Source organism: Candidatus Dormiibacterota bacterium (assembly GCA_035532035.1).
Lineage (GTDB): Bacteria > Vulcanimicrobiota > Vulcanimicrobiia > Vulcanimicrobiales > Vulcanimicrobiaceae > Tyrphobacter.
The window spans coordinates 115,344-170,306 of sequence record DATKRS010000019.1 but is presented as its reverse complement, the minus strand read 5'-3'; the positions used below and the strand labels follow the sequence as shown (position 1 = coordinate 170,306).

Here is a 54,963-nt window from a genome sequence, read left to right as displayed (position 1 = left end):
CGTAGGATCGCGGACGAGAGCGGCGTGCTGATTTGGCGCGCTACGATTCGCTGGACGTAGCGAGCCCCGCTGCCGGCCGCCATCGACTCGAGCGCGAGAAAGCGCTTCGCCTCCTCCGATAAACGCAAACGCACGAGGCGCGCGTCGAGGCGGTGGGCGAGCGCGTCGACGTGGATCGCAACGATCTCCTCGATCTGGTCGAGGCCGAGAGGATCGAACGCCACCACTTCGTCGATGCGGTTGAGCAGCTCGGGACGCAGCACGACCTGCATGTCGTCCTCTGAAAGATTCGTCGTGAGGATGATGATCGCGTGGCGAAAGTCGATCTTACGGCCCCTCGCGTCGGTGAGATGGCCGTCGTCCAATATCTGCAGCAGCATCGCCGCAACGTCCGGGTGCGCGCTCTCGAGCTCGTCGAAGAGCACGACGCAGTAGGGGCGACGGCGCACGGGCTCGGTGAGCTGGCCAGGTTCGTCGTGACCGGCGTAGCCGGGAGGCGCGCCGATGAGGCGAGAGACCGCATGGCCTTCGCGCAACTCCGAGAGGTCGACGCGCACGAGCGCGCCGTCGGTACCGAAGAGCGCTTCCGCGAGCGCTTTCGCGAGCTCGGTCTTACCGACGCCGCTCGGGCCGTGGAAGAGAAAACTCCCCAGCGGTCTGCGCGGATCGTGCAGACCCGCACGCGCGCGGCGAATGGCATCGGAGACGGCGGAGATCGCGCGCGTCTGGCCGACGACGCGCTTGGCAAGGGTCGTCTCCAAGTCGAGGAGCTGGTTCACTTGCGATTCCGTCATCGCGTCGACGGGGATTCCGGTCCACTTCGAAGCGACCGCGGCCACGTCGTCGCGCGTCACGCGCGCGCCGCCGAGATCGTCGGGCTTCGCGCGCAACGCCACCGATGCGGCGGCCTCGTCGAGAAGATCGATGGCCTTGTCCGGCAGAAAGCGATCGGCGATGTACCGCGCGGAGAGCTGCGCCGCGGCTTCAAGAACGGAGTCGTTGATGATTACTTTATGGTGCGAGGCATAGTGATCGCGCAAGCCACGCAGGATCTCGAGCGTCTCCTCGACGCTCGGCTCGTTCACCATAACGGGCTGAAAGCGGCGCTCGAGCGCCGCATCGGATTCGACGTATTTGCGATACTCGTCGAACGTCGTCGCCCCGATGCACTGAAGGTCTCCGCGCGCGAGCTCCGGCTTGATCATCGAGCTCAGGTCGAGCGCGCCCTCCGCCGCGCCGGCGCCGACGAGCGTGTGCATCTCGTCGATGAAGAGAATCACGTCGCGCGCGCTCTTGCGCACTTCGTCGAGAATGCGCTTCACGCGCCCCTCAAACTCGCCGCGGTACTTCGTTCCGGCGACGAGCGGCCCGAGCGAGAGCGCGAGGACGCGCTTGCCCCGCAGCGCAACCGGCACGCGCCCGGCGACGATGCGCTGCGCGAGCCCTTCGACGATCGCGGTCTTGCCGACGCCCGGCTCGCCGACGAGAACGGGATTGTTCTTACTGCGCCGCGCGAGAATCGCGATGACGCGGTCGATCTCCTCGTCGCGGCCGATGACCGGGTCGAGCTTGCCGTCGCGCGCGAGCTCGGTGAGATCGCGGGAGAAGCTCGCGAGCGTCGGCGTGTTCGCGCCACGCAAACGCCGCGTGAACTCGTCGACGGGAGAGGAGCCGGACGGTCCTTCGCGGCGTAAACGGTCTGCGAGAATCGCACTGCCGGCGAGGAGGCTTGCGGCGGCGAGCGACGCGCCGATCAACGGCAGCGCGGCGCGACGCCGCGCGCACGTCGCGCAGAGGCGTTTGTCGCCGTCGAGGGCAATTGCCGGGCGGGCGCCGCACGATTCGCAGGTGACGTCGGTCATGCTTCTATGGTTTCGCGAGAAAGATGACGTTCACCGTTTCCCTGACGCTCGTCGTTCCAGCGTCGAACTGCGTCGGCGTTGCAACTGCCGCCATGACGCGCAGCGCTTGCGGCGCCGGCGCGTACTCGTAACCGAGGGTGATCGATGCGATACCGGCGATGTGCAAGCGGGCGGCGCTCGCGATCGCGGCAGCGGTCGCCGTGGCGTCGGCGACGGCTCGCTGCAGGGCTTCGTGTCGTGCGCTCGTCGCGTCCGAGAGGCCGAACGACACGCCGAGGCGCATTGCGCCGGCGAGCGTCGCGGCGTCGACGGCGCGGCCCGCAAGCGAGAGCTGGCGCACCTTGATTGCAAAGGAGCGATCGACCGTGTAGCCCGAGCGATCGTTCGGCGGCGGCGAATAACTCACGTTGTAGGAGGAGAGCGCGATGTCGGCTCGGGCGACTCCGAGCGCGACGACCGCGGCGACGATGCGGTCGTAGATCGCCGCGTTGTCGCTCACTGCAACGCTCGCGCTATGACCGTCGTACGTCTCGACGGACGCGCTCACGACGGCTTGATCGGGCGGCAGCGTAACGACTCCCGTGCCGGTAACGCTGATCTGCGTCGGCGAGGGGGCAGCGGTTTGCGCCGCTCGCGCGGAAAGCGGGGAAAGAAGAAGCAGCCCGATGAGAAAGGCGCAAAGGGCTCCCGCGCTACGTGGCCGGCGCAGCGCCGTCAGAAGGAGATAAGTAGGCATGGATATCCTTTCTTGGATCGTTTTCGGATTCATTGTCGGCGCGGTTGCGCGCTGGATCGTTCCCGGCGCAGCCCCGGGCGGCTGCCTCATGGACATCGTGGTTGGGGTCGTCGGCGCCTTCATCGGGGGCTGGATCTTCCGGCTCTTCGGGCATCAAGGCGTGACCAACTTTTGGAACTGGCACAGCTGGCTTGCCGCCGTCGTCGGTGCGGTTGTCTTGCTCTGGGCTGCGCGGGTAATTTCTGGCCGGCGACACGTGGTCTAGGAGGCTCCTAGGCGCCGAGGTGCCTCCGGGGGCCTCGCCTAAGTATCATTCATCATGGCGTACATCATCACCGAACCGTGTATCGGCACGAAGGACAAGTCGTGTGTCGACGTCTGTCCCGTCGATTGCATTCACGGCAAGGATGAAGACGAGATGCTTTACATCGATCCAGAGGTCTGCATCGATTGCGGCGCCTGCGTGTCCGCGTGCCCCGTCGAGGCGATCTTCGCCGACTCCGACGTTCCCGAAAAGTGGCAGAACTACGCCGAAATCAACGCGGAGTATTTCAAGAAGGCGGAGGCGTGAAGCGTCTCGCTCTGGCGTTCGCCGTGGTGGCGTGCGTCGCGGCGCCCGCATCGGCGCAGATGGCTCCGCGGCCGTTTCCTTCACAGACGCCGGCGTCTTCCTTCATTCCGCTCTCGACGCCCGCGCCGCATTTCGGCCCGCCGATGGCGGTCGACGACGTTCTCGCGCAGTCGATCGAGTATGACGGCAAGCCGGTACGAGCCGTCGGCACGGTTCGCAACCTGCGCACGGATACGACGCCGAGCGGTCCCGTGCTGCAGTTCGATCTCTGCGGTCACCGCTGCATTCTCGTGCTCGACGCGACGAATCCGACGGTCGCGGACGGCGCGACGGCAACCATCGCCGGCACGTTCCACCGGCACTTCGTGCGTGGCCGCTTCTCGCAGAACGACGTCATCTTGATCGTTCCCGGCGGCTTGCCGCGCGATGACTCGCAGGATTGGCGTCGTACGCTCGAGGGGTACCCGCCCACTCCGAGGCCGTAACCACAGGATTACAAGCAATGTCTAGTCGGCGAGGGTGACGGCGAAGGTCGTTTGCGTCTGGGCGACGACCACGTCGGCCTGCTCGAGGAGCGCCGACGACGCGTCGGAGGTCGGAACCGCCACGATGCTTTTCACGGGTCGCGCTTCGGCTCCGTAGCGCACCTGCCGGGCGCGCAAGAAAACGTTCTCTGCCGGCGCAGCGCGGCGTTCGCCGCGCAGGGCAACGAAGAGACACGGCACGATGCCGATGCTGCGCAGCTCGTTGCCGTTGCGCGTAAATCCCGCAGCGTATTCGCCGCCGATGCCGATGTCGAGCGGCACGACGATGCGACCGCCATTCTCGAGCTGTTGCCACCACGCCACCGGAATGTCGTTGGCACTGGCCGAGACGACGATGCGATCGTACGGGGCTTCCGCAGCGAAGCCGTCGTGGCCGTCGCCGAGCACGACGCGCACCGCTTCGTAACCGCACGCGTCCAATGCGACGCGCGCGCGTTGCACGAGATCCGGTTCGACCTCGACCGTGATGACGAGTCCGTTCGCGCCGGCGAGCTCCGCGAGCAACGCGGCGTTGTATCCGCTTCCGGTGCCGATCTCCAGAACGCGGTCGCCGGATCGTACGGCGGCAAGATCGAGCATGCGCGCGAGCATGCTCGGCTGCGAGATCGATGCCACGGTTTCGCCGTCGGCGTGCTTGATCGAGATCGCGCGATCGGCATATGCTTCTTCTGCGGCCACTTCCGGGATGAATCGATGGCGCGGCACGGTTCCGAAGGCACGCGCAACCGCGGGGTCCTGCAGCGTGCCCGCCTGTTGCAGCTCGGAGACGAGGGTCTCGCGCAAGCGCGCGTGTTCCATCGCGCAGCCTTCGGCGGTAACCTACGAGGGCCTCGGTACCGCGCGTGCGAAGGACGCGGACATGGCCGACAGCTGGCTCGAGCACGCGTTTGCCTACGCTCCGTGGGTGCTCTTCGCGCTCGTCGTGCTCGTCGCGTTTGTCATGACGCGCGGGCACAGAGTCGAGCCCGCCAAGATCGGCCAGACGTTTGCTTGCGCGGGATGCGGCCGTCGCGGCTCGCGCGATCAGATGGTGACGGTGGGTCACGAAGGCGCGGAAACTTGGTACTGCCCGCAATGCTTGTCGCAGCAGTCTTAGCCCTCGCGACCGTCGCGCACGCTCCGGCGATGGGTGCTTACAGGCTTCCCGGACGCGTGGTCTACGTCGGCATAGATGCGGAGCCGCCGGATCAGCCGACGATTCAGTTTTACGACTCGAAGACACGGCGCATGGGGACCCTCGACTACGTCTGTGGCCGCGTCTATCGTACGGATGCACGGCCGGCGCTCACATTCACGCTCGGCGCGCCGGCCATTCCGGTGCGGGAGCGCCCGCTCATCGTCGGAACTGCCGCCGGCCGGCTCGGCGCCTCGCTGTGGTACGCCCCGAATGCGGCTCATCGGGCGACAATCGCGCTCATTCAGGGAGCCGACGATTCCACGCGGCAAATGGGCTTTCTCATCCCATATTTCATCGCCCATGGCCTCACGGTCGTGACGTACGATCAGCGTGGAACGGGCGATTCCGTCGGAGACTGGCGTTACGCGAGCCCCGCATCCAAAGCGGAGGACATTCTTGCGTTGCTGCGGGTAGTACGGTCTGATCCGGCCGTGGATTCGCGCCGCATCGGCGCGTGGGCGGCGAGTAACGGCGGTTGGGTAGCGCCGATCGTTGCCACGCGCTTTCCGCTCGCATTTCTCATTTTGAAGAGCACGTCGAGCGAGAGCATTACGGACAACGTGCTCTACGAAATTGCCGCCGAACTGCGAGAGTATGGGCGCTTCACCTCGGAGCAAATATCGCAGGCGATGCTCTTCGAGCGCACGATGTTCGACGCGCTCGCGACCGATTCAAACTGGAATGCAGCCGCACTCGCACTGACCTCTGTCAAAACGCAGCCGTGGTTTCGATACATGCGCATTCCACCGGGTTTTACCGTTCCGCCCGCCGCCGCGCTGCTAGCCGCCCTACGCGCGTCGTTGATCTACGACCCGGCCGCGACGCTCGATCGCGTCCGCACGCCGACGCTCGCGCTGTTCGGCGCGTTGGATAAGAATGTGGATGCGAGCGACAGCGCCGCGCGTTATCGCAACGCATTCAAGCAATCCGGCATGACGGACTTTACGATCATCACTTTTGCGCATGCGGGGCATCTGCTCGTTGACTCGCGCACCGGTTACGAGGATCAGTCTTCGCTTCCGGTCCATTATCTAGGCTACCCCGAAGCGATGCTCCACTGGCTCGAAGCGCGCGGCTTCGCAACGTAACGCCAGCTTCTCAGCGCGGCTCGCGCTAGTCTTCTTGCGTGTAGCCCTTCAAGAGTTCGTGCATGCGGCCGGCCATCTTCATGGCCTCTTCCCATTCACGCTGCCACATATTGCGGCCGAAGATGAGACCGACACACCCCGCTTGCATCGCGACGTGCGCCTTGTGAATCGTGTCTTCGTCGCCGAGTTTGCTGCCGCCCGAAACGAGGACGAGGCATTTGCCCGCAGAGCGCACGACGCGGCGAAGCGCGTCGAGCTCGTCGGGATTCATGGAATCGTACGGCTTCGGCATTTGCGATGCCGTTGCGGCGTGATGCTTCGGTTGATTGAGCTTGATGACGTCGGCGCCGATCTCGAGGGCGACGCGTGCGGCATAGTCGACGGCGTAGAGCGAGTCCTGCCCGCCTTTCGCCGCGATCGCAGCGCCGCGCGGGTAGGCCCAAATGACGAGCGGCATGCCGTAACGCTCGCACTCGTGGCGGACATCGTTACACTGTAAGATATCGGCGTCTTGCGCCGGGCTGCCGACGTAGAGCGTATACCCGACGGCGTCCGCGCCGAGGCGAACGGCGTCTTCGACCGACGACGTGAGCGGGCTGATCGGCGCGTCGTCGGAGGGAACATTCGTCTTACCATTGATCTTCAAAACGAGCGGGACCCTGCCCGCATACGCCGCGTGGTACCGTTCCGCGAGCCCAACGTGCAATGCGATTGCCGAGAAGCGTCCTTCGACAGCGAGGCGGTAGATCCAATCGGTGTCGACGGCTGCCGGGTTATCGAAGAAATCGACCGGTCCGTGCTCGAGGCCCTGATCGATCGGAAGGATCATCAGCGTTCCGTTGGCGGGGCCATGCTCGTACAGCAGGCGGTGCAGCCGCGTGCGCTTTCCAGTAGAGAGGCGCATGTCCTCGAGGGTCGGGCGGCGTACGGCGGTAGCGATCACGTTTGCGCCTTCGGCAGGGAGCGCGGCCGCCCTTTGCGGCGCGGCTCAGGGTGACGCGATAGGCTGCAGCGAAGGTGGCGGCTGTGAGCACGCGCGTCGGTTTCATCGGGCTGGGTGCGATGGGGGAGCCGATGGTTCGTACGCTCCTGCGCGCCGGCTTTGCGGTGACGTCGTGCGCGCATCGCCGGCGGGAGCCGATCGACCGCTTGCGCGAAGCGGGCCTCGCGGAGGTCGCAGATCCCGCCGCGGTTGCCGACCAGAGCGAGATCACGATCGTCTGCGTTCCCGACGCACCGCAAGTCGAGGAAGTGATCTTCGGCGATCGCGGCGTCGCGAGCGGCACGCGCATCGAGTGCTGCGTCGTCGACATGTCGACGATCTCGCCGATCGCATCGCGCCGATTCGCCGAGCGGCTGCGGCGGCAGAGCGTCGGGTTCGTCGACGCGCCGGTCAGCGGCGGCCCTTCGCGCGCAGAAAGCGGCTCGCTGACGATCATGGTCGGTGGCGAAGCGAGCGACGTCGCGCACGTCGAGCCGGTGCTACGCGCGCTCGGAACGCCAACGCATCTCGGCCCCGTCGGCATGGGCGAAACGGTAAAGCTCGCGAACCAAGCCATCATCGCAAGTGTGATGCTGGCAAACGTGGAGGCACTCGTGCTGGCCGAGCGCCTGGGAGCGGATCGCGACGCCGTGTGCAGAGTCCTCGCAACCGCGACGGCATCGAACTACGTGTTGGAGCAGTGGCTTCCGAAGACATGGTTTGCAAACAACTTCGCGGGAGGTTTCTCGCTCGATCTTCTGCGCAAGGACCTTGCGGCGGCGCTCGAAGCGGCACGGAGTCTGGGGCATCCGATGCCGGCGACGGGGCTCGCCTATCAACTCTACACCGCACGCTCCGCAGAAGGAGACGGCGCGCTGGATTACAGTGCGATCGCCAAAGCCTATGAACGAGACCATTCCGAAACAGTCGCGCGGAACGTTTCCTAAGAGCCCGGATTTCAACAAGAAGATTCTCGTCGTCGACGATGAGTCTGCGATCCTGAAGACGTTGCGCTTCAACCTAGAGCGCAGTGGTTATGCCGTGATCACCGCAACCGACGGTCGGAGCGCGATCACGCTTGCCCAGCGCGAGCAGCCCGATCTCGTGGTGCTGGACATCATGCTGCCGGTGCTCGACGGCGTCGAGGTGTGCAAGGAGATCCGCAAGTTCAGCGCGGTGCCCATCATCATGCTCACTGCAAAAGATCAGGAGATCGACAAGGTCCTGGCGTTCGAGCTCGGTGCGGACGACTACGTTACCAAACCCTTTGCCCTGCACGAGTTCCTAGCGCGCGTCAAGGTTCGCTTGCGGCGCCCAGTGCCGGCGCAGGACGAGAGCGAAAAGGCGATCGTGCTCGGCGACATCGCGCTCGATCCGTCGCGCCAGCAGCTCACGGTCCGCGGAAACGACGTTGCGCTCGCACCGAAAGAGTTTTCCCTCCTGCGCGTGCTGATGGAAAACCAAGGGCGCATCGTGACGCGGCAAACGCTGCTGGACAAGGTATGGGGATACGATTTTGACGGCGAGCAGCAGACCGTCAGCGTCCACGTGCGCTGGCTGCGCGAGAAGATCGAGCTCGATTCCGCGCGCCCGCGGCATATCCTCACCGTGCGCAGCCGGGGATACATGTTCCGGCCGTGACGGCGATGCGCGACATCATCGACCGCGTCTTTGGACGGCGCGACGAGCCGTCCGACCGGCCGCTCCCGCCGAGCGAGCCGGCCGAAGTCGTAGCCGAGAGCTTATTTTCGCGGCTGGTCGGAGCGTTGCCGACGGGCGTCGTGCTCGTCGACCGGAATCTTCGCGTGCGGTACGCGAACGGTGCGGCGGGCGCCGTCTTTCGCTTCGATCCCGAGCGCGCGATGGGCGAGCATCTGCTCAAGGCGGTGGCAAACGTCGAGCTCGAACAGCGAGTCCACGAGGCGCTGCGGGGCGAGGCGTCGGTTGCGCCGATGGTGTTGCAGAGTCGTGCGGAGCCGCGAACGTACCGGATCTCCGTTGCGCCGCTCGAAGCGGGCGAAAGCGCTGCCGCGGCGATCTTTACCGAAGATCAAACCGAGATGCTGCGCGGCGAGCGAGCGAGCCGCGAGTTTCTCTCGAACGTGTCGCACGAGTTGCGCACGCCGCTCTCCTCTATCAAGCTGATGCTCGAGACGGTGATCGCCTCGCCCGACGAAGAGGCGCGCGATCTCTTTCTGCCGCAAGCGCTCGCGCAAGTGGATCGGCTCGTCTCGCTCGTCCGGCTGCTGCTCGAGCAAGCGCGGACGGAGTCGGGCCAGTTGAAGCTCGACCTCGCCGACGTCGATCTCGAAGCGCTGGCGCGCCCGATCGTCGCTGCATTCGAGCCGCAGGCGGCACAGAAGGGCGTGAGCCTACATATCCACCCGCAGCGGCCGGTGCGCGTGGAAGCCGACGGCGAGCGGCTCGCGCAGGTGCTCGTGAATTTGATCGACAACGCGCTGCGCCACACCGCTGGTGGCGGCACGATCGCCGTCGAGCTCGACGCCGCGGCAAACGAGGCGATCATGCGCGTACGCGACACCGGCGACGGCATACCGTATCGCGATCTGCCCCACATCTTCGAACGCTTCTACGTTGCCGACCGCTCGCGTACGCGCGAAAGCGGAGGCGCCGGGCTTGGCCTCGCGATCGTGAAGGGCATCGTCGACGCGCATGGGGGCACGATCTCCGCCGAGTCGACGCTGGGCAGCGGAACCGCGGTGACCATTCGCATTCCCATCGTGCGCGGGAGTTTCAGCCCCTCCTTAACGCGCGCATAACATCGGCCTAATAGGCCGGCGTTACACTGAAGCCGCATGCGGTGGGCGTGGGACGTACACGAAGAACGCGTGACGAAGCTGCAAGTATTGGCGTTCATCGAAGAGCATTGCCGCGGGCTTACGCTGCGCGACGTTCGCGAATGGTATAACGAGGCGTTCGACCCCGAGGCCCCGCGCGACGCCGGTAACCGTTCATAACCTTCCTTAATACGGTCTTAAGCGACCCCAGGTATTCTGTGGCTGCATGGCCATCATGCGTGGGATTACGAGGCGCGGGATGAGTACGATCGCCGCCACTCCCGCTATTCGGAGGACTCCCGACATCGAAGCCGCGCCCAAGCTGCAAGCTAGTCACCTCGACGTGTATTACGGTGCGTTCCGCGCGATTTGCGACGCATCGCTCGATGTTCCGAGCAATCACGTTACCGCGCTCATCGGGCCCTCTGGGTGCGGGAAGTCGACGTTCATCCGTGCGCTCAATCGCATGCACGATCTGACGCCCGGCGCACGCGTCAAAGGGCGCGTGCTGCTCGACGGCTCGGACATCTACGCGTCAAACGTCGACCCGGTGACCGTCCGGCATCGTATCGGGATGGTTTTTCAGCGGCCGAACCCATTCCCGAAGACGGTCTTCGAAAACGTCGTCTACGGTCCGCGCGTGCACGGCATCCGCAATCGCAAGACCTTGATGGAGATTTGCGAGCGCAGCCTTCGGCGCGCGGCACTGTGGGATGAAGTGAAGGACCGCCTCGATCGTTCGGCATTCGATCTCTCCGGCGGGCAGCAGCAGCGCGTCTGCATCGCGCGCTGTCTTGCCGTCGACCCCGAGGTCATCGTCATGGACGAGCCGGCATCGGCGCTCGATCCGATCGCAACGAGTAAAATCGAAGACCTCGTCGCCGAGCTCACGAATGATTTTACGGTTGTCATCGTCACGCACTCGATGCAGCAGGCGGCGCGCATCAGCGATTTCACCGCGTTCTTTCTTTCCGGCGAGATTATCGAGATCGGCACCACGGCGTCGATCTTCACCCAGCCGAAGGACAAGCGCACCGAAGATTACATCACGGGGCGCTACGGCTAGGTTCCTAGCCTTTCGACTACGCGTGCTTTGCGAGCCCCGCCGCTTCGAGAATGCGGCGGCCCGTGCCATGCAGAAGAAACTCGACGAACGCGCGCGCTGCCTTAGGATGCGGCGCGCCTTTCATAACGGCGACGACGTAACGAATCTCGTCGGACATCGACGCGCGTCCCGGAAAAGGAATGAACTCGAGGTGGCGAGCGCGGGCTTCGGTGGAGTAGACGACGCCCCAGTCGGCTTCTCCCGTTTCGAGTCTAACGAGTAAGTCTTGCTCCGGAAAAATCTGCGCCGGGTTTTCGTCGGCGCCGAAGAGTTGACGCTCGCCACGCGCACCTACGAGCATTCGCACCGCTTCGATGGTATAGCGCCCTTTGGGGTCGAGTCGGGGATCGGTCCGCGCGATACGCATACCGGATCCGTCGAGAAGTTGCGTACTGAACGGCACGTTTGCTTCGTCGAAGCGAATACTCGGCGGGTGATGTTTCGCTAATGCGATGCCGAGCGTCGCGCCTCCCAATGTCCAAGACTGCGCGATCAGCCCGGCGCGTGCGAGGCGTGCCATGATCGCAGGATCGACCACGATGACGACGTCGGGGTTGCGCAGGCCCGCCGTGATGAAGTTGGCGATCTCTTGACTTCCGCGACCTTCTCCTTCGAAAGTGATGTCCTGACGCGCCAGCGCCTGCGCGATCGGGCCCTCCATCGGCGTCACCAGCGAGCCTGCGTAGAGGACGGTCACGGTCTGCGGTGGCGACGCCGCGACCAGACATGTTGCCAGTGCCAGGGAGGCGAGAGCTTTAGCCATGCGCCGCCCTTCGACTTGGTTCGCTCCGCTCACTCCGCTTAGGGTGACTAAAAAAGGGCGAGGCCTTTAGGTCCTGAGCTTGTCGAGCGCCGCGCGCGGGCGTGGCAGTCGAAGGATCGGGATGACAAATGAGACCTAAGGTCAAACCTGTGCGGCGCCTATGCCCGAGATGATGCGAGCGCTCTGCAAGGTGCGGCCGGAGCCAGGGTTCGTGATGCAAGAGGTACCGGTTCCCTCGATCGGGCCGACCGACGTGCTGATTCGCGTCGATAAAGTCGGGATCTGCGGCACCGATTATCACATCTACGTGTGGGACCACTGGGCGCAGGAGCGCGTGCATCCGCCGTGCATCATCGGGCACGAGTTCATGGGATGCGTCGAGGCCGTCGGCGATGCGGTGCGCGCCGTTCGCGTCGGCGATCGCGTCTCCGGAGAAGGGCACATCGCAGACCTCACGTGCTTTCTCTGCCGCACCGGACAGGCCCACATCTGCGAGCGGCTGAAGATCATCGGCGTCGATCGCGACGGCGCGTTCGCCGAGTACATCGCGATGCCCGAGTACAACGTGTGGAAGTTGGATCCCGCGATACCCGACGTCGTCGCCGCGGTCCTCGACCCGCTCGGCAACGCTGTGCACACCGTGATGGCGGCGGGCGTCAGCACGCGCAGCGTCGCAATCACGGGCGTCGGCTCGATCGGCCTCATGGCGATTCCGGTTGCGCGCGCCGCAGGCGCCGCATCCGTCTTTGCCATCGACGTCAATCAAGCGAAGCTGAGTTTGGCTAAGCGCCTGGGTGCGGATCGCACGTTTCTCGCATCGCAGCCGGGGCTCGTCGAAGAGATCCGCGCGCTCACCAACGGCGACGGCGTCGATGTCTTGCTCGAGATGTCCGGCAGCGGCGCCGCGATCGACAGCGGTTTGCAGATGGTGCGCAATGGGGGAACCGCAGCGCTGCTCGGCATTCCCAGCGATAACGTCAACCTGAACCTCGCCGAGCGCATCATCTTCAAAGGACTGACGGTGCTCGGCGTCAACGGGAGGCTGATGTTCGAAACCTGGTATCAGACGCAAGCGCTGCTCAAGAGCGGCCGCATCGATCTGCGACCGATCATCACCCACACGCTGCCGCTCGCAGAATACGGCGAGGCCTTCGAGCTGATGCGCACGGGTGCGGCAGCGAAGATCGTCCTCGACGTGGGAGGGCCCGGCCATTAACGCGCGGTTCGAAGCAAAGCTCGCTGCCGACCTGGAGGCGCTCAAGGCGGCAGGCACCTACAAGCATCTACGCCACATCACGACGCCGATGGCGCCCGAAGTGCACATGGAGGAAGCGGGCGACGTCATCGTGCTATCATCGAACAACTACCTCGGGCTCGCCGATCAGCCCGAAGTCGTCGACGCAGGGAAGCGCGGGCTCGATCGATACGGCGCCGGAACGGCCTCGGTGCGCTTCATCTGCGGAACGTTCGACGTGCACCGCACGCTGGAGCGACGCATCGCCTCCTTCCTCGACACCGAATCCGCGCTGACGTATGTCTCCTGCTGGAACGCGAACACCGGACTCTTCCCGACGATCTGCGACGAAGGTGCCGCAATCGTCTCCGACGAGCTCAATCACGCCTCGATCATTGACGGCGTCCGTTTGGCATCGAAGGCACGTCGCGAGCGCTTCCGGCATAGCGACATGCAGGATCTCGAAGGCAAACTACGGACGGTAGGCGATGCGTTCCCCATCGTCGTCGCAACGGACGGCGTCTTTTCGATGGAGGGCGACCTCGCAAAGCTGCCCGAGATCGTCGCGCTTGCCGAGCGCTACGGCGCGATCGTCGTCGTCGACGATTCCCACGGAACGGGCGTGATGGGCGAGACCGGTCGCGGCACGATCGAGCACTTCGGTCTTACCGGTCGGGTCGCGGTCATCACCGGTACGCTCGGCAAGGCGCTCGGCGGCGCTGCCGGCGGCTTCATCGCTGCCAGCCGCGCGCTCGTCGATACGATGATCCAGCGCTCGCGCCCGCAGTTGTTCTCGAACGCGCTCCCGGCAACGGTTGCATGCAGCGCGCTCGAAGCGATCGACTACCTCGACGCACATCCCGAGCTCGTTACGCGTCTGCGCGATAACGTCGCATACTTTCGTGCGGGGCTCAGGCGCATCGGGTACCGCCCTCTGGACGGCGAGAGCGCGATCGTCCCGATCATCGTCGGCGAAACGGCGTTTGCTATTGCGATGAGTGACGCGCTCCTCAAACGCGGCGTCTTCGTGACGGGTTTCGGCTATCCGGTCGTCCCCGAGGGAACCGCGCGTATCCGCGTGCAGATGAGCGCGAAGCTAACACGCGAGGAGATGGACCGCGCGCTTGCCGCGTTCGCGACCGTGGGGAAGGACGTAGGGCTTCTCGGCTAGGAGGGACCGCGCGTTTTGCCCGGCGTAATGCGGCCGGAGCGCTACGGAATGTGGCGCGAAGCGACGTTCCCGACATATGGCTTGCGCGGCAAAATCAGCAGCGCATTGTTGAGCATGCGGTGCGGGCGCGTGAGGTAATGTCCCCAGGCCCACAGGCCGCTCGAGGCTCCGCCGTCGAGATTCATCGCGTCGTATGCCCCGAGGCGGCGCATGATGCGGGCCATCTGATGGAGCGTTCCCGTTGCGGTGGCGAGGATGAGACGACGGCCGTCGCGCGTGACGCCGACGATGCTCCGCTCGGCAATACGAAAGAGTGCGGGATCGTGAAATCCCTCGGCGTGCGGATCCAGCGCGACGCGCCCGTCGAGAAGCAGACGGGGTCCGCCACCGATCGCCTGCCACGCGTCGCCAAAGCTGCCGAGGCCCTCACCGTCGCGCCGCACGAGGCGGTACGCGATGCGGCGTCCGACGCGGAAGTGCGACGCCATCTCGGGCTCGCCGCGGACGTAGATTACGTAGCCGTCGAGCGGGATCGGGAGCGACCGGTGTGCGATCTGCACGATGACGCCGTCTTCGACCAAGACCTGAAAGCCCCGCAACCCAGTCGCACTTCCCCATGCCGGCGTGAAGATCGTGACGGTCGAGCGGCTCGCGTTCTCGGGATAGCGATTGATCCAGTACGCGAACCAGTTGTTTGGATAGGCGTAGCTGCCGTCGAGCGCGCCTTCGATGCGCAGCGGAATCTGTGCGATGCTCGCGCGGTTCTTCGCGTCGAAGAAAAGCGTGCTGCCCGAGTCGCCTTTGAAGACGAGACGGCCGTTGACGACGGTGGTGTCGATCAGGTCCTTTATCGGGCCGCGAAATGAGGATTCGAAGAACCCTCCGTCGATCGCCGCGAGGGCGTGGTGACGGAGCGCCATCTGCGCGAGCGATTCCATACGCGCGACGCGGTCGTGCCCGAGTGCCGTCTCGACGCGTACTCGGTCGAGCCGCACGACGAGGTAGGTGACGTGCCTGCCCGAGATCGTTGCGGTAGCGAACGAGACCGCCGGCCGTGCGCCGGCGCGGCAGAGTGAAACGGACGCGGCGAGAAGCAGCGTCGCATACAGGAAAGCCCGGAGTGCCACAAGAGCCATCTTGGGGTTGCTTGCTTCGAGGTTCGCGGCCGATTCCCCGTGCCAAACGCATGACTTTGCCGAGTCATCGGAGTAGTGTTGCGGGCAACGGAGGTCGTCTTCATGAGCAAATCTACTGACAAGCTGACGCGCGGGGAAGCCCTGCGCGGGCTCGTCGTCTTACCGGCGCTCGCCGGACTCCTCGCCTCGACCACGTCGATCGCGCAAGCGAAGAGCTCCAAATCACAGGTCAAGTATCAATCGCGTCCCAACGGCACGCAGAAGTGCTCGGGATGCCGGTTCTTCCATCCGGGGAAGACGGCGAGTGCGAACGGGACGTGCAGCATCGTCGAGGGCGCGATCAGCCCCAACGGCTGGTGCGTCGCGTACGCGGCGAAGTAGCCTCGCCCGCCGGTGCGCAAGGCTGTCACGTTTCTTTGTGTCGTCGGGCTCATCGGGGGGGCCGTCTTTCTCGTATTCCCGCTCGCGGCGATTCCCGATGAAACGCTCGTCGGCATCGGTGCGACGGTCGCCGCGATACTGGGACTCGTGCGAGAGATTCGCGGCGCGGCCGGGCGCGAGCGCAACGCACGCGACCTCGCCGCACGCGTCAAAGGCCCTCAGCGCTAGGACAGGCAGCCGGTAGGAGTGGTTCCGTAGGAGACGAGCCGCGCTCCCGCAGCGCGGAAGAACGCTCTCCAGAACGCGCGGATCGCGAGGACGCGCCGCTCGACGGCCCAGCCGCCTTCACCCGAGCTGATCCCCGCGACGCAAACGCGTACGCCGGAAAGGCTCGGCAGTTCGTTTGCGCGGCGGATGCTCGCGATCAAGAGCGCGATCGAGCGCGGATCGAGTTGTTGGTGCACGTCCGCCATGTTGACGAGGCTCGATTGTTCGTAGCCGGTAGAATCGAGGATGAGGATCTTGCTCGCATTCGGCTCGCCGTTGAATCGATCCATTGCGGCCATCGTTGCGGCGATGATCTCGGTATGTCCGCTCGAGCGGTCGGCTTCGAGGCGGCGTTCGACCGTTGCGAAAAGGCCACGCAGCAACGCCTGATTCCGCAGCGTCGACTGCAGCGGGTTGGCGCCGAAGGCGGAGGAGCGTTCGAGCGTAACGTCGGCGACAGGTGCATCGGTGTACGCATGATCGCCGATCGGCGCGACGACGAGCGTGTCACCGGCGCCGACGTAAGGCAGAACCGCTGTCTTGAGAATGCGCATCTCACGCGGCCACGCGGCACCGGGTGCTGCATCGCGTACGTTTGCCAGGACTTGAATGAAGCGCGTGCGCGGCCCACAGCCGACAAGCAGCGTCGCGCACGCGACGGCGAGCAAGCCGAGTTTAAGCGACGGCAACGGTGCTCGGCAGCGGAGCGTACTGTATGCGGGGCTCTTCCAGTTGCGCCGGCGGCCAAAGCGAGGGCTGATAGACATCTTCAATCTTGAAGCCGGCTTCGTCCGGATACGATGCGCCGCCCCACGCTCGCTGTAGCCCGCGCCAATAGGCATCGAGCAGAATGTTGTGCGCGTCGACCTCACGCCGCACCGCGATGTCGCGCATGTCTTCGATCACTTTACCGCGCTCGTAGGCCGCTTGGATGGCTTCGCGCAGGCGGCTCTCGTCGCGTTCGGCATCCTCGAGCGAACGCCGCTTACGGCGCACGGCGCTCTTGGCTTCGACGACGCGGCGCGGAACGCGTTCGTCCTCGCCCGGCTCGCTGTAGCGCGATGCGAAGGTCGAAACCATGAGAAAGACGATGCCGATCGCTAAGAATGCATAGAGGATTCGTTGATCGCTCACCTGCGTCGCCTCGCGCAGATAGGTGGTTCGGAAGTAGGCGCCGGCGAGAAGAAGGCCGACCCCGGCCGCCGTGATTACGAGCGCCGAGAGATAATGCCGGATGCGCAACTGTTTGCCGATGATATGGCCGAGCAGGGGAACGAGAATTGAGATACCGCCGGCCAAAACGGCGGTGAGCGCGAGGCTCTCGCCCAGCACTTGCATGACCATGAGATTGAACGGAAACTCCAGCACGACGAGCGCCGCCATCACCCACGGGTAGAGACGGTGGCTGAAGACCACCTCCGCGGGGCGTTCGGAACCGCCGTCGTGCGGCAGCTCGCGCACTCGCTGGAGTTTGTCTAAGGCGTCACCGTGTTCGTGCGCGAGCCGTTGCAGGCGCGGCCCGATCGAGACTTCGTAACGCGCGACGAGACGGCGATACCGCTGCGAGGGATCGACGATCTGCTGCCGACAGCGCGCCGTAATCCCGTCGGCGACGAGACGCGCGTGCTGCGAGATGCCGTCGGCGTACGGGAAGAGCTTTGAATGCTCGCTCCCTCGCAGGAGTTTGGCGGTTGGGCGCGCGTCGCGGCAACCCGCAACGTACGCACACCAATGACGAAGAAAAGAGACTACCATTGCCCTCACTTGGAGGAACGCGGATGCTCTCCGCTTGGTTCCGTAAGCTACCGAGCGCGACGAAAAGCCCCTCGGAGAGTATCTCTCGAGGGGCTTTTCGGAACTTGGTTGCGGGGGATGGATTTGAACCATCGACCTTCGGGTTATGAGCCCGACGAGCTACCGGACTGCTCCACCCCGCGGCGCGTACTCTGCTACGGCTCCGAGGCCGGTCCCTGCTCGGGACCCCATTTAGGACCCCATGGTTGCACTCGGGGTATCGGGGACCGGTGGCGAAAGCGAGGGGCGTGCATCTTGCTGCAGGCCCTCCTTTCGACGCGGCCGTTCGGTCCATGCCGAAGATTCATCTTCACTGCCACCTCGAGGGAACGCTGCGTCCGCAGAGCTTCCTCGACCTTGCGGCGCGCGACGGAATCGAAACGCAGAATCCCGCCGACGTCTACCGCTTTGCCGATTTCGCAGCGTTTCTTCGTACGTTCATGGCGGTTTGCCAGGCACTGCGCACGCCGGACGACTACGCGCGTGTCGCCCGCGAGTTCGTGACGGACGCCGCCGCCCAGAACGTCGCGTACGGCGAGATCTTCGTCTCGCCGTCGGTCTGGAAGTACTTTCACCCCGAGTTGGACGTGCGCGAGGCCCTCGCCGCGATCTCTGGCGAGCTGCGGCGCGCAAAGGGCGCACCGTTCGCCTTGATCCTCGACGTAACGCGGAACTTCGGACCGCAGAGCGCGATGGGCACCCTCGATCTCGCGCTTGCGTGCGGCAGTCTCGACGTCATCGGGATCGGACTCGGCGGCGACGAGGCGCGTTTTGCGGCGGAGCCTTTTGCCGAGGTTTTCGCGCGCGCGCGAGCACAAGGTTTGCACGCGGTCGCGCACGCGGGCGAGGCGGCCGGCGCGCAGAGCGTCCGTGCCGTCGTCGAAGTGCTCGGCGCGGAGCGGGTTGGACACGGCATCCGCGCGCTCGAAGACCCGGCGCTTGTCGAGCTGCTGGCGCAGCGAGGAATCGCGCTGGAAATCTGTCCGACGTCGAACTTTTTGACCGGCGCCGCCGATCCCGAGCAGCCGCACCCGCTCTTCGCGTTGCATCGGGCCGGCGTTCAGGTCGTTATCGATGCAGACGATCCTGCGCTCTTCGGAACGTCGATTGAATCCGAGTATCGCTACGTCGCGCAGGTCGCCGGGCTGTCGGCCATGCGCGGCTTTGTACAAAACGCCGTGGAGGCGAGCTTTGCAAGCCCGCAGCGTAAGCAGGCACTTCGCTCCACGGTCCTTGAAGAGTAGCCGCGATGCCTGGACACTCGCATTCGCACTTCGCCGAATCGTTCGAAATGTATATGAAAGCGATCTATCGCCTCGAGCGGGAAGGTCCCGGCGCCACGACGTCGGTACTCGCGACCGAGCTCGGCGTCTCGCCGGCGTCGGTTTCGGGAATGCTGAAGAAGCTCGTCGGAGAGGGATACGTCGAGCACGAAGCGCGCGGCGACGTACGCCTGACGCACCAAGGTTTGGAGGCTGCCGTTCGCGTGGTGCGGCGAAACCGGCTGGCGGAACGTCTGCTCACCGACGTGCTCGGCATGCCGTGGGACGACGTGCATGCCGAAGCCTGCATCTTGGAGCACGCGATCACGGACCGCGTTGAGGAGCGATTGATCGACGTTCTCGGCAACCCGCTGACGTGTCCGCACGGTCATCCGATTCCCCCGCGCGACTTGAGCCGGCCGGAACCGGTCGGCGAGCCGCTGGCGCAAGCCGACGCCGGCAGCGACGCGACGGTCTGCGGCGTGACCGAGGTGCCGCCGGAGATGCTCCGCTACCTGGGCGAGATCGGCCTGCGGCCGGGCGTCCGCGTGCGCATCGTCGAGAAAGCGCCGCTCGGCGGCCCGGTAACGGTCGAGGTCGCTGGACGGCAGCTCGCGATCTCGCTCGAACTCGCGCGTATGGTACTCGTGACGCTGGAAGCGGTGGCGCTCCAGTGAGGACGCCCGCCGTCGTCACGGGCTTTCTCGTCGTCGTCAACGTTCTCGTCTTTCTTTGGGAGATCGTGACGATCGGACCCGGGATGTTCAGCGGCAACATTCCGGACCCCAATGCCTACTATAACGCGGGCGCTCTCGTGCCGCTTGCGGTAACGCAGAATCATGAATACTGGCGCATCATCACGAGTGCGTTCTTGCACGCGAACCTCATGCACATCGGGTTCAACATGTTCGCGCTGTGGATCTTCGGGCGGTTCATCGAGGCCGCTCTGGGCTCGCCGCGCATGCTCTTCGTGTACGCGGTATCGCTCGTGGCGTCGGGTTTGAGCGTCGTGTACTTCAGCCCTCCCGACGTCGCCACGCTCGGTGCGAGCGGCGCAATCTTCGGCTTGATCGGCGCGCTCTTCGCCATCGGCTTCAAGTTCGGCAAGCACGGCATGGATCTTGTGCGCGCGAACCTGCCGATGCTGATCTTGAACTTGATCTTCACCTTCGCGTTTCCCAATATCTCGTGGCAGGCGCACGTGGGCGGTCTGCTCGCGGGCTTTGTCGTGACCTTCGCGATCTACTTTCCGCCGAAGCGGGTACGGCCGGAGGTCGTCGACGTTGGCGGCGGCACCATTTTAGATGCGGAGTATCAGGAGCCGCCCGAGAACGCTAGCCGCGCGGGCTCGTAAGGAGCCTCGCAGCTGCGGGCGGGTGGCGAGCGCGGACGGTCTGCCGGCGTAGAGCGTCACCGAACGAGATCGTGCAAGCGCGCTGATGGTATTTCGTAGGAACGCGAGGGTCGCCAATGGAGAACGCTAATATATCTCACGAGCCGGTGGCCCATGGAATCAATGACACGGTCGAAGATCTTTTAGGCGGGCGGGGGCCGTTTGCGAGTGCGTTTGCGAACTTCGAGGCGCGCCCGGGCCAAGTCCAGATGGCAAAACTCGTCGAGCGCGGCATTCTCGAAGGCGTGCACACGATCGTGGAGGCTGGCACGGGCGTCGGGAAGTCGCTCGCCTACCTCATTCCCGCAGTGCGCAGCGGGAAGAAGGTCGTGCTCTCGACGGGGACCATCGCGCTGCAGGAGCAGCTCGTCGAAAAAGATATTCCGCTCGTCGCACGCGCGTTGGATGTGCCGCTGCGCGTCACGCTGCTCAAAGGTCGTAATCACTACCTCTGCAAGGAGAAGTACGAGCGCATGCGCTCCGAACGGCTCGTGCCGTCATCGCGCTCGATGCAGCAGGTGTGGGAATGGGCCGACCGCACCCCGACGGGCGACCGCGCGGAGCTGCGCTTCATGCCGGGCGCGCAAGAATGGGAGCAGGTCAACGCCGATGCCGACGACTGCACGGGCGAGTTCTGCAAGCACTTTCGCGACTGCTGGTTTTTCAAGAAGCGCGACGAGGCGAAGTACGCGGATCTCGTCGTTGTCAACCACGCGCTATTCTTTCTCGATCTGGCCATGGGCGGCGGACTCTTGCCGCCGTACGATGTCGTCGTGCTCGACGAAGCGCACCAATGCGAACGCTGGGCGACCGACGCGCTGACGGGCACCGTGTCACGGCGCACCGTCGGGCGCATGATGCGCAAGCTCCATCGCGTCTATCGCCTTCCCGCAGCGCTCGACGCGGAGATCGACGAAAGCGTTCGGGCTCTCGAGCACGCCCTTGCGAAGGGCCCTGCGGAGCGCTACGCGCTCATCGAAAACGACGACGTGGACCGCGCGCTCGATGCGCTGCGTAACGCGCTCTACCGCGTGGAGAACTGGCTTCACTCGCACTGGCACGACGCGCTCCTGCGTCCGCCCGAGAATGACGCGGAAGCCGAGCGACGCCGAGAGCTTGCCACGCGGCCGTTGCTGGCCCACATCGCGACGATCGATCGTGCACAATCCCCGCGCGAAGAAACGATCGCGTGGGTCGAGCGCAGCGATGCAGACGCAACGTTCGAGGTGAAGAGCGCGCCGCACGACGTAGCCGATTTTCTGCGTCAGGCGCTTTTCGCGCGAACGTCGAGCGTGGTGCTGACGAGCGCGACGCTGTCGGTGAGCGGTTCCTTCGATTTTCTTCGTCGCACCCTCGGCATCGACGAAGCACAGGAGCTCGTGGCGCCGTCGCCGTTCGATTACGCGCGGCAGGCGCGGCTCTTCATCGCGCCCGCGGCGCTCAATCCGAAGTCCGCGGACTTCGCGCGCCGGGCTGCGCCGATCGTCGAGGAGTGTCTCGAGCGCTCGCGCGGCCGTGCGTTCGTTCTGTTCACGTCCTATGCCCGGTTGCGGGAGGTGCATGGCTTTCTGCGCGAGCGCGTCGCATTTCCGATTCGCCTGCAGGGGGAGCTTCCGCGCGCACGGCTCCTGGAATGGTTTCGTGCGACACCGAACGCGGTGCTCTTCGCCACGGGCACGTTTTGGGAAGGCATCGACATCGTCGGCGATCAGCTCTCGTGCGTCATCATCGACCGGCTGCCATTTCCCTCACCCGCCGATCCGCTTGTCGCCGCGCGCGTGCAATCGCTGCAGGCGCGCGGCCTGGACGGCTTCGACAACTATATGGTTCCCGCTGCCACCATGCGCTTGAAACAGGGCTTCGGACGGCTCATTCGCAACACCGGCGACCGCGGCGTCGTGGCGTTACTCGACGGCCGCGCCGCCGGTACGCGCTACGGTGCAACCATCCTGGACGCGCTGCCGAATGCGACGCGCATCGATCATTTGGAACAGCTCACCGAGCTATTCGATTGAGTTTACGAAAAGCGCTAATCAGCCACGCGAGGCCCTCGACGTAGCGCGGCCCCGGGCGCTCGAGCAGCGACGCGTCCGGGATTACGAAGACGCGATGCCGGCGTATGGCGCGAAGGCTACGCCAGGGCTCGCGCCCTTCGACGCTGCGGATTTCGGTCGATGGATCGGTGACGATGGCATCGGGCTGATCGCGCAAGAGTGCCTCGGCGCTATACTCGCCGTACGCGGCGCCGAGCTTGTGAGCGGCATTGCGCGCGCCGGCCAGACGCAAGAGCGTGGCGATATAGGAGCCTTCGCCGGCCGTCCAAATCGGCTGCGTTGCGATGACGACGAAGATGGACGGCGGGCGCGCAAAACGCGCCTCGCTGCGCGTAAGGCGCAAGGTCTCTTGCTGAAGTCGCTTGATCTCGGCTGCCGCCTCGCGCTCGCGGCCCGTGAGCGCGCCGATTCGCCGCAGATCGACGAAGATGTCGTCGTACGAGTCGTCCGGGAGCGTCTCGACGTCGATCCCGGCGCGTTGCAGCGGCACGAGAAAACGCATCTGCGCGGGGATGGCGAGCACGACGTCGGGATGCAGTTCGACGATGCGCTCGACGTCGACGCTGGCAAAGTCGGCGACAATGGGCACGCGGCGCACGGCCGGGACGTCGCCAGTTCCCGACGAAACGCCGACGATCCGCCCCGCGGCGCCCAGCGCCACGAGGTCCTCGACGAAAGAGGGCATGAGCGCGATGACGCGCCGCTGCTGCGACGCGACGTGGCGTTCGTGCGGCACCGCGCATGCGCAGAGCGCGAGAAGCAGCAGGAAGGCTCCCGCGCGCCGACAATCCTGGAAGCGTAAGCTTGCGCGGGAAGCCGGTGAGAAGCCGGTACGGTCGCGCCACTGTATGCGGGATACCCGCGAGTCAGAATACGCAGCAGGCTTTACGAGCATCTTCCGCCTCGCGTCAAGGAAAGGAATGCCATGATCATCGCACCGCTCTTTGCGGCGCTTATCGCCTCTGCGCCTTCCCCCTCTCCCACGCCCACGATACTGCCGATCGCGCACGTGTTCACGAGCGACCGCTCCTCGGAATCGGCCGCTCGCACGGCACGCACGACCTACGTCGTGACGCACGCCGATATCGTTCGCGACGGGTACCTGACCGTTGCCGACGCGCTGGCGCACGTTCCAGGCGTCGACGTCGCACGCTACGGCGGCTTCGGATCGCTCTCGAGTGTGAGTATCCGCGGCTCTTCGAGCGCGGAAGTGCTGGTCTTGCTCGACGGTATGCCGGTTGCTGGATCGCAGATCGCGTCGCTCGACCTCGGGCAGATCCCGACGACCGGCGTCGACCGTATCGAGATCGTCGAAGGCGGCGGCTCGACGCTCTACGGCTCGGGCTCGATGGGCGGCATCGTCAACATCATCACCGCGTCGGCGCCGCGATCGGGCGCGACGGCCGAAGCCGGTTCCTTCGGAGAGCGCTCGCTCGCAGTGCAGACGCCGCTCATCTCGCTCTCGCGAACGATTGCGGCCAACGATTATCCGCTACCCGGGGGCGTGCAGCAGAATGCCGACGCGTCGCTGAGCTCGCTGCGCGCGGCGTACTCGCACGATCTCGGCGCGGTGCATTTGGCATTCTCCGGCGACCTCGTCGACGAACACGTCGGCGTTCCCGGTCCGCAGGGCTTCTATTCGCCAACGAGTCGTGAAGGAACCGTCGACCGGAACGCGCGCGTCACGCTTTCGCACGACGGCGCGCGCGCGGCGCTTTCGATCGAGTTCGGCGCGTCATCGTCGGATCTCGCATTTGCGTGCGACACGCCGGTCGACCCCGAGTGCCCGAACGCCTATCTGACGCCGCCCGTTCCTGCGTACGCGCAGCTTCTGACCGAAGAGCGAACCATGGCCGATCTGCGTGACGTCGTCGACAACGGCAGCGAGCATCTCGTCTATGGAATCGATCTGACCCGAGGCGCAGCACGAGTCGACGACGGGATCGACGCACTCCAGATTCATCCCTTCGATCAGACCGCGGCCTACGTGCAGTCGCAATGGTTCGACGCGCGCGGCGACGAGATCTATGCCGGACTCCGCGGCGAGAACGACGGCGCCCCCGGTGGCGCGCTCTCGCCGTCGATCGGTGGAATTGCGCGACTTTCGAGCGACGTGAGCCTGCGTTGGAACGCCGCGACCGCATTCCGCGCGCCGACCGAGGAGGAGCTCTACTATCCGTTCTTTTCGAACCCCGGACTCGTCGCTGAGAAGGCGCGCGTCGCGGACGTGACGCTCGTCGACGATGCGCTGCTCGGCGGCGTCAGCCTCGGCTGGTTCACGACCGACGGGCGAGATTTCATCGCCGATAATCCGGTGACATTCGTCCCCGAGAACATCGGACACGCAATCGTGCAAGGCCTCACGCTCGAAGCGCGCACCCGTACGTACGACGGGTTTTCCGCTCACGTGGCCGTGACCAACCTCTATCGCGCACAGGACCTCGACACGCAGACGCGCATCGCCGGACGCGGCCCCGTCTTCACGGTCGTGAGCGGATTGCAGTACGCCGCGCCGGCGCGGAGCCGTTTCGAGGGATTCGGCGTCCAAACGATCTCGAAGGGCGCGCGCGGGATCGTCAACCCGGCTTTGCCGGCGTTCGATCAGCCGGTCGCGTACACGCGCGTCGACGCGTACGTCGGCTACCGCGTATCGCCACTTCTCTTGCTCGCGGTGCGCGGGTACGATCTCACCGGCGCGCGGTACTCAGAGTTCGGTACGTACGCTCCTTCGTCGGTCGCCTTCTATGCGTTTCCGGTTCCTGGGCGTTCGTTCTCCGTCGAGCTGAGAACGCGGTAGCCGGGTCGAAGGCTCCGCCCGATGCGTAGAGAGCTCACGCTTCGCGCGCTGCTCTTGGGCGGCGCGATCACGCTCGTCTTCACGGCGGCGAATGTCTATCTCGGCCTGAAGGTCGGGTTGACGTTCGCCTCGTCCATCCCGGCGGCGGTCATCTCCATGGCGGTGCTGCGCGCGTTCAGGAACGCGACGATCGTCGAGAACAACATCGTACAGACCGTGGCCTCCGCCGCGGGCACGCTCTCATCGGTCATCTTCGTGCTGCCGGGTCTCGTGATGGTCGGATGGTGGAGCGGCTTTCCATTCTGGCAGTCGTTCTGGATCATCGCCGCCGGCGGCGTGCTCGGCGTGATGTACAGCGTACCTCTGCGCAGAGCACTCGTAACGCACTCGGATCTGCCGTATCCGGAAGGCGTCGCTGCAGCGGAGGTTTTGAAGGTCGGCGCCGGCGAGCATCGGGAAGAGGCCGCCGCCGAGAACCGCACGGGGCTGCTCGCGCTCGTCGTCAGCTCGATCGCGTCGGCCGGATTTCAGCTGCTCTCGGCCATGCAACTCTTCGCGAGCACGTTCAGCGCGTATTTCCGGTTCGGCGCTTCTGCGACCGGCATCGGCTTGAACGGCTCGCTCGCGCTGATCGGCGCGGGGCACCTCATCGGCTTGACCGTCGGCCTCGCGATCTTCGCGGGGCTCGTCATCGCTTGGGGCATCGCGATGCCGATTCTCACCGCACTGCATCCCATGGCCGGCGCCGCCGGCGACGTCGCCATCGCAACGTGGTCGCAGTACGTGCGGTTCATCGGTACCGGCGCCATCGGCGTCTCAGCGATCTGGGCAATCGGCCGGCTCGTCGCGCCCGTCTGGAACGGCCTGCGCGCCGCGATGGCCGCCTCGCGCTCTCGTCGCGACGGCGGGAATGCCGCCCTTCCGATCGTCGAGCGCGACCTGCCGATCGGAATCGTCGCCGTCGTGGGTCTGATTTCGTTGATTCCGATCGCGATCGCACTCGATGCGTTTCTCTCGCGCGGCGCGTACGGCACCGTTGTCGTTCCGCTCGTGATCGCCGCCGTCATCTATATCGTGATCGCCGGGTTCTTCGTCGCCGCTGCGTGCGGCTACATGGCAGGCCTGATCGGCTCGTCGAACAGCCCGGTGTCGGGGTTGGCGATTCTCGCGGTTATCGGTGCGTCACTGCTGCTCGCTCTGCTCGCGCATACGGCAGGGGCGCCGGCCTCCGCAGCGCTCGTGGCATACGCGCTCTTCGTGACCGCGGTGATCATCAATGTCGCAACCATCTCGAACGACAACCTGCAGGATCTCAAGACGGGCCAGCTCGTCGAAGCTACGCCGTGGAAGCAACAGGTGGCGCTCGTCGTCGGCGTGCTCTTCGGTGCGGTCGTCATTCCGCCGATTCTCAATCTGCTGAACAAGGCGTACGGATTCGGCGGGCACGGCTTGCCGGCGCCGCAAGCGACGCTGATCTCGACGCTCGCAAAAGGCGTGATCCAAGGGAACATCGACTGGAGCCTCATCGGCGTGGGTGCGATCGTCGGTGGGCTCGTCGTCGCCGCGGACGAAGTCGGACGCATGACGCGCCGGTTTCGCTTACCCCCTCTTGCGGTAGGACTCGGGATCTATCTGCCCGCCGCGACGACCGCTCCAGCCGTCGTCGGCGCGATCTTCGGTGCGCTCTACAATCGCTGGGTCGCAAAGAAACCCAATGCGGCGGCGGCGCGACGGTTGGGCGTACTCGTTGCCTCCGGGTTGATCGTGGGCGAGAGTCTCTTCGGCGTCGGGCTCGCGGGGATAATCGTTGCGAGCGGCAAAGCGTCGCCGCTCGCCGTCGTCGGCGATTGGTTTACGAACTGGGGATCGCTTTTCGGCGTGATTGCGTTCGTCCTAACGCCGTGGCTGCTGTACCGTTGGGTCGGCATCCGCGCCCGTCGCCTCGCGTCATCCTGAGGAAGCGCTCACGACTCGTCTTGCGCGACCTCGCCCTTCGCGCGATCCTGCAAGTCTTTGACGATCGCTGAATCGGCGAGCGTCGTGATGTCACCGAGCGCGCGCCCTTCGGCGACGTCGCGCAGGAGCCGGCGCATGATCTTCCCGCTGCGCGTCTTGGGAAGTTCGGGCGTGAACGTGACGTACTTTGGACGCGTGAACTTGCCGAGCTTCTCCCCGACGAAATCTCGCAGCTCGTTTGCGAGCGCCTCCGACCCGTTCTCGCCGCCTCGAAGCGTGACGAACGCGTAGATCGCCTGACCGGTGATATCGTCGAGCTTCCCGCAGACCGCGGCTTCTGCAACCTTCGGGCTGCCGACGAGCGCGCTCTCGACTTCCGTCGTCGAGATGCGGTGGCCGCTGACGTTCATTACGTCGTCGATGCGGCCCATGAACCAATAGTTTCCATCCCGATCGCGCCTGCAGCCGTCGCCGGCAAGATAACGATGCGCGAAGCGCTTCCAATACGTCTCTACGTAGCGCTGGTCGTCACCCCAGATGCCGCGCAACATTCCCGGCCACGGCCGCGTGATGACGACGTAGCCGCCGCCACCGAGCGGCACCGATTCGCCTTGGTCGTTGACGATGTCGGCGCCGATCCCGGGGAGCGGCTGCGTTGCGCTTCCGGGCATGAGCGTCGTGATCCCAGGCAGCGGCGAGATCATGATGCCGCCAGTCTCCGTCTGCCACCACGTATCGACGACCGGGGTGCGGCCGCCGCCGATGTGCTCGCGATACCAGATCCATGCCTCCGGATTGATGGGCTCGCCGACCGTTCCCAGTAGCCGCAGTGACGAAAGGTCGCGCCGCTGCGGATACTGCGCGCCCCACTTCATGAACGTTCTGATCGCCGTTGGAGCGGTATAGAGAATCGTGACCTTGTAGCGCTCCACGATCTCCCAAAGCCGGTCCTTGTCCGGGTAGTCAGGCGTACCTTCGTAGATGACCGACGTCGCGCCGTTCGCAAGCGGGCCGTAGACGATGTACGTATGCCCGGTTACCCAACCGATGTCCGCCGCGCACCAGTAGACGTCCGTCTCAGGCTTCAAATCGAAGACCAGCATGTGCGTCATTACCGCGTGCGTGAGGTAACCGCCCGTCGTGTGCTTGATGCCCTTCGGCTTCGCGGTAGTACCGCTCGTGTATAAGAGGTAGAGCAAGTCCTCGGCGTTCATCGCCTCCGGCTCGCATGTCGAGGGCTGATCCGCGACGACGTCCTGCCACCAACGATCGCGCCCGCGTTGCATCGGCACGGGGTCGCCGACGCGCTTTGCGACGATGCAGTGCTTGACGCTCGGCGTGTGTTCGAGCGCGGCATCGACGTTCTGTTTCAACGCCACCGTGCCGCCGCGACGGCGCGCATAATCCGCGGTGATGACGGCGACGCACTGCGCGTCGTTGACGCGATCGACGATCGAATCGGGGGAGAATCCGCCGAAGATGACGGAGTGGGCCACGCCGATGCGCGTGCACGCGAGCATCGCAATGGGCAGCTCGGGGATCATGCCCATGTAGATGGCGACGCGGTCGCCACGTTTGATCCCTAAAGCGCGCAAGCCGTTGGCGAAGCGGCAAACGTCGTCGAGCAGCTGCTCGTAGGTGATCTCCCAGCGATCGCCCGGCTCGCCCTCGTAGTAGTAGGCGACTTTCGCACCCTTGCCGGCGCGGACGTGCCGATCGAGGCAGTTGACGGAGACGTTCAGCTCGCCGTCGGAAAACCAGCGGGCGAACGGCTCGTTCCACTCGAGAATCTTCGTGAAGGGCTTGCTCCACTCGAGCGTCCTCGCCCACCCTGCCCAGAAGGCCTCGAAGTCGCGCTCGGCCTCGGCGTAGATGCCGGGTTTTGCGTTGGCTTGGGCGGCAAAGTCGGGGGGCGGCGGAAAGCGGCGGCTCTCCTCGAGGAGTGCCTCGATGGCCGAAGCGGTGTCCATGACGCGCATTTAGGGCGCGCCCTTTGGCACTCCTGGCTAAGGAGTGCTAATATAGAGCGGATGAAGCCGCCCCACCTCGACGAGCGCAAGGCATATATCCTCGCGACGGTCGTCTATGAGTACGTGGCAACCGCCGAGCCCGTCGCGTCGCAGACGCTCACGCAAAAATACAACCTCGGCGTGAGCTCGGCAACCGTGCGCAACGAGATGGCAGAGTTGGAAGCCGCCGGGTATCTCGTGCAGCCGCATACGTCCGCGGGCCGCGTGCCCTCAGATGCCGGGTACCGCACCTACGTCGACGACTTGATGCAGCCGGAGGCGCTCACGATCGCCGACCGGCGCCGCATCCGCGACGACCTGAAGGACGCAAGCCACGAGCTCGACGAGCTCGTCGAGCAGACGACGCGGCTTCTGGGCAAGCTCTCGAAGAGTCTGGCGTTCGTAACGAAGCCGCAGAGCGAAGCGCAGTTATTCAAGCACGTTCAGCTGATCTCGATCGCTCCGCGCACCGGCGTTGCCGTGGTCGTGACGTCGTTCGGGGTGTCGGCGCAGAGCCTGTTCGAGTTGAATAGCGACGTTTCGGCGGAGGATCTCACGCGTCTCTCGAGCGCGCTCAACGCTCGCTATGCAAACCGTCCGCTGCACGACATCGGCGACGGCGAGGTCACCGGTGTCGTCGCCGAGCTCGGCCTCGGCGACGACGTGCGCGGCGCACTCACGACCGCGCTGCAGAGCGCGCGCGCGAGCGAGGTGCCCGAGATCGCGGCGGCCGGGGCGCAGAATCTCCTCGACCAGCCGGAGTTCGCCGACGTCCGTAAACTGCGCTCGATCCTACGCATCGTGGAGGAGCAGCGGACGCTGTATGATATCGTTGCAAACGCCATCGTGAGCGATAACCCCAGCGTCAAGATCGGTCACGAACTCGGAAACGAAGAACTCGCCGACCTCTCCGTCGTAACCGTGCCGTATCGCTTCGGTCCGAAGGCGACCGGCATGCTCTCGATTCTGGGGCCACGCCGCATGCCGTACGCGCGGCTGCTCGCGCTCGCATCGGGAACCGCGGAATCGCTCTCGGCGCGTCTCGCAGACGCGGAAATCCGGTAGACGTAAGACGCGCGATGCCAACGAAGGACTATTACGAGACCCTCGGGGTTGCGCGCAACGCATCACCCGACGAGATCAAGCGTGCGTATCGCAATCTCGCACGCAAGCACCATCCCGACGTCGCCGAGGACAAGGCTAGGGCGGAGCGCTATTTCAAGGAGATCAACGAAGCGTACGAGGTGCTTTCTGATCCGCACAAGCGCGCTCACTACGATCGCTTCGGTAGTGCCGACGACGGCGCGATGGGCGATTTCGGGTTCACCGGCTTCGGTGCGGGCGGCTTCGGCGACATCTTCGATATGTTCTTCGGGGACGCGCGCGGTCAAGGAAAACGCGGCGGCCCGCAGCGGGGCGCCGATTTGCGGTACGATCTCGAGATCACGCTCGAAGACGCATTCTCGGGCGTCACAAAAGAGATCGCCTACGGACACTTCGCGCAATGCGCAAAATGTAACGGCAGCGGCGCGCTTCCCGGGACGCTCGTCGTGCCGTGCGGACGGTGCGGCGGCTCCGGCATGGTTCGCTCGGTGCGGCAGACACCGCTCGGCCAGTTCGTCACGCAGACGACGTGCACGACGTGTCACGGTGAAGGGCAGGTCGTTTCGCAGCCCTGCGACGCATGCGCGGGCGAAGGGCGCCATCACATTCAGAGCACGCTGACGGTGAAGGTGCCGGCCGGCGTCGACGACGGCTCGCGCATTCGCATCGCCGGGAAAGGCGAAGCGGGCCTGCATGGCGGACCCGTTGGCGATCTCTACGTCTACCTTACGCTCGCTCCGCACGAACGCTTCGCTCGTGAGGGCCTCGACACGTCGGTCGAAGTGCCTCTTGGCTTCACGCAGGCTGTGCTCGGCGCGACGATCGGCGTTCCGAGCCTTGAAGGCGAGCTGCCGCTTACGATCCCGCCCGGCACGCAGAGCGGAACGATCCTCGAGCTTCGCGGGCGCGGCATGCCCGAGGTTCATGGGTCGCGACGCGGCGATCATCGCGTGACCGTCAGGATCGTCGTCCCTTCGAAGTTGACGAAGCGCCAGCGCGAGGTACTCGAGGAGTTCGCGCACGAGGGCGGCGATCACGGAGAGGAGCCGTCGTTCTTCGATCGCGTGAAGGACGCGTTTCGACCATAGCACGCCTCTTCGTGCCCGGTACGCACGAACCAGGTGAGAGCGTCCTGATCGAGGGCGAGGACGCGCATCATATTCGCACCGTGCTGCGCCTGCGCGCCGGAGATCGCATCGAAGTGATCGATTCGACGTCGCGTGACTTCGATGCGGAGATCGCGTTTGCGGGTACGGATGTCGTTGCGCGTCTGCTCCAGGAGCGCGAGGCGCATCGAGAGCCCGGCGTACGCGTCGACGTCGCACAAGCACTTCCGAAGGGTGCCAAGATGGACTACGTCGTCGAAAAGGCGACGGAGCTCGGCGTCGCGGCAATCCTCCCGTTCACCAGCGAGCGCACGATCGCGCGCGCGGGTGGGAAGGAGAAGCTCGCGCGCTGGAAGCGGATCGCGCGCAGCGCGGCGCAGCAGTGCGGCCGTCGTGCGGCGCCGGTGGTTGCAGAGCCGGTGGCGTTCTCCGAGGTGCTCGCGCGCGTGCAGGAGTACGATCTCGTGCTCTTTGCGTGGGAGAGCCTCCGCGCGGCACCACTGCGCGAATCGCTGCCCCGCTCGTTGCACGGCGCGCACCGGGTTCTCGTCATCGTCGGGCCGGAAGGCGGCTTCTCTCACGCCGAAGCCGACGCCGCGCTCGCATGCGGAGCAACCGTCGTCTCGCTCGGGCCGCGCATCCTTCGCACCGAGACGGCGGCGCTCGCGCTGCTTGCGGTGCTCGCGTACGAAAGTGAGGGGAGAACGGAATAACGAGCGCCCGCGTCGTAATATAACCGATTAAGCATGGCAACGATTCCGTTCTCGATGGTGATCCCGACCTACAACGAGGCGGGCGGCATCGAAAGGCTGCTGCGGGCGATCGACCGCGTCTGCCGCGATAACCGTCTCGATGCGGAGATCGTCGTCGTCGACGACAACTCGCCTGATGGTACCGGATCCATCGTCGACCGACTGGCCTGCGAGCTCCCCGTCCGCTGCGTGCACCGCCCCGGGAAGATGGGTCTGTCGAGCGGCGTGATCGACGGCTGGAAGACCGCACGGCCGGAGTCCGTCGCGCTCGGCGCGATGGATGCCGACTTCAGCCACGATATCACCATCCTGCCGAAGATGGTCGCGGCTCTGGAGGCCGGCTACGGCCTCGCCGTCGGGAGCCGCTACGTCTCTGGCGGGGGAATCAGAAACTGGCCGATGCGCCGGATCGTCACGTCGCGCGTTGCCTGCGCGCTCGCTCGCCCGCTGACGCGCGTCAAGGACATCACGAGCGGATACTTTTTGGTTCGGCGCGACGCGCTCGAGAACGTGGCGCTCGACCCGATCGGCTTCAAGATCGGACTCGAAGTCATCGCTAAAGCGCACTACGGGAAGGCAGTGGAGATCCCGTACGTCTTCACCGATCGCACGACCGGCGAGTCGAAGCTGAATCGGCGCGAGATATTCAACTATCTCAAGCAGCTGCGCAAGCTCTACGCGGCGAGACTCTTGCCCCGCAGGAGCGCTGCCTGATGCCGATGCCGGAGTGGCTGCACGTGCGTCGCGGGAAGGACGAGGAGCGAAACGCAGCTCAATGGAGCAAGTGCCCTGAATGCGGCGAGATGCTCTACCGGCGCGATCTCGCCGCCAACTTGTGGGTCTGCTCGCGCTGCAACCATCATTTCCGTATGGGCGCGTACGATCGCATCAGCGGCATCGTCGACGGTGACTTCGCCGAGATCGGTGCCGACGTCCAGGTCGGCGATCCTCTCGTGTGGACCGATCGCAAGAGCTATCCGGCCAAGCTCGCCGGCGATCGCGAGAAGAGCGGGCTCAGCGAGGGCGTCGTCTGCGGGTTCGGTCAGATCGGAGGCTTCGACGTCGGGCTCGGCGTCATGGATTTCCATTTTCGCGGCGGAACGATGGGAACCGTCGTCGGCGAGCGTATCGCGCTGCTGCTCGAAGAAGGCCGTACGCGCGCGATCCCCTGCATCATCTTCACGGCGTCCGGTGGCGCTCGCATGGAGGAGGGGATGTTCGCGCTGATGCAGCTTGCGAAGACGACGGCTGCGGTTACGCGCTTCATGGACGATGGCAATCTCTTGATCGCCGTTCTGACCGATCCCACGACCGGCGGCGTCTCAGCATCGTTTGCGTTTCAGGCCGACGTGATCATCGCCGAGCCCGGCGCGATGATCGGGTTTGCCGGCCGGCGCGTCATCGAGCAGACGATTCGGCAGAAGCTGCCCGATCGGTTCCAGACGGCGGAGTTCTTGCTCGAAAAAGGCCACATCGACATGGTCGTCGAGCGTCGCCGCATCAAAGAAATGCTCGTGCATCTGCTCGGTTATGCGAGCCACGGCGCGGCGCGGCGCCTTCACGGGGTGAGGGCATGAACCCGTTTGCGGATCGCGAGAAGGCGCTCTTCGAGCTGGAGCGCCGCATCGCCGACCTGCGCACCGCTAGCGCCGACCAGCCCGTCGATATTGCGAGCGAGATCGCGACGCTCGAGGCGAAGTATCAGGAGGTTCTACGCGACGTCTACGGTGCACCGACGCCGTGGCAGAAGGTGCACATCGCGCGCCACCCCAACCGGCCGACCGCTCTGGAATACATCGCCGCATTCGATCGCTTTGACGAGCTGCACGGCGATCGCGCGTATCGCGACGACCAAGCCGTCGTCGGCGGCCTCGGACTTTTGCGCGGTCGCGCCGTCATGGCGATCGGTCAGCAGCGCGGTCGCGATACGAAGGAGAATCTGCGGCGTAACTTCGGCATGGTCGCTCCCGAAGGCTACCGCAAGGTGGAGCGCCTCGCGCATCTCGCGACGCGGTTCGGCGTGCCGATGGTGACGTTCGTCGACACGAAAGGTGCCGATCCCGGCATCGATTCCGAAGAGCACGCGCAATCCGAGGCGATCGCGCAGTGCCTCGTGGCATTCACCGACGCAACGGTTCCAATCGTCGCTGCGATCATCGGAGAAGGCGGATCGGGCGGAGCGCTCGCGCTCGCGATCGCCGACCGCGTGATCATGCTGGAGAATAGTACGTACTCCGTCGCGTCGCCCGAGGGCTGTGCGGCAATTCTTTGGGGCGACGCGACGAAAGCCGAGGAGGCGGCATCGCATCTCAAGCTGACGGCGCAAGATCTCCTACGCTTCGGCATCGTCGACGAGGTCGTTCCGGAGCCGCTGGGCGGCGCAAATCGCGATCCGTCGGCCGTCGTTGCGCGCGTACTCGACCGCGTCGATGCCGCGCTCTCCGAGCTCGACAGATACGTCTCTCCGACGCTTTTGAGCGCGCGATACGAAAAATACCGGCGCATCGGCAGCTCGAAGCGCGATTCGTCGCCCGCGGGGAGGCGTTGATGGCGCGCCGCCGGGTCCGCAAGAACGGACTCGTCCGCGCGCTGGGACGTATCGCCGGAACGATCGTCGTCGCGGCGGTCGTCGTGCTGGGCTCGTTCGATTTCGCGCAGCGCATCGAGCAGAACGTTGCGCTCGCGCACGAGCTCGCGCGAACCGAGCACGACATCCGTGCCCTGCGCGTTCGGCGTGCAGAAGAGACGCGCGAGATTCGTCGTCTGCAGCAGCCCGACGGCGTGGTGCCGTACATCTACCGCCGGCTGCGCATGGTAAAACCCGGGCAGACGCTCATCTATCTCGTTCCCGCGCCGTCGCCTTCGTCGCAGCCGTGAGCGTCAGCGGGACCGTCATCAACCTCAACGCGTTCGGTGCGACGGTCCGGCTGGAAGGCGGTGAGATCGCCCACGCGGCGGCGGAGGACGTGGAGGCGCATCGCCGGCAGTACGAGCGCAGTTTCTCGACGCGCTCCTCCCTTGCGTTCGTTCGCAACGGTGAATCGCGCCGTGCGACGGTGGCGCTCGTACCCCAGATCTCCGACGAACGGCTCGAAGAGCAGATCACCTCGTACCTCAAGAGCACCGAGGAGCGGGAGGGAGAGCGTCCCGCCCACGAACGTCATTTTCTGCGCAAGAAGCGTCGCGCCGCACATTGGGAACCGAAGTAGCGTCCCAGAGCCGAATGGGACGCCACGCGGTGCTCTCGATCGGCACGAACTCGACGCGCATGCTCGTTGCCGACATGCGCCAGCCGATTCCTCACGTGGAGCTCGCGCGAACCGTCGGCACGCGCGTGGGAGAAGGGCTCGGCGAGTCTGGAAAACTCGGCGATGACGCGATGGCGCGTACGATTTCCGTGCTGCGCGAGTATGCGAACGGAGCGCGCGATCGCTGCGAGAAGGTGCTCGTCGTTGCAACGAGTGCGTTGCGTCGTGCGGAGAACGCACAAGAGTTCGCGCAGCGCGTACGTACGGCTACGGGTGCCGATATGCGCATTCTCTCGGGTGAAGAAGAGGCGCACGCGTCGTTCCGTGGAGCGGTCGGTTCCCTTCCGCCGTTTCAGGGGCGTAGCGGCGTGGTCGACATCGGCGGCGGTAGCACCGAGTACGCCGTCGGCACGTCAAACGATGTAGCGTCCGTGCACTCGTACGAAATCGGCGCCGTGCGGCTGACGGAGCAGTTGCCCGCGCTCTCCGGACGTTGCGGTCCCGTCGACGGGCAGAGCCTCGCCGACGGGGTTCGGATCGCTGCGCAAGCTCTCGCCCAGATGCACGGCGAGCCCCACATCGACCGCCTGCTGTTCGTTGGCGGCAGTGCGACGACGACGGCGGCTGTTGCCGGTATGAGCGCCGAGCGAGCGCCGGAGATCACGCGCACGACGCTGGGGAGCGTGCTCGAGCGCCTCTGCGCGCTCGAGCTGGAGCAGCGCAAGAGCCTTCCCGGAATGCGCCCGCAGCGGGCGGACATCTTGCCCGCAGGCATCATCCTTCTCGCGACGGCGATGGAGATGGTCGGTAAGCGCAGCGCCGTCATCGCGCCCGGAGACCTACTGCTCGGGGTACTTCTGCAGGAGCGCGAGAGAGAAATCGTCGATTGGGGAGCCGAGGAAGAATCATGAACGACACGCAGATCCGCAGCCACATCGAAGACCTCATCGCGGAGGAGCATCGCCTGCTCGAGCACGGCGAACGTGCGGCGCTGACGCCGTCAGATGCCGAGCGCCTGCACACGATCGAGGTGAAGCTCGACCAGTATTGGGACCTCTTGCGTCAGCGTCGGGCGCGCCGCGACGCGCAGCAGGATCCTGGCGCGACGTCACTGCGTCCGCCCGACATCGTCGAGCGGTACCAGCAGTAACGCGGAGAGATACGGGATGGTGGTGGAATAGGCAGACACAGCAGACTTAAAATTTGCAGTCCGAAAGGACGTCCGGGTTCGACTCCCGGCCATCCCATAACCGAAAGACGCATAACCACGCGGTTTCCGTAGCGCCATAAGCGGCGCGGTTGACATTTGGTTGCCGTGGCACTTCAGGAGCGCCTCGACGGCCCGCGCCTCGGCCCCGAGATCACGTGGGGCGTAGCTTGAGGATCTAACGTTGGAGAACCTCCAGGCGACTTCGGAATAGCAACAAAAATGTGGTCAACTGACCACATTTTTGATAATATGGCAAGCATGGTTCCCATGAAGCTCTTCGGAAGTACCTCCCGCAGCAAGGTCCTAACGCTGGTCGCTCTCCTCGGCGAAACGTACCCAAGGCAGCTCGCGCGGCTCAGCAACGCACCGCTGCCAAGCGTACAGCGGATGGTGAATGATCTTGAACGCGAGGGTGTTGTTGTTAGCCGGATTGTTGGCGCTAATCGGGAGGTTCGCCTCAACCCGCGATTCTACGGTGCTGACGAGCTACGCTCGCTTCTCCTGAAATATGCAAAGCGCGACCCCAGCCTGGAGCGCCGCGTTTCGGAGTTGCGACGGCGGCCACGGCGCGCTGGAAAGGCGCTCTAGGATGTTGCCGATAACCCAGGAGTCCTCGCTTGAGGACGTCTGCTTCGCGGTTTGCACCGCGTTGGCACATGTTTGGACCGTCGCCGTCCTTACAGGTGGCAGCGCCGCCACGTATTATGCGCCTCAGTCCTATCAATCCGAAGACGCCGATTTCATCATCGCGTTTTCCAGCGATACGGCCCGTGCCGGCGATGTATTGCGCGAGCTAGGCTACCACGAGATTGGCGGCACTTATCACCACGATAAGAATATCTTCACAGTCGAGTTTCCACCTGGTCCGCTTGCAATCGGCAACGATCTCGTTAGCTCCTACGACACGGTCCAACGCGGTAGCGAAATTCTCTCCGTTCTGTCCCGTACGGATTGTGTACGAGACCGCTTGGCTTCGTTCTATTTCTTTGGTGACCGCAGCGCGCTGGCCGCCGCGATGGCTGTGGCACAGAGCGGCCGCGTGAACCTATCAAGTATTAGGCGTTGGAGCGAGAAGGAGGGGGAGGCTTCGCGCTTCGCTGAGTTTTACGAATCGTTGCGGGCCGCGAAGGCCGCGCAGAAGTTACGATGAAGTCGGCTCGCGACGCGTACGGGTCAAGACAAGACTTGGAGGACCGAAAGCAAAGCAGGCTCTCATGCCCGTTGTTCTGAGTCAGCGCACCTGGCACGACGATCCAAAGTATCTCGACCGCGAGGGTGTGATTTATCATTACCCTCGGCAGTACCGTGGGCGCATCAACGATTTTGACCGCTTCATCTACTACCGTCCGGCGACAGGTGCTTGCGTGGAAGAGCGGTCGACTTACGTCGGTCATGGCATACTCGGCACATCCTTCGAAGATTGGGCACGATCTGACCATTACTTCATGAACGTCGCCTGGTACGAGCCCTTCGAGCGACCGGTGCCCTTGCGGCAACGCGACATATTCGTCGAAACGGAGAGCGCGTCGTCGCCGCCATTTCAGAGCGCGGCGCGGCCGATTCGTGAAACGGCCTACTATCGAATCTTGATGCTCGGCGGCGTTTCAGCCGGCCGAGAGTTCGCGCCACCTGTTACCACGGAATCCGTCCTTTCAGCGGGGTATTCACCGTTGCTCGTCGAGGCGCCGCGCGACGCATTTCGCGAGGCCGTCAGGATACCGGAAGGCACGGGATACGTACCATCGGGCAAGGCGCTGCCAAGCATCTACGAGTCTGCGGCGCTGCAAGAGCGAGCGCGCAAAGATCACAATGCCACGCTGGACATGATTCGCCGGCACGCCGAGCGCCTTGGCGGACGCTGCTGGTATAACAATAATATCGATCTCTTCGTGCGTTATGGCGATCAGTCGCTCTTGGTCGAAGCAAAGAGCCTCAACGACGCGCGCCAATCCGTAGACCGGATGCGCTACGGCATGGGACAGCTCTTCGACTATCGCGTCCGCTACAAAGCGGAGGTCGCCGGCGCCGAGCCGGTTTTGGCCTTCGGTGCGCCTCCGGACCGCGCAAGCGGATGGATCACGACGATTCTGCAAGAGAACGGCGTCGCATTTGTCGCTCGAGACCACGAGCGGCTGGTGCCGCTCAACGAACGTGCCACTGCGATTGCTCTTTTTGCGGTGGAGTAAGCTCCTCAACCGCGAGACGTACTAGCAGGCCAACGCCAAGGAGATAAAAAATGGCGCGACATGAATCGCTATCTGCCGATGCTCTTCCCCGTGCTCCTCGCAATCGTGGCGTGCTCTTCGGGGTCTCGCGGCGCCTCGCCGACTCCATCCCCGGCGGACGTCTCAGCAAGCGCGGCCTCGGTTGCCAACGGACGCGCGATATTCCTCACCGGACGCGATTCGAGCGGGCAGCGTATCCACGCGCAGCCGCGTGCGATGCGCCCGAATTGCGCGGCGTGCCATCGCCCGAACGGATCGGGCGGCGTCAGCTTGCCTGGCGGAGCCGTCAGTGCGGATCTGCGATACGGCGCGCTCGTTCGGGGACAGCGGCACCCATACACCTTGGGCTTGCTGGAGTGGGCGATCTCGAGCGGGATCGACAACGACGGCCAGCGGCTCGATCCGATCATGCCGCATTGGAAGATGTCCAAGCGCGATCTCCACGACGTCGCGTATTACGTTCTGACGCGCCTGCGATGACGCCGTCGTAAAGCTTCGGTAAAGCGCCCGTCGCCGCTCTTTCGGGCGCCGAAGCTATCATTATGATGGGCTCGGAGGCAGAGGTGCTGCAACTGCCGGCGGCGCGGATGCGCGCGCCGCTGACCGCTTACCAATTGGGATCGGTCGTCACACCCGACGAGGCGCGCCGCTTCGTCGCGATCGTTTCAGGCGACCGCACGGTGATGGCCGCACTGAAGTGCGAGCGCCGTGGCTTCATGTCGTCGGATTTCGTTGCCAAAGTGGTCAACGGTTCGGACGACGAGATCGCCTGCTCGGTCACGGGCTGGACGCACCACGGCAGCGTCTCGTTGGAACCCGGGTACTTTTGGATCAAGCCGCAATCAGTCATGCGGATTCCGATTCGCGCTCCGCTTCGCCTTCCGCACCGCTTGCGTACGATCGCGCTACATTTGGAGAACACGTCGCTGCGCGCCACGGCGGAAGCCGACGTGCCGCCTCCGCCGGCGATACGATTGGCGTCGGCGCTCGCGCTCGCCGGGTCGCTCCTGCTTGCCGGCCTCATTTCGTGGCGATCGATGCTCCCTTCCATCTCGGCGTACACGCTGCCGACGGAGGTCGCGGCCGGCGATCGAATCGATGCGTCGTATGCCTACGGCGGCGTCGGGACGGCGGAGTACAACGTCACGAGCGATGGTACGCAGATCGCCGGCGGCGTTTTGCCGGCGAGAAATGGCTCGTTCTCATTTCCTACCAGGAAGAACGCCGCAGCGTATCACGTGACCCTTGCCGTGGTCGGCCCGTTCGGCACCGTTCGTCGACAGCTCGTGGCGCGCGCCGTTTCGATCTCCGACTCCGGCGCGATCTCGATCGCAGCGTTGCAGCCCGATCCGAGCGTCGTTCGCAGCGGGGAACGCGTGACGGTGCGGTACGTCGCCGACGCACGCAGCGGCAGCGTGACGCTCTTCGACACATCCGGAATCGCTTTGCAGCGCGCGCCGTACTCTTCCAACGGAGAGACGACGCTGACCGCGCCCTCGGTTGACGTGCCGACGCAGTATCGCGTCGAACTCCTCGCGCAAAGCGGCGCGAGAAGCGCGCGCGCTTCCGCTGGACTGCTCGTGCTGCCAAAGAACGACGCGCAGGCGCCGCCCAGCATCTCCGGCGTGCTGACGGCCGGGCAGGTTTTTCGCGTCGCGGAGCGCGTCGTCTCCGCGACGACATTCGGGGTTCGGCTGCTCGCGCACCCGCGCAACCTGCGCTTGACTTTCGAGGACGATGCGGGGACGCCGGTTGCGACGCAGAGCGTGGCCCCTGGTGAGTCGATCGCGTACTTCACCGCGCCGAACGTTTCGCACGATCGCTCCTACGTCGTCGTCGCCTCGTTTTCACGCGGGGACGTGGAGCAGGCCCTGCTCGCGCACGTGCTCGTCCGCGTTCGAGGAGGGACCTCCGCCCCCTAGGCCTAATAGCACGAAGCCCGGCGCAACGCCGGGTTTTGTATGAAAATCGTCGTTACCGTCAAGCTCGTTCCCGATCTCAACGCTCCCAAGAGCATCGATTCCGTGACGAAGCGTCTGGTGCGCGTCGGTATGGAAACGGTGCTGAATCCCTATGACGAGTACGCGCTGGAAGCGGCCTTGCAGCTGAAGGAGAAGCTCGGCGGGGAGACCTCCGTTACGTTGCTTTCGATGGGCCCGCAATCCACGCAAGAGACGTTGCGCAAGGCGCTTGCTATGGGGGCCGACGACGCCGTCGTTTTGAGCGACGACGCGCTCGCAGGCAGCGACGTCGCCATGACGGCGGCCGCGATCGCGGGCGCCCTGCAAAAGATCGGGTTCGATCTGGTCGTGTGCGGAGGTCTCGCGGACGACGGATCGACGGGCGGCGTTCCCGGAGCGGTTGCAGAGCATCTCGGCGTTCCGGGCCTGACCAACGTGCGTCATGTCGCGGTCGATAACGGCGTCATCACGGCGCAACGCGAGACCGACAGCGGGTATCAGGTCGTTACGTGTTCGTTGCCGGCTCTGATCAGCGTGACCATGGCCGTGGGGGAGCCGCGCTACGCGTCGCTCAAAGGCATCATGGGCGCCAAGAAAAAGACGATCGCGACGCTCGGCGTTGCCGACGCCGGCGTAGGGCCGCTCGGCCCGAAGACGGAGCTGCTGCGCTTCGCTCCGCCCCCCGTACGAACGAAGGCGCGCGTGGTGGAAGCGCCCGACGGAGCGACCGGGGCGCGAGCGATCTTCGACTTCCTGCGCGAGAGGAAGCTCGTGTGATGCAGCACGTTATCGAAATCGTCGAGCATCGCAAGGGGCAGACGCGCAAGGTCACGTTCGAGCTGGCGACGCAGGCACGCGAGCTTGCCGACAAGCTCGGCGGAACCGCGCACGCCGTCGTTCTGGGAAGCGGTGCGGCACAACTTGCCGAGCAGCTCAAAGGCTATCCCCTCGATGCCGTCCACGTTGCCGAGGATCCCGACGTCGACGCGTACCTCATCGATCCGACGATCGATTATGTCGAGGCGGTCGCGCGAAGCGTCGGCAGCGCCGTGATCCTGGTTCCCAATACGATGTACGGCCGAGACGTTGCGAGCCGACTCGTCGCGCGTTTGGGCGCCGGCATGGTCGCGGATGTGACGGGATTCGAGGTCGAGAACGGCCGCGTCGCCTGCATAGCACCGAAGCTCGGCGGAGTAACGATTACGACCTGCGCGTTTCGCGACTGCGCCTACGGTGTCGCGACGGTGCGCCCCAATGCGTTTGCCGCGCAGCCGGGCGGATCTGGAGCGCGGGTGCAAGCCGTTGAGAAACCGCAAGGCAAGCGCTATGCGATGCGCATCGAGAGCGAGGTCGAAGAAGCGTCGGGCGAGCTGGGGCTCGAGGAAGCGCCTGTTGTCGTAAGCGGCGGACGTGGGCTAGGCGGTCCGGAGCCCTTTCAAAAGCTGCTCAAGCCCCTCGCGGAGGCGCTCGGCGGAGCCGTCGGCGCTTCGCGGGCTGCTGCGGATGCAGGCTGGGTTCCCTACAGTCTGCAAATTGGACAGACCGGAAAGACCGTCAGCCCCAAACTCTACATCGCCGTCGGAATTTCGGGTGCGATTCAACACAAAGTCGGTATGCGCTCCGCGGGCACGATCGTCGCCGTCAACAAGGACGGCACGGCGCCCATCGCTGAGTTTTCCGACCTAGTCGTCGTCGGTGACGCATTCGCCATCATCCCCGAGCTCACCAAACTGGTCGAAGCCGCAAAGGCGTAGATCAAAGGAAATCCAACCGTGAAACGCTTTCTGCTCCCCGCTCTTCTCATCGCCGCGCTCGGACTCGCGCTCGCGAGCACGACGCCGCACGCCGTCGCTCGGCGGTCACGGCCGACGCCGTCTCCTTCACCGACCCCCGTCGCGTTGCCGACGGCGACGCCCGAGCCGCCGAACATCGCAATCCCGCGGCTTCAAGCGCGCATCCGCGCCAATCCGAACGATCAGGAAGCGATGACCGAGCTTGCCGGCGAGTACCTTTCGATCAATCGCCCTGATCTCGCGCTGCCGTTGACGCAGCACCTGCTGCAGGCCGGCGACAAGAGCGCGCAAGTGTACTTCCTCGACGGGTACGCGCAACAGGCACAAGGGCAGCTCGGGATCGCGGTGGCCGACCTGGAACAAGCCTCGACCCTCGACCCGACAAACGTGTCGGTGCTCGCCGACCTCGCGAATCTCTATTTGTCGATCAATCGCGCGAGCGACGCCGAACGCGTTGCGAACCGCGCCGTCACGTTCAACAAGACAAGTCCGGAGGCGTACCTCTCGCTCGGATCGGTCTACGCGGCCGAATCGCACTACGACGATGCGCGGATCCAGTTCGAGAAGGCCTTTGCACTCGACAAGACGAGCACGAAGCCGCTCGTGTCGATCGCGCAGACGTACGTGGCGCAGAACAACCTCCCGCTAGCGCTCCAAGCCGTCGAGCGCGCGCTAGTCGTCGATCCGCAGAGCGTTCAGGTCCTCGTCATGAAGGCTAGCCTCTACGCGCGCCAGCACGACGACGCTCACGCCTCCGAAGCCTTCGACGACGCTGCCGTCGCGGCTGCGACCGACGACCAGAAGGTGGCGATCTACGTACAGAAGGCGCAGTACTTCACGAGCGAGCACAAGGCTAGCCAGGCGCTGGCGGTCTACCAACAGCTCCTCTCGCGCTACCCCAACGTCGCGCTCACGTACGTTGCGTACGGAGCGTACCTTGCGGCCACGATGCACCAGGTCGATCAGGGCATGCAGCAGTGGCGCAAGGCGCTTACGCTGGATCCGGACAACGAAGACGCGCTTCGCGACATGGGCGAGTACGAGCTGCAGCACAACCGGCCCGTCGACGCCATCGCGTACTTAAAACATCTCGTTAGCGTCGCGCCGAGTGCGGATGGGTACGAGCTGCTCGGAGCGGCGTACAACCGCAGGCACGAGTTCAGCCTGCAGCGCGACGCCTGCAGCAGGAGCTTTTCCATCAAACGCTCGCCTGAGACGCTGGGGTGCATCGCGGGTGCGGACTTCGAGCTGCACAACTATCGCGAGGCATCGCAGATCTTCGACGTACTCGACAGCGCGGCGCGCGGATACCTCGATCAGAACCCGCAGCTGCTCTTCGTGGCGGCGAGGGCCTATGCGAAGAATCACGAGCGCAGCAAGGCCCTAGGCGCGTATCAACGGCTCCTCACGATGATGCAGCGTGGAAGCCCAGCCTACAAGTCCGTGCAACGTGCGATCGCCGACCTGAACAGGACGCACTAACGCAGAGCGGTGCGTTTCGTCACCGACGACCTGCTCGGCGAGCATCTTCGCGGCATCCCACATCCTGAGTCATCCGCGCGCGTCGAAGCCGTCGCCGAGCGTCTGCGCGCCAGCGGAGTTCTTCGCGATAGCTTTCCCGCGCGCGACGCCACGACCGCGGAGCTGGAGCGCGTGCACGCGCCCGCGTACGTCGCGCTGGTCGAGCGCGAAACGCGATCCGTCGAGAGCCCGCGTTACCTTTCGACCGGTGACGTCGTCATCGACCGCCACTCACGCGGCTGCGCCTTGCGTGCTGCCGGTGCCGCCATCGTGGCGGCGGAGTATGCCGCAGAGCACGGCGAAACGACCTTCGCGCTCGTGCGGCCGCCGGGGCACCATGCCGAGCCGGCACGCGGGATGGGATTCTGCATCTTCAACAATGCCGCGATTGCGGCGCGGGCGCTTCTATCGCACTACGGCGGCCGGGTTCTTGTCGTCGACTTCGACTACCATCACGGGAACGGCACGCAGGCCGCAGCCGGCAACGGGTTGTCGTACGTCTCCACCCATGCGTCGCCGGCGTACCCGGGAACCGGCAACTCCTCAGAGTCGCTGATGCTTGGCGCAGACCTGGTTGTGAATGCACCGCTCCCGGCTTCGGGGGTGAGTACCGCAAAGTTCGTTGCCGTGTGGGAGGCGCTCTTGCCGCGCGTAGCGGCTGAGGTGCGCCCCGACATGCTCGTCGTCAGCGCCGGATTCGATTACGTTGCGGGCGATCCAGTCGGCGATCTCGGCATTGGCGTCGAGGCGGCCACGCCGCTCGCGGAGCAAATAGAACGAACGGCCGCGGAGTACTGCGGCGGGCGACTCGCCTACGTCCTCGAGGGGGGCTACGTCATCGAGTCGATCGTGGAGTCGATCGCGCGCATCGCGCAGGCGGCGGACGCTCAGCGATAGTAGGCGGCCTCGCGATGGGGATCACGGTGGGGAACGACGCTCGCGATCCCTCGAGCGATCTTCTGCCAGAGGGAGAGACTCGTGACGCCCGGCATGGGTTGCGACGCGCGGATGTTGGACAGCGGCAATGCGATGACGTCCTCCAGGCCTCCATCGACGAGCGAGTCGTTGACGATGATCGGTGAGCCGACGTTGAAGTGCATGTCGGTGGCGACGCGTCCGACGGCTCGACCGCTTCGTGCATCGACGGCCCACAGAACGCCGGTCAAATCGCCGAAGTAGAGAATGCCGTCTCGTGCGGCGATGCCGCCCTTCACCGGTCCGCCGACGTGGAGCTGCCAGACGACGCGCCCGGAGTGCGCGTCGAGCGCCGTAACGATCGGAGCGACCGTGCTGCCGACGTAGACGCGATCGCCGTAGACGAGCGCGATCGCAGACTCGTTGTACCGCGGCACGACGCCTTGCACCGCGCCCAGAGTCCTGTCCCAAAGAAGGTGGCCGTCACGCTTGTCGAGTGCGTACACGTGCTCGCGTGCCACCGAGCCGTACGTCACGAACATGCCGAAGGGGCCAGCGCGCAGAGGCTGGAGGTAATCGCCGATCACCGCGCCCGGCGTTGACGCAAGCGGATCGTCACCGACTCCGCCCACGAGACGGTCGAAGGTATGCGTCCACAGGATGTTTCCGTCGTTCGCGTTCAGCGCGAAGACGGCATTCTGGAACCGACCGCAGAGATAGAGCCGCCCGTCAGCATCGCTGACGACGCTGGACATCGCGAAGACGGTCTCCAGCTCCCTGCGCCAGCGAAAGGTTCCCCGTTTAGCGTCGACCGCCAAGACGGTTCCATGTCCGGTTACCGCGATAACGTTGCTTCCGACGACCGCCGGTGAAGGCATGCCCGTCCCGTCGAGGCCGCTCCACCATTGCTCGATGCCGGTGTTTGCGGAGATGGCTTCGAGTTTGTTCATTCCCGATCCGACGACCGTAAAATACGGCGGGTCGTAGGCGGTGTTCTCGGAATTGCCGATGCCGACGTAGACGAGCCCGTGCGCATAGGCGGGCTGCGACATGATTTCGTTCTCCGCGTGGTATCGCCATCGCAGCGCGCCGGTGGAAGCGTCGATCGCGTAGAGATGATCGTCGTTGGCGGAGACGAGAATCGTCGTCCTTATGACAGTAGGGGACGACGAGATGCCGCCGGTAGGGAAGCGCCATGCAAACTCACGCGGCAAACCGCGACTCGCGACGACGACGTTGAGGCCGCCCCCCAAGCGAAAGCTCGACCACGACCGCTCCCGATCGGCGCGGAAGACCGTCACCCTTGGATCCGGCGTGCCGGCAACGCCCATCGCAGGAGACGCGTAGTGCGTCGAGCACGCGCATAGCGCGAGCGACAATGCCGAGGTCCAGCGCAACACACTCGCGGTCGGAGTCCCCACGATGCCCCGTTCGGCGCTCCGAGGGCGCGGCGCCTTGTCGCGAGAAGGGCGCGTCTCATGGCATCTCTCAGGAATGCGTGGCTTTGGCCGCTTGCGCTCGTACTTGCCGCGTGCTCGCAGCATCAGGAATCGCGCGCGATGGGCGTGACGGCGCCGCCCGATCCGAGCGTGCGCATCTTTCGCTCGGACCGTGAGACGTCGTGGACGAGCTTTCGCTTGGGGGGCGGCCTCAACGTCGTCGTGGTCGATCCGCGCCTTCCGAGCGCGTTCGCGTGGAGCGTTCGAACCGGCGGCATCTCCTCGTCCCCCGTTGTCTACCACGATGCAATTCTGGTGGCCTCGAACGACCATCGCCTGTACGCGATCGATGGAGCGACGGGTGCCATCCGCTGGACGTACAAAGCGGAGAACGAGCTCATGGCCCAGCCGATCTACGAGCGCGGCACGATCTTCGTTGCGACGGGCAACTCCGACTGCTCGGCGTACTTCCCGCCGTCGTACGTCGTCATGGGCTTGGGAACCAATCGCATCGAAGCGATCGACGCGGCGACCGGGCGAGAGACGTGGTCGCAGGGCATTGCGGGAACCGGCATGCCGACGCCCCTATTGGTCGGTGGCGCGATCGTCCACGCGGACGGCGCCGGCGCCGTCGTAGCGCTCGATTCCAAGACAGGCGCGTATCGGTGGCACGCGTCATTACCGTCGTTCTTTTCGATGACGGCGGTGACCCGCGGCGACGCAGGAAGAATCTACGTCTCCGGTGGCTTTCCCAACGCCGTCTACGCGCTGAACGCCAAGACCGGCGCGGTCCTCTGGAGACGAGCGTTCGCGCGCGTGGACGGCGCGATAGCCGACGATCCGATTGCATCGACGAAGACGAGCCTCGTGGGCATGTACGTAGAGCCGCTCGCACGTGGCCCGCAAGGCTGGGTCGTACAGTTCGGATCCCTCGCGCGCCAGCACGTATATGCCCTTGACAAGCGAACGGGAAGCGTGCTCTGGGATCGCACGCTTGCCAACGTCAAAGGCCGCGCTCCGGCGTTCAACGAATCCGCGATTCCGCTTATCTATCGAAACGCAATCTTCATCGGCAGCGCCCTGACATCAATCGTGAGCGCCCTTGACGTGCGCAGCGGGCGAGTCCTTTGGCAGCTACGCGTGAAAGGGCCCGTGAAAGGCGGGCTCGTCGCCCGAAACGGGATCGTCTATTTTGGAGATCTCGGCGGCTACTTCTGGGCGGTTGACGCGGCAACGGGCCGCGTCCTCGGGAGAAAGGCGGAAGGGGTCCACTTCAACGTCGGCTCTCCCATCATCGTGAACGACACGCTGATCGACGGCTCGCGCGAAGGAGTCGTGGCAGTCCCGTTGCGCAGCCTGCGCTCTGGGTGAGGCACGTTACTGCGCGAGCGAGAGCGCGATCTTCTCCAAGTCCTCGCGGTTCAAATCGCCGACGAGCGCATAGTGGAGGTTCCCTTGCGACCACGCGAACAGCGTCGTCGGCCCTCGATCGACGGATTCCACGTGCAGCGGACCGACCGTGAGTGCGACCGGATGATATCCCGACATGTCGACTGCGGCACCGCGGGCGTTTTCGAAGAGCGAGATCGTGCGCAGGCCGTCGGAGTAGAGGATGTGCAGCGTCCGTATCCCTTTCTCGTCGCCGACGTCGGCGGCGACCGGCGTGAAACCCTCGGGAAGAAAGCGCGGCGCTCGCGCTGCGAAGCCGCTTTCCGCCATCGCCCGCGCGGGGTTGTTAGAAGGCAGGCTGCGACTTGGGCCAATGGTTTGGGCGTAGTTGGCGGGGAGGCTGAAGGTGGAGATCGGAATGTCGTTCGTGATGCGAAGCTCGGCGAAGTGCATCTGCACTACGAGCGAGCCATCCGTGGCGTAGACCTGCCGTTGGAGCATGAGGCCGGTCGCCGCATCGACCCACAGCCGCATCGTCGTGGCACCCGAGTATCGATTCACGAGTGAGATCGTGCGGGCGCGGCGCCCCGCGATCTGCGCGTCGGGTCCGAGGATAGGCGCGTAGTTTCGCGTCAGTAGCGCGAGGTTGTGGCGCCAGCCGAAGTGGACGCCGAAGGCATCGTGCCGGGTAACGACCACCCGGTGGTGCTTCACGTCGACGGCATAGGTCGAATCTCCGCGCGAGACCGTCCAATCGCCGTACACGTTCGACGGTGCCAGATACCACCGCCGCGTCAAGTTGGGAGCGCGATGTTCGACGCGAAAGATCGAGGCATCGGATCCGTGCGACCCGATCGTCAGGAGTTCGACTTGGGCGACGAACGATACGTGAAGTGGTGCCTCCGCGGCTGCATGAAGCAACGCAAACGCCGTGTGGTCGGTTTGCGCGGGTGCCGCCGAGACGTGCGCTCCGGCTGCGAGAACGAGAAGGAGCGTGAGAACCCGGCGCAGCGTCATTCGCTCGCGATCGTGTTTGCGGCGATGGCCGCGCTCGCGTTGCCGGCGTTGGTCGTCCCGTTATCTAGCGCGGCCGGCACCACCGACGTTTGCGCGAAGGGCAGGGACCTATTGGAAAGCGCCGCGTGAGCGTCGAGATAGTACGCCGCGGCAATTGTCGGTGCATGCTGCGTATGCGAACCCAGCGATGCAAAGCCGAGCGCGAGCGCCAGCACGAGCACCGCGGCGGCCGGCAACCCGATTGCGGGCCGCACGAGGATATGTAACCGCTGAAACCACGCCGGGATGGGGCGACCCGCTATACCGGTCAAAATGTGGTTCTCGACGCGCAACGGGAGCTCTCGCTCGGCCGCACGCGCCTCGGCGCGCAGTGCTTCCGTTAAGCGAGCCTCCGCCTCGTACGCGCCGGCACACTCCGTGCAGGCGGTCAAATGGGCGTGCACCAGCACGTCCTGCCCCGGCGCGAGCTCGTGGTGGAGGTAGTCGATGAGGGTGCTGCTGTCGATATGTTCGTTTGTCATAATGTTGTTGAATGCTCGGTTACGAGTCTGCGGAGCTGGTTGCGCGCCCGGTGAAGGCGTGAGCGGACCGTTCCGATCGAGCAGCCGACGATCTCCGCAATCTCCTGGTAGCTATACTCCTCGATGTCTGCAAGTACCAGCACGGCTCGCTGGTCGGGTGTGAGTGCCTCCAACGCCTTGGCGACCGGTTCGCTCATCTGCCGCTCGACATACTCGTCGATCGGCTCGACCGCCAAAGGCCGGCTCCCCCCGAAGGCCTGCGGTGCATTGTCTTCGGGGATCTCCTCCTGATAACGTCCCTTCTGGCGCCGAAGTTCGTCCCGGTAGAGATTCGTGACAATTCGGTAGATCCATGAGAGGAAAGAGGTCCCCGGGACGAAGCTGCGCCAGGCCCGATAGACCCTGATGAAGGCCTCCTGGGTCAAATCGGCGGCATCCGAGTCGTTGCGCGTCAGGCGGTAGGCGAAGTTGTAGGTCGCCTTGCCGTATTGCTCCATGGCGCGTTCCAAGAAGGCTCGCTGCTCGGCCGAGGGCGGTTGGACGGGCTTGCGGGGAGCAGCCACGCTGGCTGCATTTTGCAGTCGCTACGTTCCTCTCCCCCAGAGGGTGCGTGCCACGAACCAGAGCGCGCCCGATACGAAGAGCAGGATGATGAAGAAGAGCGCGAGCTCGAGCATGACGATCCCCGCCCATTGACTGCCGCCGCACATGGTCACGATGCCGGCGATCAGCGAGAGTTTGAAGCGCTCGAAGGGATTGCTCGCGAGCCCGGCAACGGAGCGCGCCTGCGCGATGACGTCGTCCGGGTTCCAGGCGGCCGTCGTGAGCACGTCGGCGACGCGGCCGTTCGAGGCGACGATGAAGAGCTTGTCGTTATGGATGAAGGCGCTCGAGCTCACACGTAGCGAGTTGATGCCGAAGGCGTCGAGGAGCCGCACGATCGTCGATCCGCGCCCGGTCAGCAGGCTCCAGATTGCGGCGTTCTGACCGAACGTGCGGCCGTACTCTGCTAGGACGCGCGGCGAGTCGTACGGAGGGTCGAGCGTAATCTCGGCGAGCGCGAAGCGCGCGGGATCGAGATGCGACTGCAGGTAGGCGAACTTGCCGCTGATCGCCGGACAGAGATCGCGGTCGGGGCAGCGCGTGAAGACGAAGCTGAGCAGCAGCGTCTTGCCCGCGAAGGCGCGTTGCAGCGAGATCAGGCGGCCGCTTTGGTCGACGAGCAACGCCGAGGGCAGCGCACTCCCGATGTCGACGGGAATCACGCGCCCGGCATCGGGCAGCCCCGGCACGAAATGCCCGGCGGCAAGCGGATCGCGCAGCGTCCACGGGCGTGTCGACGTGTCGACGAAGCCGTCGACGCCGTCTCCCATTGCGAGCGGTGCGTGCGGCGAGAGCCGGTAACGGCGTGTCTGCGACGGCAGCATAAGGGGCACGGCGTCGGTTCGTATGATCGCGGTTCGTCCGCCGCGCGCGTCGAGCACGAATCCGTGAACCGGAATGAGCGACGCGGCCAAGACGAGAGCGCCGAGCATCATCCGTTTAGCTCGCGGAGATCGTGAACGAACGCGCTGCGCGCGTCGCCGTCGTCGTGAAGTACGCGCAGCATGCCGCGATCGTCGATCAGGAAGACCGGCGAGGCGTGAGCGACGGCGTAGCCGCCGCGCCTCGCCCTTCCCGGAATGCGCTGCTCCCAGACGTGATACGCAGCGTACACGCGCGCGAGGGCGCGATGCGTTCCGGTCAGGCCGACGACCGTGGCCCCGCGGAAGCGGCGGACGAAGGCGGCGAGAACCCGGGGCGTATCCCGCTGCGGATCGACGGTGACGAATACAACCTCCGCACGATCGCCTGAGGGAAGAGCGGCAATAGCACGCGCGAGCTTGGCGACCGTCAATGGACACTCATCGAGGCAATGCGTGTAGCCGAAGTAGAGCGCGACGCTCGTTCCTCGCTGCGACGCGAGACTCCAGTTGCGGCCGGCTTGATCCACGAGCGTGAAATCGGGTGCGGGGCGCGCCGGCGAGAACGCGGTTCCGGTGAATGCGGTGCCGGAGCCGCAGGCTGCGAGCACGGTGACGATGACGGCGAGGAGCGCGAGACGCACGGCACTTCTACCGTACGCCGCGGGCGGCAGGCGCCCTAGCGGAAATGGCGCAAAGGAGCCGTGAATGGCTTGGCTGGTCTTCGCGCTGCGCGTCCTCTTGGGAGGCTTGCTGATCGTCGCGGGCGCGCTCAAGGTCTCGCACCCCGAGTCTCTCGCGTCGGCGATCGCCGGATATCGCTTGCTTCCCGGTGCCCTCGTCGTACCGCTCGCGATCGCGATTCCGCCGCTCGAGCTGATCCTAGGCTTCTACCTCGCGATCGGGCTCTTCACGCGTATCGCCTCGGCGAGCGTGTGTGCCATGTTGCTCGTCTATGCCGCGGCGGTTGCGTCGGCGGTCGTACGACATATTCCGGCGAACTGCGGCTGCTTCGGCCCGGCAGACGCCGCGACGGCCGACTGGCCGCACGTCGGCGTCGACGCCGCGCTTGCGGCGCTCGCCGCGCTAATCGCCCGCCGGGCGCCGGGCTCTCTCGCGCTCGACGCAACGCTGTCGCGCGCAGCCAGGAAGGACCGCTAATGCAAAATCGCCGCACCCTCGCGTACGCGCTCGTCACCATCGCCATACTCGGCATCATCGTCGCAGTCGTCGTCGTACGAACGCTTCATCCGCCGCAGAATCTGCAGAACGCATCGTATGCCCCGGCGATGAGCGCGCTCCAAACGGGCAGTGCGGCGCCGGAGTTCCGCATCCCGTCCACGGCCGGCCTCTTCGACCTCGACAGAGAGCGCCGTCCCGTCCTGGTTGAAATCTTCGCGAGCTGGTGCCCGCATTGCCAGCACGAGACCGCCGTTCTGAACAGGCTCTACGGCGCGTTCGAGTCGCGCGTCGCTTTCATCGCCATTCCGGGAAGCACGACCGGGATGGACGGGAGCTCGCCCGAATCGGAGGCGGATCTCCTCAACTTCATCGAGCGCTTCCACGTGGCGTATCCCGTTGCGGTTTTCGACCCGCAGCTCACCGTCGCCAACGAGTACATTCAAGGCGGCTTTCCCACGATCGCCGTCGTCGGAACGAACAAGAAGATTCTCTACGTCAGCACGGGCGAGATCCCGTACCAAACGCTAGCGAGTGCTTTGAATAAAGCGCGCTAGACGACGGAGCGAAGCGCGTCGAGCGTCGTGTGGAGCACCACGGGGATCGCGAGGTTGCCGCTGCGCCGCACGAGGATCGCCATGGCGTACGCGAACGCCGCCTGTGCGGGTACCATGAGCGCGAGCGCCGGCACGATACCGTGTCCGCGCGCGACGTCGGCACCGAAGTGCCAGAGGCCGAAGGCGATCGCCTGCAAGAATGCGGCCCATTGCGTCGGCATGAGTGCGCGCAGCCTCCCGAAGAGCGCGCCGCGGAAAAGGAACTCTTGGCTGAACCCGCTCGAAAAGAAGCTCGAGAGAAAACGCCGCCCGACGAGCGCGACCGACGTATCGGCGTACAGAATCGCATACGCGACGGCAAAAAACGGCAGCACCAGCCAGATCGCGGCGGAGGCGGCGCTACCGCGGTTGAAGCCCCCCAGCCCCATCTTCGCGAACGGAACGCGTAGGAGCGCCAGCACGACGAGCGGCAGCACTGCGTACTCCGCGAAGTTCAGGAGCGGCGGGCCAAGGCCGCCCGGCGCCACGGCAGCCAATGCGGCGCCGAGATGACGATTGATGGACGACCAAAGCGGCGGCGCAAACGCGAGCGCGTGCGCGTGGACCGCGAGCATCCAACCCGTGAGCGCGACGACGAGCAGCGTCAACGCGAGCTGCAGCGGAAGGAGCTGCCGCGTGATCGGCGCGTCGCGCGCGCTTCGAGGCGGAAGCGTGACGAGGTAGGTCAGCGCGGAGCAGAAGAAGAGTGCGAGCGCGCCGATCGCATAGACGAGTGCTGCGCCTCGCAGCGGACCGGTGAGGAGAACGATCTCAGAGGCCGCCCAGAGCTCGGCGAGAACGACGATCGCGCGCATCGCGCCGTAACGTTAGACGCTGGGGGGGAAGGCGTAGTTCGGCGGCGGCACCGCCTTGCCGACCTCGAGGGTGATCTGCTGGTGCGCCCGCAGCGGAATCGCGCGCAGGTCTCCTTGCCAAAGAGCGCCGTTGACGTAGGCGGTGACCGGTCCGCGCTTTCCCGCGACGTCGTCGCTCGTCAACGGCTCACCCCAGACGTCGAAGAACATTCCCAGCGTGAACGGGCCACCGGATGGCGCGCCGATCTGCGGGGCTTCGATGTGGATGATGCCGCTTGCATCGTGCGTGTGGACCCAATAGAGGCAGCCTTGCGGTGGGATCGGAGCGATCCCGATGCCCGCCGGGATCTGCAGCTGCTTGCCGTTCACGAAGAGCGCGAGATGCGTGTGAATGTGCAGTACGGTCTGCTCGGTCGTCAGGCACGTGATGCCGTCGACGGGCGCGCCTGCGTGAGGGTTGGCCTTGATGGGATTCGCAAACGCGGGCGTGCCCAGGCCGACGTTGTCGACGAGCTGCACCGGAGCCGCGCTGGCGTTGGGTCCGGGAGTAGGCGTCGCGTTGGCCATCGCGATCGCGCGCTGTTGTTGAATGTTGACGATCGCGAAGACCGCGACGACGATGAGAACGATCGCGCCAAACGCGACGTAGACGATCGACATGGGATCGCGCCGCTTCGGGGGCTGCGGCCCACCGCGCGCGGCTTGACGGCGCTGCGCGCGAGATGATTGAGACACGAAAAAACCTCGCTTGGAAGTGACAGAGCGGGCTTTCCCTAAGCGAGCGCGGTTGCCTCCAACGGCGCGTCGGCAGGGTCCAGCGGACGCCCGGGCACGAGGTAGCCGCGGACGTAGTCGGTGACCGCCTCCGCGAGCGGGGTCATCCTGCCGTCGTAGCCGCTCGCGCGTAGGCGGTCGATGCGCGCGCAGGTGGAGTACTGGTACCGCCCGCGCAGCTGCTCCGGCATGTCGACGAACTCGATGCGCTCGGGAAGCGCAAGCGCTCGAAAGATCGGCCGGACGAGCTCGAGCCACGTCTGCGCGCGGCCGGTTCCGGCGTTCACGAGGCCGGCCGTTCCGGCTTGCGCCAGATGGAGCGTGATCTCCGCCACGTCCTTGACGTAGATGAAGTCGCGCCGCTGCTCGCCGTCAGCGAACTCCGGGCGATAGCTTTTGAAGAGTTTGACGCTGCCGTTCGTCAGGATTTGCTCGTACGCTTTCAAGACGATGCTGCGCATATCGGCCTTGTGATCTTCGTTCGGGCCGAAGACGTTGAAGTATTTGATGCCACAGCACCGGTCGGCAAGACCCGTGCGGGCCGCGTAGAGATCGAAGAGTTGTTTGGAGAACGCGTAGGCGTTGAGCGGGCGGAGCGAGCGAAGGTCGAGCTCGTCGGAGAGGTTCTCCTCGAGCGAGCCGTACGTCGCGGCCGACGACGCGTAGACGAAGCGCGCATCCCGTGCAGCAGCATGCTCGGCCAGGCGCTTCGTGTACTCATAGTTGTTGCGCAGGAGGTAACCGGCGTCGGTCTCCGTCGTCGACGAGCACGCGCCGAGGTGGACGATCGTTTGCAGATCGCCGAAGGCATCCTCGCGATCCAAGAGCCGATCTGCAAAGACGTCGGCGTCGAC

General features: G+C 65.1%; 60 protein-coding genes, 2 tRNA genes and 1 riboswitch (2 of these 63 running past the window's edge). Of the genes, 42 read left to right on the top strand and 20 right to left on the bottom strand.

Annotated elements, in window-relative coordinates:
• A protein-coding gene (locus VMV82_06475; protein ID HUY41196.1) for an ATP-dependent Clp protease ATP-binding subunit crosses the window boundary here: on the bottom strand, window positions 1-1,862 show its 5' portion. It extends 73 nt beyond the left edge of the window; 1,862 of the gene's 1,935 nt are visible here — the first part of the coding sequence; the start codon lies at window positions 1,860-1,862; its stop codon lies beyond the left edge, outside the window.
• A 4-nt stretch (window positions 1,863-1,866) separates the two neighbouring features.
• Window positions 1,867-2,598: an SIMPL domain-containing protein gene (locus tag VMV82_06470; protein ID HUY41195.1), complete on the bottom strand. Its 732-nt coding sequence runs from the start codon at window positions 2,596-2,598 to the stop codon at window positions 1,867-1,869.
• Between VMV82_06470 and VMV82_06465 the strand changes: the two genes are divergently transcribed.
• The 3 genes from VMV82_06465 to VMV82_06455 are packed head-to-tail and all read left to right on the top strand — an operon-like array spanning window position 2,597 to window position 3,654.
• Complete coding sequence (locus tag VMV82_06465; protein HUY41194.1) at window positions 2,597-2,863, top strand: GlsB/YeaQ/YmgE family stress response membrane protein; 267 nt, start codon at window positions 2,597-2,599, stop codon at window positions 2,861-2,863. The two genes, VMV82_06470 and VMV82_06465, sit on opposite strands and share 2 nt — an antisense overlap.
• Window positions 2,864-2,917: 54 nt before the next feature.
• Window positions 2,918-3,169 (top strand): ferredoxin family protein, encoded by a 252-nt coding sequence (locus VMV82_06460; protein HUY41193.1) that lies wholly within the window; start codon window positions 2,918-2,920, stop codon window positions 3,167-3,169.
• Window positions 3,166-3,654, top strand: a complete 489-nt coding sequence (locus tag VMV82_06455; GenBank protein HUY41192.1) for a hypothetical protein — start codon at window positions 3,166-3,168, stop codon at window positions 3,652-3,654. The genes VMV82_06460 and VMV82_06455 overlap by 4 nt, the downstream gene beginning before the upstream one ends.
• A 21-nt stretch (window positions 3,655-3,675) precedes the next feature.
• On the opposite strand, the gene pcm is transcribed toward VMV82_06455, so the two are convergent.
• Window positions 3,676-4,512, bottom strand: coding sequence for a protein-L-isoaspartate O-methyltransferase (gene pcm, locus VMV82_06450; protein HUY41191.1), 837 nt, complete (start codon window positions 4,510-4,512; stop codon window positions 3,676-3,678).
• Window positions 4,513-4,573: 61 nt separating this feature from the next.
• Between pcm and VMV82_06445 the strand changes: the two genes are divergently transcribed.
• The gene (locus VMV82_06445) at window positions 4,574-4,810 is read left to right on the top strand and encodes a hypothetical protein (protein ID HUY41190.1); all 237 of its coding nucleotides are present in this window, start codon (window positions 4,574-4,576) and stop codon (window positions 4,808-4,810) included.
• Entirely contained in the window at window positions 4,789-5,979 is a 1,191-nt protein-coding gene (locus VMV82_06440) for an alpha/beta hydrolase (GenBank protein HUY41189.1), read from the top strand. The genes VMV82_06445 and VMV82_06440 overlap by 22 nt, the downstream gene beginning before the upstream one ends.
• A gap of 25 nt (window positions 5,980-6,004) precedes the next feature.
• Here the strand turns inward: VMV82_06440 and VMV82_06435 are convergent, their stop codons facing one another.
• Window positions 6,005-6,922 carry a fructose-bisphosphate aldolase gene (locus VMV82_06435; protein HUY41188.1) on the bottom strand — a complete coding sequence of 306 codons (918 nt, stop codon included), beginning with the start codon at window positions 6,920-6,922 and terminating at the stop codon, window positions 6,005-6,007.
• An 83-nt stretch (window positions 6,923-7,005) separates the two neighbouring features.
• On the opposite strand from VMV82_06435, the gene VMV82_06430 reads away from it, so the two are divergent.
• The 5 genes from VMV82_06430 to pstB all read left to right on the top strand — a co-directional run bounded on the left by VMV82_06430 (window position 7,006) and on the right by pstB (window position 10,825).
• Window positions 7,006-7,908 (top strand): NAD(P)-dependent oxidoreductase, encoded by a 903-nt coding sequence (locus VMV82_06430; protein HUY41187.1) that lies wholly within the window; start codon window positions 7,006-7,008, stop codon window positions 7,906-7,908.
• Window positions 7,865-8,602, top strand: coding sequence for a response regulator transcription factor (locus VMV82_06425; GenBank protein HUY41186.1), 738 nt, complete (start codon window positions 7,865-7,867; stop codon window positions 8,600-8,602). Before VMV82_06430 ends, VMV82_06425 begins: the two co-directional genes overlap by 44 nt.
• A 5-nt stretch (window positions 8,603-8,607) precedes the next feature.
• On the top strand, window positions 8,608-9,741 hold the full coding sequence (locus VMV82_06420; GenBank protein ID HUY41185.1) for an ATP-binding protein: 1,134 nt from the start codon (window positions 8,608-8,610) through the stop codon (window positions 9,739-9,741).
• Between the two features lie 69 nt (window positions 9,742-9,810).
• Window positions 9,811-9,939: a hypothetical protein gene (locus VMV82_06415; protein HUY41184.1), complete on the top strand. Its 129-nt coding sequence runs from the start codon at window positions 9,811-9,813 to the stop codon at window positions 9,937-9,939.
• 79 nt (window positions 9,940-10,018) lie between these two features.
• Complete coding sequence (gene pstB, locus VMV82_06410; GenBank protein ID HUY41183.1) at window positions 10,019-10,825, top strand: phosphate ABC transporter ATP-binding protein PstB; 807 nt, start codon at window positions 10,019-10,021, stop codon at window positions 10,823-10,825.
• Between the two features lie 16 nt (window positions 10,826-10,841).
• Here the strand turns inward: pstB and VMV82_06405 are convergent, their stop codons facing one another.
• The gene (locus tag VMV82_06405) at window positions 10,842-11,627 is read right to left on the bottom strand and encodes an extracellular solute-binding protein (protein ID HUY41182.1); all 786 of its coding nucleotides are present in this window, start codon (window positions 11,625-11,627) and stop codon (window positions 10,842-10,844) included.
• Between the two features lie 214 nt (window positions 11,628-11,841).
• Between VMV82_06405 and tdh the strand changes: the two genes are divergently transcribed.
• Window positions 11,842-12,843 carry an L-threonine 3-dehydrogenase gene (gene tdh / locus VMV82_06400; GenBank protein ID HUY41181.1) on the top strand — a complete coding sequence of 334 codons (1,002 nt, stop codon included), beginning with the start codon at window positions 11,842-11,844 and terminating at the stop codon, window positions 12,841-12,843.
• Window positions 12,839-14,032, top strand: coding sequence for a glycine C-acetyltransferase (locus VMV82_06395; GenBank protein ID HUY41180.1), 1,194 nt, complete (start codon window positions 12,839-12,841; stop codon window positions 14,030-14,032). Before tdh ends, VMV82_06395 begins: the two co-directional genes overlap by 5 nt.
• A gap of 41 nt (window positions 14,033-14,073) precedes the next feature.
• Here VMV82_06395 and VMV82_06390 read toward each other — a convergent pair whose 3' ends face one another.
• Window positions 14,074-15,168, bottom strand: coding sequence for a phosphodiester glycosidase family protein (locus VMV82_06390; protein ID HUY41179.1), 1,095 nt, complete (start codon window positions 15,166-15,168; stop codon window positions 14,074-14,076).
• 102 nt (window positions 15,169-15,270) lie between these two features.
• On the opposite strand from VMV82_06390, the gene VMV82_06385 reads away from it, so the two are divergent.
• The gene (locus tag VMV82_06385) at window positions 15,271-15,549 is read left to right on the top strand and encodes a high-potential iron-sulfur protein (protein HUY41178.1); all 279 of its coding nucleotides are present in this window, start codon (window positions 15,271-15,273) and stop codon (window positions 15,547-15,549) included.
• 12 nt (window positions 15,550-15,561) lie between these two features.
• Window positions 15,562-15,777, top strand: coding sequence for a hypothetical protein (locus VMV82_06380; protein HUY41177.1), 216 nt, complete (start codon window positions 15,562-15,564; stop codon window positions 15,775-15,777).
• Here VMV82_06380 and VMV82_06375 read toward each other — a convergent pair.
• The 3 genes from VMV82_06375 to VMV82_06365 all read right to left on the bottom strand — a co-directional run bounded on the left by VMV82_06375 (window position 15,774) and on the right by VMV82_06365 (window position 17,753).
• Window positions 15,774-16,505, bottom strand: a complete 732-nt coding sequence (locus tag VMV82_06375) for a hypothetical protein (GenBank protein HUY41176.1) — start codon at window positions 16,503-16,505, stop codon at window positions 15,774-15,776. The two genes, VMV82_06380 and VMV82_06375, sit on opposite strands and share 4 nt — an antisense overlap.
• Window positions 16,492-17,571 (bottom strand): hypothetical protein, encoded by a 1,080-nt coding sequence (locus VMV82_06370; protein HUY41175.1) that lies wholly within the window; start codon window positions 17,569-17,571, stop codon window positions 16,492-16,494. The genes VMV82_06375 and VMV82_06370 overlap by 14 nt, the downstream gene beginning before the upstream one ends.
• Window positions 17,572-17,676: 105 nt before the next feature.
• A tRNA-Met gene (locus VMV82_06365) sits at window positions 17,677-17,753 on the bottom strand.
• 105 nt (window positions 17,754-17,858) lie between these two features.
• Here VMV82_06365 and add point away from each other — a divergent pair.
• The 4 genes from add (at window position 17,859) to VMV82_06345 (ending at window position 22,280) form a co-directional block, all read left to right on the top strand.
• Window positions 17,859-18,854, top strand: coding sequence for an adenosine deaminase (gene add, locus VMV82_06360; protein ID HUY41174.1), 996 nt, complete (start codon window positions 17,859-17,861; stop codon window positions 18,852-18,854).
• Between the two features lie 5 nt (window positions 18,855-18,859).
• A complete protein-coding gene (locus tag VMV82_06355; GenBank protein ID HUY41173.1) occupies window positions 18,860-19,549 on the top strand; it encodes a metal-dependent transcriptional regulator in 690 nt (229 codons plus the stop codon).
• A complete protein-coding gene (locus tag VMV82_06350) occupies window positions 19,546-20,226 on the top strand; it encodes a rhomboid family intramembrane serine protease (protein HUY41172.1) in 681 nt (226 codons plus the stop codon). The genes VMV82_06355 and VMV82_06350 overlap by 4 nt, the downstream gene beginning before the upstream one ends.
• 248 nt (window positions 20,227-20,474) lie before the next feature.
• The gene (locus tag VMV82_06345; GenBank protein HUY41171.1) at window positions 20,475-22,280 is read left to right on the top strand and encodes an ATP-dependent DNA helicase; all 1,806 of its coding nucleotides are present in this window, start codon (window positions 20,475-20,477) and stop codon (window positions 22,278-22,280) included.
• Here the strand turns inward: VMV82_06345 and VMV82_06340 are convergent.
• Window positions 22,261-23,055 carry a helical backbone metal receptor gene (locus VMV82_06340; GenBank protein ID HUY41170.1) on the bottom strand — a complete coding sequence of 265 codons (795 nt, stop codon included), beginning with the start codon at window positions 23,053-23,055 and terminating at the stop codon, window positions 22,261-22,263. The genes VMV82_06345 and VMV82_06340 overlap by 20 nt on opposite strands.
• Window positions 23,056-23,130: 75 nt before the next feature.
• A riboswitch (cobalamin riboswitch) is annotated at window positions 23,131-23,194 on the top strand.
• 50 nt (window positions 23,195-23,244) lie between these two features.
• On the opposite strand from VMV82_06340, the gene VMV82_06335 reads away from it, so the two are divergent.
• Both VMV82_06335 and VMV82_06330 read left to right on the top strand, forming a co-directional pair.
• Window positions 23,245-25,116, top strand: a complete 1,872-nt coding sequence (locus tag VMV82_06335) for a TonB-dependent receptor (protein HUY41169.1) — start codon at window positions 23,245-23,247, stop codon at window positions 25,114-25,116.
• A 21-nt stretch (window positions 25,117-25,137) separates the two neighbouring features.
• A complete protein-coding gene (locus tag VMV82_06330) occupies window positions 25,138-27,072 on the top strand; it encodes an oligopeptide transporter, OPT family (protein ID HUY41168.1) in 1,935 nt (644 codons plus the stop codon).
• An 8-nt stretch (window positions 27,073-27,080) separates the two neighbouring features.
• On the opposite strand, the gene acs is transcribed toward VMV82_06330, so the two are convergent.
• On the bottom strand, window positions 27,081-29,042 hold the full coding sequence (gene acs / locus VMV82_06325) for an acetate--CoA ligase (GenBank protein HUY41167.1): 1,962 nt from the start codon (window positions 29,040-29,042) through the stop codon (window positions 27,081-27,083).
• A gap of 60 nt (window positions 29,043-29,102) precedes the next feature.
• On the opposite strand from acs, the gene hrcA reads away from it, so the two are divergent.
• The 19 genes from hrcA (at window position 29,103) to VMV82_06230 (ending at window position 44,898) form a co-directional block, all read left to right on the top strand.
• Window positions 29,103-30,146, top strand: a complete 1,044-nt coding sequence (hrcA, locus tag VMV82_06320) for a heat-inducible transcriptional repressor HrcA (GenBank protein ID HUY41166.1) — start codon at window positions 29,103-29,105, stop codon at window positions 30,144-30,146.
• A 14-nt stretch (window positions 30,147-30,160) separates the two neighbouring features.
• Window positions 30,161-31,273 (top strand): molecular chaperone DnaJ, encoded by a 1,113-nt coding sequence (dnaJ, locus tag VMV82_06315; protein ID HUY41165.1) that lies wholly within the window; start codon window positions 30,161-30,163, stop codon window positions 31,271-31,273.
• Between the two features lie 11 nt (window positions 31,274-31,284).
• The gene (locus VMV82_06310) at window positions 31,285-32,004 is read left to right on the top strand and encodes a 16S rRNA (uracil(1498)-N(3))-methyltransferase (GenBank protein HUY41164.1); all 720 of its coding nucleotides are present in this window, start codon (window positions 31,285-31,287) and stop codon (window positions 32,002-32,004) included.
• A gap of 33 nt (window positions 32,005-32,037) precedes the next feature.
• On the top strand, window positions 32,038-32,757 hold the full coding sequence (locus tag VMV82_06305) for a polyprenol monophosphomannose synthase (GenBank protein HUY41163.1): 720 nt from the start codon (window positions 32,038-32,040) through the stop codon (window positions 32,755-32,757).
• Window positions 32,757-33,620 (top strand): acetyl-CoA carboxylase, carboxyltransferase subunit beta, encoded by an 864-nt coding sequence (gene accD / locus VMV82_06300; GenBank protein HUY41162.1) that lies wholly within the window; start codon window positions 32,757-32,759, stop codon window positions 33,618-33,620. The genes VMV82_06305 and accD overlap by 1 nt, the downstream gene beginning before the upstream one ends.
• On the top strand, window positions 33,617-34,591 hold the full coding sequence (locus VMV82_06295) for an acetyl-CoA carboxylase carboxyltransferase subunit alpha (protein ID HUY41161.1): 975 nt from the start codon (window positions 33,617-33,619) through the stop codon (window positions 34,589-34,591). Before accD ends, VMV82_06295 begins: the two co-directional genes overlap by 4 nt.
• Window positions 34,591-34,920, top strand: coding sequence for a hypothetical protein (locus tag VMV82_06290; GenBank protein HUY41160.1), 330 nt, complete (start codon window positions 34,591-34,593; stop codon window positions 34,918-34,920). The genes VMV82_06295 and VMV82_06290 overlap by 1 nt, the downstream gene beginning before the upstream one ends.
• Window positions 34,917-35,252 carry a hypothetical protein gene (locus VMV82_06285; protein HUY41159.1) on the top strand — a complete coding sequence of 112 codons (336 nt, stop codon included), beginning with the start codon at window positions 34,917-34,919 and terminating at the stop codon, window positions 35,250-35,252. The genes VMV82_06290 and VMV82_06285 overlap by 4 nt, the downstream gene beginning before the upstream one ends.
• A 14-nt stretch (window positions 35,253-35,266) precedes the next feature.
• Window positions 35,267-36,202 carry a hypothetical protein gene (locus VMV82_06280; GenBank protein ID HUY41158.1) on the top strand — a complete coding sequence of 312 codons (936 nt, stop codon included), beginning with the start codon at window positions 35,267-35,269 and terminating at the stop codon, window positions 36,200-36,202.
• Window positions 36,199-36,441, top strand: coding sequence for a DUF2630 family protein (locus tag VMV82_06275; GenBank protein ID HUY41157.1), 243 nt, complete (start codon window positions 36,199-36,201; stop codon window positions 36,439-36,441). The genes VMV82_06280 and VMV82_06275 overlap by 4 nt, the downstream gene beginning before the upstream one ends.
• Before the next feature lie 13 nt (window positions 36,442-36,454).
• Window positions 36,455-36,538, top strand: a tRNA-Leu gene (locus VMV82_06270).
• 552 nt (window positions 36,539-37,090) lie between these two features.
• A complete protein-coding gene (locus tag VMV82_06265; GenBank protein ID HUY41156.1) occupies window positions 37,091-37,651 on the top strand; it encodes a hypothetical protein in 561 nt (186 codons plus the stop codon).
• A 64-nt stretch (window positions 37,652-37,715) separates the two neighbouring features.
• Window positions 37,716-38,687, top strand: coding sequence for a hypothetical protein (locus VMV82_06260; protein ID HUY41155.1), 972 nt, complete (start codon window positions 37,716-37,718; stop codon window positions 38,685-38,687).
• 60 nt (window positions 38,688-38,747) lie between these two features.
• Window positions 38,748-39,206, top strand: coding sequence for a c-type cytochrome (locus VMV82_06255; protein HUY41154.1), 459 nt, complete (start codon window positions 38,748-38,750; stop codon window positions 39,204-39,206).
• Window positions 39,207-39,268: 62 nt separating this feature from the next.
• Window positions 39,269-40,648 (top strand): hypothetical protein, encoded by a 1,380-nt coding sequence (locus VMV82_06250; protein HUY41153.1) that lies wholly within the window; start codon window positions 39,269-39,271, stop codon window positions 40,646-40,648.
• A 39-nt stretch (window positions 40,649-40,687) separates the two neighbouring features.
• Window positions 40,688-41,464, top strand: a complete 777-nt coding sequence (locus VMV82_06245) for an electron transfer flavoprotein subunit beta/FixA family protein (GenBank protein HUY41152.1) — start codon at window positions 40,688-40,690, stop codon at window positions 41,462-41,464.
• The gene (locus tag VMV82_06240; GenBank protein HUY41151.1) at window positions 41,464-42,441 is read left to right on the top strand and encodes an electron transfer flavoprotein subunit alpha/FixB family protein; all 978 of its coding nucleotides are present in this window, start codon (window positions 41,464-41,466) and stop codon (window positions 42,439-42,441) included. Before VMV82_06245 ends, VMV82_06240 begins: the two co-directional genes overlap by 1 nt.
• An 18-nt stretch (window positions 42,442-42,459) precedes the next feature.
• The gene (locus VMV82_06235; GenBank protein ID HUY41150.1) at window positions 42,460-43,962 is read left to right on the top strand and encodes a tetratricopeptide repeat protein; all 1,503 of its coding nucleotides are present in this window, start codon (window positions 42,460-42,462) and stop codon (window positions 43,960-43,962) included.
• 9 nt (window positions 43,963-43,971) lie between these two features.
• Window positions 43,972-44,898, top strand: a complete 927-nt coding sequence (locus VMV82_06230) for a histone deacetylase (protein HUY41149.1) — start codon at window positions 43,972-43,974, stop codon at window positions 44,896-44,898.
• Here the strand turns inward: VMV82_06230 and VMV82_06225 are convergent.
• On the bottom strand, window positions 44,889-46,337 hold the full coding sequence (locus tag VMV82_06225; protein ID HUY41148.1) for a PQQ-binding-like beta-propeller repeat protein: 1,449 nt from the start codon (window positions 46,335-46,337) through the stop codon (window positions 44,889-44,891). The genes VMV82_06230 and VMV82_06225 overlap by 10 nt on opposite strands.
• 57 nt (window positions 46,338-46,394) lie before the next feature.
• Between VMV82_06225 and VMV82_06220 the strand changes: the two genes are divergently transcribed.
• Window positions 46,395-47,726 (top strand): PQQ-binding-like beta-propeller repeat protein, encoded by a 1,332-nt coding sequence (locus tag VMV82_06220; GenBank protein HUY41147.1) that lies wholly within the window; start codon window positions 46,395-46,397, stop codon window positions 47,724-47,726.
• Between the two features lie 6 nt (window positions 47,727-47,732).
• Here the strand turns inward: VMV82_06220 and VMV82_06215 are convergent, their stop codons facing one another.
• From VMV82_06215 to VMV82_06195, 5 genes are read right to left on the bottom strand one after another with little or no spacing between them, the layout of a single operon-like run.
• The gene (locus tag VMV82_06215; protein ID HUY41146.1) at window positions 47,733-48,761 is read right to left on the bottom strand and encodes a sigma-E factor regulatory protein RseB domain-containing protein; all 1,029 of its coding nucleotides are present in this window, start codon (window positions 48,759-48,761) and stop codon (window positions 47,733-47,735) included.
• Window positions 48,758-49,282, bottom strand: a complete 525-nt coding sequence (locus VMV82_06210; GenBank protein HUY41145.1) for a hypothetical protein — start codon at window positions 49,280-49,282, stop codon at window positions 48,758-48,760. The genes VMV82_06215 and VMV82_06210 overlap by 4 nt, the downstream gene beginning before the upstream one ends.
• Window positions 49,279-49,845, bottom strand: coding sequence for a sigma-70 family RNA polymerase sigma factor (locus tag VMV82_06205; GenBank protein HUY41144.1), 567 nt, complete (start codon window positions 49,843-49,845; stop codon window positions 49,279-49,281). Before VMV82_06205 ends, VMV82_06210 begins: the two co-directional genes overlap by 4 nt.
• A gap of 21 nt (window positions 49,846-49,866) precedes the next feature.
• Window positions 49,867-50,820: an SCO family protein gene (locus VMV82_06200; GenBank protein HUY41143.1), complete on the bottom strand. Its 954-nt coding sequence runs from the start codon at window positions 50,818-50,820 to the stop codon at window positions 49,867-49,869.
• A complete protein-coding gene (locus VMV82_06195) occupies window positions 50,817-51,389 on the bottom strand; it encodes an SCO family protein (GenBank protein HUY41142.1) in 573 nt (190 codons plus the stop codon). Before VMV82_06195 ends, VMV82_06200 begins: the two co-directional genes overlap by 4 nt.
• 64 nt (window positions 51,390-51,453) lie before the next feature.
• Between VMV82_06195 and VMV82_06190 the strand changes: the two genes are divergently transcribed.
• Both VMV82_06190 and VMV82_06185 read left to right on the top strand, forming a co-directional pair.
• A complete protein-coding gene (locus tag VMV82_06190) occupies window positions 51,454-51,906 on the top strand; it encodes a MauE/DoxX family redox-associated membrane protein (GenBank protein HUY41141.1) in 453 nt (150 codons plus the stop codon).
• Window positions 51,906-52,481, top strand: coding sequence for a TlpA disulfide reductase family protein (locus tag VMV82_06185; protein HUY41140.1), 576 nt, complete (start codon window positions 51,906-51,908; stop codon window positions 52,479-52,481). The genes VMV82_06190 and VMV82_06185 overlap by 1 nt, the downstream gene beginning before the upstream one ends.
• On the opposite strand, the gene VMV82_06180 is transcribed toward VMV82_06185, so the two are convergent.
• From VMV82_06180 to rfaD, 3 genes are all read right to left on the bottom strand, one after another.
• Window positions 52,478-53,335, bottom strand: a complete 858-nt coding sequence (locus VMV82_06180) for a CPBP family intramembrane glutamic endopeptidase (protein HUY41139.1) — start codon at window positions 53,333-53,335, stop codon at window positions 52,478-52,480. The genes VMV82_06185 and VMV82_06180 overlap by 4 nt on opposite strands.
• Before the next feature lie 12 nt (window positions 53,336-53,347).
• On the bottom strand, window positions 53,348-53,995 hold the full coding sequence (locus VMV82_06175) for a hypothetical protein (protein ID HUY41138.1): 648 nt from the start codon (window positions 53,993-53,995) through the stop codon (window positions 53,348-53,350).
• Window positions 53,996-54,108: 113 nt separating this feature from the next.
• Window positions 54,109-54,963, bottom strand: partial view of an ADP-glyceromanno-heptose 6-epimerase gene (gene rfaD / locus VMV82_06170; protein HUY41137.1) — the 3' portion only. It continues 147 nt past the right edge of the window; only the last 855 of its 1,002 coding nucleotides appear in the window; its start codon lies beyond the right edge, outside the window; the stop codon is at window positions 54,109-54,111.

Excerpts from the sequence above, each read along its gene's own strand:
- VMV82_06240 (HUY41151.1), top strand. The coding sequence starts at position 41,464 with ATGCAGCACGTTATCGAAATCGTCGAGCATCGCAAGGGGCAGACGCGC.
- VMV82_06250 (HUY41153.1), top strand. The coding sequence starts at position 39,269 with ATGATGGGCTCGGAGGCAGAGGTGCTGCAACTGCCGGCGGCGCGGATG.
- VMV82_06390 (HUY41179.1), bottom strand. The coding sequence starts at position 15,168 with ATGGCTCTTGTGGCACTCCGGGCTTTCCTGTATGCGACGCTGCTTCTC.
- VMV82_06175 (HUY41138.1), bottom strand. The coding sequence starts at position 53,995 with ATGTCGATCGTCTACGTCGCGTTTGGCGCGATCGTTCTCATCGTCGTC.
- tdh (HUY41181.1), top strand. The coding sequence starts at position 11,842 with ATGCAAGAGGTACCGGTTCCCTCGATCGGGCCGACCGACGTGCTGATT.
- VMV82_06330 (HUY41168.1), top strand. The coding sequence starts at position 25,138 with ATGCGTAGAGAGCTCACGCTTCGCGCGCTGCTCTTGGGCGGCGCGATC.
- VMV82_06260 (HUY41155.1), top strand. The coding sequence starts at position 37,716 with ATGCCCGTTGTTCTGAGTCAGCGCACCTGGCACGACGATCCAAAGTAT.
- pcm (HUY41191.1), bottom strand. The coding sequence starts at position 4,512 with ATGGAACACGCGCGCTTGCGCGAGACCCTCGTCTCCGAGCTGCAACAG.
- VMV82_06465 (HUY41194.1), top strand. The coding sequence starts at position 2,597 with ATGGATATCCTTTCTTGGATCGTTTTCGGATTCATTGTCGGCGCGGTT.
- acs (HUY41167.1), bottom strand. The coding sequence starts at position 29,042 with ATGGACACCGCTTCGGCCATCGAGGCACTCCTCGAGGAGAGCCGCCGC.
- dnaJ (HUY41165.1), top strand. The coding sequence starts at position 30,161 with ATGCCAACGAAGGACTATTACGAGACCCTCGGGGTTGCGCGCAACGCA.
- VMV82_06215 (HUY41146.1), bottom strand. The coding sequence starts at position 48,761 with ATGACGCTGCGCCGGGTTCTCACGCTCCTTCTCGTTCTCGCAGCCGGA.
- VMV82_06470 (HUY41195.1), bottom strand. The coding sequence starts at position 2,598 with ATGCCTACTTATCTCCTTCTGACGGCGCTGCGCCGGCCACGTAGCGCG.
- VMV82_06445 (HUY41190.1), top strand. The coding sequence starts at position 4,574 with ATGGCCGACAGCTGGCTCGAGCACGCGTTTGCCTACGCTCCGTGGGTG.
- VMV82_06370 (HUY41175.1), bottom strand. The coding sequence starts at position 17,571 with ATGGTAGTCTCTTTTCTTCGTCATTGGTGTGCGTACGTTGCGGGTTGC.
- VMV82_06180 (HUY41139.1), bottom strand. The coding sequence starts at position 53,335 with ATGCGCGCGATCGTCGTTCTCGCCGAGCTCTGGGCGGCCTCTGAGATC.
- VMV82_06275 (HUY41157.1), top strand. The coding sequence starts at position 36,199 with ATGAACGACACGCAGATCCGCAGCCACATCGAAGACCTCATCGCGGAG.
- VMV82_06355 (HUY41173.1), top strand. The coding sequence starts at position 18,860 with ATGCCTGGACACTCGCATTCGCACTTCGCCGAATCGTTCGAAATGTAT.
- VMV82_06245 (HUY41152.1), top strand. The coding sequence starts at position 40,688 with ATGAAAATCGTCGTTACCGTCAAGCTCGTTCCCGATCTCAACGCTCCC.
- VMV82_06385 (HUY41178.1), top strand. The coding sequence starts at position 15,271 with ATGAGCAAATCTACTGACAAGCTGACGCGCGGGGAAGCCCTGCGCGGG.
- VMV82_06290 (HUY41160.1), top strand. The coding sequence starts at position 34,591 with ATGGCGCGCCGCCGGGTCCGCAAGAACGGACTCGTCCGCGCGCTGGGA.
- VMV82_06425 (HUY41186.1), top strand. The coding sequence starts at position 7,865 with ATGAACGAGACCATTCCGAAACAGTCGCGCGGAACGTTTCCTAAGAGC.
- VMV82_06305 (HUY41163.1), top strand. The coding sequence starts at position 32,038 with ATGGCAACGATTCCGTTCTCGATGGTGATCCCGACCTACAACGAGGCG.
- VMV82_06255 (HUY41154.1), top strand. The coding sequence starts at position 38,748 with ATGAATCGCTATCTGCCGATGCTCTTCCCCGTGCTCCTCGCAATCGTG.
- VMV82_06335 (HUY41169.1), top strand. The coding sequence starts at position 23,245 with ATGATCATCGCACCGCTCTTTGCGGCGCTTATCGCCTCTGCGCCTTCC.
- VMV82_06190 (HUY41141.1), top strand. The coding sequence starts at position 51,454 with ATGGCTTGGCTGGTCTTCGCGCTGCGCGTCCTCTTGGGAGGCTTGCTG.
- VMV82_06345 (HUY41171.1), top strand. The coding sequence starts at position 20,475 with ATGGCAAAACTCGTCGAGCGCGGCATTCTCGAAGGCGTGCACACGATC.
- VMV82_06185 (HUY41140.1), top strand. The coding sequence starts at position 51,906 with ATGCAAAATCGCCGCACCCTCGCGTACGCGCTCGTCACCATCGCCATA.
- VMV82_06440 (HUY41189.1), top strand. The coding sequence starts at position 4,789 with ATGCTTGTCGCAGCAGTCTTAGCCCTCGCGACCGTCGCGCACGCTCCG.
- VMV82_06460 (HUY41193.1), top strand. The coding sequence starts at position 2,918 with ATGGCGTACATCATCACCGAACCGTGTATCGGCACGAAGGACAAGTCG.
- VMV82_06220 (HUY41147.1), top strand. The coding sequence starts at position 46,395 with ATGGCATCTCTCAGGAATGCGTGGCTTTGGCCGCTTGCGCTCGTACTT.
- VMV82_06295 (HUY41161.1), top strand. The coding sequence starts at position 33,617 with ATGAACCCGTTTGCGGATCGCGAGAAGGCGCTCTTCGAGCTGGAGCGC.
- VMV82_06265 (HUY41156.1), top strand. The coding sequence starts at position 37,091 with ATGTTGCCGATAACCCAGGAGTCCTCGCTTGAGGACGTCTGCTTCGCG.
- VMV82_06280 (HUY41158.1), top strand. The coding sequence starts at position 35,267 with ATGGGACGCCACGCGGTGCTCTCGATCGGCACGAACTCGACGCGCATG.
- accD (HUY41162.1), top strand. The coding sequence starts at position 32,757 with ATGCCGATGCCGGAGTGGCTGCACGTGCGTCGCGGGAAGGACGAGGAG.
- pstB (HUY41183.1), top strand. The coding sequence starts at position 10,019 with ATGAGTACGATCGCCGCCACTCCCGCTATTCGGAGGACTCCCGACATC.
- hrcA (HUY41166.1), top strand. The coding sequence starts at position 29,103 with ATGAAGCCGCCCCACCTCGACGAGCGCAAGGCATATATCCTCGCGACG.
- VMV82_06405 (HUY41182.1), bottom strand. The coding sequence starts at position 11,627 with ATGGCTAAAGCTCTCGCCTCCCTGGCACTGGCAACATGTCTGGTCGCG.
- VMV82_06200 (HUY41143.1), bottom strand. The coding sequence starts at position 50,820 with ATGATGCTCGGCGCTCTCGTCTTGGCCGCGTCGCTCATTCCGGTTCAC.
- VMV82_06210 (HUY41145.1), bottom strand. The coding sequence starts at position 49,282 with ATGACAAACGAACATATCGACAGCAGCACCCTCATCGACTACCTCCAC.
- VMV82_06420 (HUY41185.1), top strand. The coding sequence starts at position 8,608 with ATGCGCGACATCATCGACCGCGTCTTTGGACGGCGCGACGAGCCGTCC.